Here is a 57,671-nt window from a genome sequence, read left to right on the forward strand (position 1 = left end):
TACACGTAATTCATCATACCACTACGGTGAGAAAGCAATAATTTTACAGTAATGCCCTCATAAGGAAAATTAGGATAGAACTTTTTTACGTTATCGTTTAACGAAAGTTTTCCAGCCTCTACTAATTGCATAATCGCTGTGCCGGTAAATGTTTTGGTAATGGAAGCCAATTCAAACTCTGAGTTGATCGTCAAACTATCTCTGTGGAGGTAATCGGCCCAACCGATCGCTTTTTCGTAAAGGATTTTCCCGTCTTTTGCCACCAGCATATTTCCGTTAAAACCATATTTTTTATGTAGATTATCTACAAAATCGGCAATCCATTTGTCGCCTTTTTGTGGGTTGTAAACCAATAAAAGGCTATCCGCTTTATCGTCATCTTTGGTGCGGATTTTTTTTTCAGCAGCCTTTTTCTCTTCAGATTTTTTGCTTGAACAAGCAGTTAATAAAGTTGCAGAGAGGGCTAATACTGAACATATATATCTAAAATTCATTTATAATAAGGGTAGTATATTTAAAACCCGAAAATTAAAGAATTTTAGACGGTTAAAACGAAAGAGTTTTACACATTTTCGCAATTTTGGCCGTACCAGCATTCAAATAAATGTCCTTTACTTCCATAAACAGGGTCGCTGTCTGGATTTTTCACTTTAGCAATGGTTTCATCTGCTTCAGGTCGCTCTTCAGCTTTCCCATATTTCATATCGTAATCTGAGCCATTTGGATATGCGCCTACGACAGTAAAGTCGTCGCTTGAGTTCAGTTTTTTATGTGCTACACCTGCAGGGATGATAATTACGTCACCTTTATCCAGTTCTATACAAACGCCATGCTCACCTCCAAACTGTACATCGGCCTTGCCACAGAATACGCCCATTACCTCATGTGTATTGCTATGGTAATGGTGATAATCAAAAATACCATCAACCCAAGAATTGGTATAACCATTCTGCGCGAAAACTTTTTTGATTACTTCTTCAGTATCATCAGGATGTAACCTGAACGTACCTTTGTAAATCATTAACGGTAGAGTAGGATTATTAGGGAAATTGCCGTTCTCCTCTATTTTATGTGCAACTAAGTAAGCTTCTTGTATCAGTTTTTCTTTGTCCATGATTTTGGGTGTTTAATAATTAACAAAGGAATTGGAAAAGGGTTTAGGTTTATCAGGTTTTTCTCCCGCAGATTTAAGAAGATAGGCGCAGAGCTGCTCTCTTTTTCCTAGACTGAATTTATTATTTTGATAATTACAGGAATTATAATATTTTTAGTTAATCATCCTCATTTAAGAATACCCATTAAATTTTTATACTATGGATGAGAATGATATCTCCTATCAAATAAGAAGTGCAATATTTACAGTTTACAATGCATTAGGCCCCGGTTTATTAGAATCTGTTTACGAAACGGTACTGACTTATGTTTTAACCAAAAATGGCTTAGATGTTAAGCAACAGGTAAAATTACCGGTTGTTTTTGAAGGTATAACCCTTGATGCCGGCTATAGGATAGATTTATTAATAAACGATCTGGTCATTATCGAAGTAAAATCAGTAGAAACACTTGCGCCAGTTCACCATAAGCAGGTACTTACTTATCTGAAACTTTCTGGCTTACGACTTGGATTGCTTGTTAATTTTAATTCATCAGATATATCTCAGTCGATATGGAGAAAAGTGAATGGTCTTTTTTGAATGTTTCCCGCAGATTTAAAAAGATCAGCGCAGATTTAAATGCTTTATCTGCGTGCTCTGCGGCATCTGCGGGAAACACTTTCTAGTATCAAAAATATATAAACTACTTCTGGCTTTCTGCCCAGGCATCCATCTTAGCTTCAAAAACAGATAAAGGAAACGACCCATCTTTTAAAACTGCAGTATGAAAAGCGGCCAGTTTAAACTTCGGACCTAATTCCTTCTCATATTTGCTTCTCAATTCCCTTATTTTCATTGCTCCGGTTTTGTAGCCTAAAGCTTGTGCAGGAATGCCCATATAACGTTCAATTTCTGCAGTGGCACCTTCAGTACTAATCGCTTCATTGTCTGTCATGTATTTTATAGCTTCTTCCCTGCTCATGTTTTTGGTGTGAATGGCTACATCAACAACTAAACGGATGGCCCGGTGCATTTCATCGCCCAGTGCACCCATGTGTTGGTATGGATCCTGATATAGGCCCAGTTCTTTCCCTAACGATTCGCAGTATAATGCCCAACCTTCTACATAAGCATTATGTCCACCAAAACGGCGGAAATTAGGAAGTGATTTATTTTCCTGCGTTAAAGAAATCTGGTAATGGTGGCCTGGAATTGCCTCATGAAGAAACAGCGATTCCATACCCGAAGTGGTGTTAAATTTTTTCGCATCTAAAATGGGTACATAAAAGATCCCTGGTCGTGATCCGTCTGCAGAACCTTGATTATATTCAGCACTGGCCGATGCAGCCCTGAAAGCTTCTGTTTGACGGATTTCGAAAGGTGTTTTAGGCTCTACCTCAAACATTTTTTTCAAGTTGGGTTTCATGCGCTGGTGGATATTTTCAAAAGCAGCTAGCACCTCTTGTGGTGTTTTATAAGGCATGAATTTTTTATCCGCTTTCATGTATTCGAAAAAAGCTTTTAAATCTCCCTTAAAGCCAACTAAATTTTTTATGCTATCCATTTGGCCTTTAATCCTGGCGACTTCTTTTAAGCCTGTTTGATAGATTTCTTCTGGTGTTTTGTTAGTAGTGGTTTGTTGTTTTACCAGATAAGTGTACCAGGCCAATCCGCCGGGCATAGCCGAATAGCCAGAGGTAGTTCGTGTTTTCGGCAGATATTCGTTCTTTAGATAGTCGGCCAATTTTTTATAGGTAGGGATAATTACATTGGTAATCGATGTGCGGTACGCTTCTGTCAACTTTTGTTTATCTGACGCAGAAAAACTTGCTGGTATTAATTTGATTGGTCCGTAAAATAAACTTTCTTCGGGTTTGGTTGCCACCATACTTTGCATTTGAGGAATCATTTTTATCACCAATGCTTTTGGCAATACAATTCCGGCGGCGGCCCCTTTTTTAAAATTGCCAATGGCGGTATCGGCCCACACTGAAAATGCATCAACCCGTTTTAACCAATCTTCGTAATTTTTTACAGTTTTAAAAGGTTGTGCCCCTGTGCCCGAACCCAATTGGCCGATGGTTAAGGGTAGCGCAAACATCTGGTTAAATGGGAGGTATTCAGAATGGTATTTTAATCCTTCCAGATTAATTTCCAGTTGATCTTTCAGGTAGTCATAAGATAATTTATCGTTTGCGTCAAGGCTTTCGCGGTCATATTTACCCAGACTATCCAGATAACGCTGATTGTAGCTTTTAAACTCTTTCAAATAAGCTTGCGATCCGTCATTTGCCAAAAGATCGTTATAACGTTCATCTCCGATGTAAGTAGAGCTTAAAGGATTTATTTTTAATCCGTCCTGATAATATTGTTCGCAAAGTGCCGCAAAGGTTTTGTTTTCTGCGCCATTATCAGAACTGTTTTTTTGCTTACAGGCAAGCATTGCAGTAATGCAGGCAGCAAAAAGAAATATCTTTTTCATTTATTTTGAGTTAAGGTTCTAATCAAAAATAGGAAATTAAGTCGCCAATTACTAAAAGCCTTAAACGCAAAAAAGCCATCCTAAAAGAATGGCTTTAAATTTTATGTTTGAGATCCTTCACTTCGACTTGCTCAGTGCAGGCTAGCTCAGGATGACAAATACATTAAGCTAATAATCTGATTGGCTCTTCTAATAGACCTTTTAAGGTTTGTAAGAATTGTGCTCCGGTTGCACCATCAACCACACGGTGATCGCAACCTAAAGTCAATTTCATTACATTACCAGGGACAACAGCGCCGTTTTTAACAACAGGGACTTGTTGTATAGCACCTACTGATAAAATTGCACCGTCAGGAGAATTGATAATTGAAGTAAACTCATCAATACCAAACATACCTAAGTTAGATACAGTGAAAGTAGAACCTTCCCAATCTGCAGGTTGTAATTTTTTAGCTTTTGCTTTACCACCAAAATCTTTTACTTCTGCAGAGATGTGTGATAAAGATTTGCCATCAGCGAAACGCACTACTGGTACCAATAAACCATCTTCAACAGCCATAGCTACACCAATGTTGGTATGTTCGTTAAATCTGATTTTATCGCCACCCCATGATGAGTTAACAGCCGGGTGCTTTTTCAATGCAACGGCAACCGCTTTAATTACGATATCGTTGAAAGAAACTTTAACAGGAGCAACTGCGTTGATTGCCGTACGTGCAGCCATTGCATTGTCCATATCGATACTTACTGTCAGGTAAAAATGTGGGGCAGTAAATAAACTTTCGGCTAAACGTTTTGCAATTACTTTACGCATTTGCGAAACAGGTTGCTCTGTGTACTTAACCTCACCAACAAATGTAGGGATAACTGGTGCAGCAGCTGTAGCTTTCTCAGCAGCCGGAGCTGATGCAGATTCAGTTTTAGCTGGAGCAGCTGATGGCTTGAAGTTTTCGATATCTTTTTTAATGATACGACCACCTTCTGCACTACCTGCAACCTGTGCTAAATCGATCCCTTTATCTTTAGCAATTTTTTTAGCTAAAGGAGATGCTTTAACGCGGCTATCTGAAGAACTTTCTGCAACAGGAGCAGATGAACTTGAATCAGCAGTTGCAGCTTGTTTTTCTTCCTTCGGTGCTTCGCTTTGGTCTTTCGCCTTTGGACTTTCAGCTCCTCCAGCTAAAATTCCGCTCACATCAGTTCCTTCAGGACCAACGATAGCGATAATTCCGTTTACTTTTGCCGCAGCTCCTTTTTCTACACCAATGTGTAATAAAGTTCCGGTTGCATAGCCCATTACCTCCATAGTAGCCTTATCGGTTTCTACATCAGCAAGAACATCATCATCCTTAACCTTATCGCCAACTTTTTTATGCCATTCGGCAATTACGCCTTCAGTCATGGTATCGCTCAATAAAGGCATGCGGATAACCGTAACACCTTTTGCTGCTAATTCTTCTTCACTTAAGCCACCACCCTGAGCAGGTGCCGACTCTTCTTTTTTATCTTCAGCTTTAGGAGCTTCATCTTTGCTCTCAGACTTCGGACTTGCCGACTCCTGACTTCCAGATTGTTCTGCTTCTAATGCAGCTTTATAATCTTCGCCTTCTTTACCAATAACGGCCATGATCGCATCAACAGGAACAGCTGTTCCTTCTTCTATACCTACGTATAAAAGGACACCGTCCCAATAAGATTCCATATCCATTGTTGCTTTGTCAGTTTCTACTTCTGCCAAAACATCGCCGCTTTTCACTTTATCGCCCACTTTTTTATGCCACTTCGCCAAAACCCCTTCGGTCATGGTGTCGCTCATTTTGGGCATTTTAATTACATCAGCCATTATATCTAATTAATTGAATCTTATTAATATTAGTCCATTACGTAAGGGTAGTCCTGTTGCATATATACATCTTTGTATAGTTCGGATGCATCAGGCCAAGGAGATTCTTCAGCAAATTTTACTGCCTGATCTACAATTCCTTTTACTTTAGCTTCTACCTCTTCAATCCAGGCTTGATCTGCATACTTCTCTTTAAGGATCGTTTCTCTCGCATGCTCAACCGGATCTTTTGCTTTGTAATCTTCTAATTCTTCTTTGGTACGGTATTTTGCCGGATCTGACATGGAGTGACCACGATAACGGTAAGTTCTCATTTCTAAGAAAGTAGGTCCTTCACCTTTACGCGCACGTTGAATTGCTTCGTCCATTGCATTGTGTACAGCAACCGGATCCATACCGTCAACTGGTGCACATGGCATATCGAAACCTAAACCTATTTTATAAATATCGGTCATGTTGGTAGTACGTTGTACTGAGGTACCCATTGCATAACCATTGTTTTCGCAAACAAAAATAACAGGCAATTTCCAAAGCATGGCCATGTTAAAAGTTTCGTTTAATGCACCCTGGCGCACAGCACCATCGCCCATATAACAAATGTTAACATTATCAGTTCCTTTGTATTTTTCTGCAAAAGCAACGCCAGCACCTAATGGAATCTGACCACCAACAATTGCATGACCACCGTAGAAGTTATGCTCTTTACTGAACATGTGCATTGAACCACCTTTACCTTTAGAGCAACCTGTAGCCTTACCGTACATTTCTGCCATAATACTATCAGCACTAACTCCTAAAGCTAAGGCATGGGCGTGATCACGGTAAGTGGTAATCATTGAATCGCCTTTTTGCATCGCAGATATTGCACCTGCAACTACAGCTTCTTGTCCAATGTATAAATGACAAAAGCCACGTATTTTTTGTTGTCCGTATAACTGGCCGGTTTTTTCTTCGAATTTGCGCATCAGCAACATCGACTCAAACCACTTTAACCAGGTATCTTTATTTATTTCTACTGCACTCATTTTAGGATATTTGTTTTTTGCGACAGCAAATCTAATTTTTTTATTGTAATTTTTGGCACTTTTAAGTGTAAAAACATCATAGTTATAGGGCTAAAATCAGAATTAACACTTGTTTTACAATTAAATACAAACCACAAACACTTCTGCTGATTTAATACTGATTTCATATAAGTAAATCAATGCCCTTTATCATAATAAGTATTCAATTTATTCTAAAATTTAATTCTGCATAAGCGCATATTTCCATAATTTAAAAATAAAGCGCGTTTAACCAAAATAGGAATATCCGAAAAGAAAAACATTTTAAAAAGATTGAATATTGAGCAGAAATTTTACTCAAAAGCAGTGAATAAAAAACAAAAATGTTAATAACTTTCACTTTTTATAACATTACATTTGGATAACATTTGTATAATCAATACTTTTGACAACCAACAATAAGCCCATGTGGTGTACGTTAATGTGTAAGTGAATACCCAAACATAACTGTATAACATGATTAAAAAAATTTTGTTTTCTACCCTAATCGCTATCTGCACGCTCTCCAACGCATTTGCGCAAACAAAAACAAAAGAATCTGGTAAAGAATTAAATGATCCCGATAACCTTGCATCACAATATTTTTCGCAGGTAATGGGTGTTGCGGTAGATGCGACCTCGAATTTAAAACTGTATAAGTTTATATACGAATGGATCGGAACTCCTTATAGTTATGGTGGAAACAGTAAAAGAGGCATTGATTGCTCGGCTTTTACTAAAGCAATTTACGACAAAGTTTTCAACACCACCATCAGAAGAAATTCGCGCGATATTTTCAGCATGGTAGATCCGTTATCAAAAGAAGATTTAAAAGAAGGCGATCTGGTTTTCTTTAAAATTAAAAGCAGAAGTATTTCACATGTTGGTATTTATCTGGGCGATAATAGGTTTGCACATGCATCAAGTTCTCGTGGTGTGGTCATCAGCAACCTTAATGAACCTTATTACAGCCGTTATTTTTACAAAGGTGGCCGCGTTTTAGAATCGTTTAAGAAAGAATTTACAGTAGAATAATTCAGTTAACAGTTGGCCATTTTCGGTTGACAGTAAAAAACATACACAATCCTCCTAAAGAAATTTTGGAGGATTTTTTTTATCCATCAAAAATCTAAAATGAAGTTTTTTAATACCTTGATATTAGCAGTTTTTACCATAATTATCTTAATCAGCTGCACTAGTAATAATGCACAGGTTAATACACCCATCGTAAAACAAGATACGGTCATCAGGAAAATAAAAGATACAATATCAATAACCGCTGTTGGTGATATTATGCTTGGCTCTGCATTTCCATCCAAAACCAATCTCCCGCCCGATGACGCAGTAAATAGTTTCCAGGCGGTTGATAGTTTATTAAGAGGCGATATTGTATTTGGAAACCTGGAAGGCTGTTTCCTTAATTCGGGCAATTCGAACAAATGTAATGGCATTAATCCGAACAACTGTTACGCTTTTAGAATGCCGGAGCGCTACGCCGGAATATACAAGGATGCAGGATTTAATGTTCTAAGCATCGCCAATAACCATGTTGGTGATTTTGACGCAAAGGGAAGGAAAAATACAGCAAGAATTTTAGATTCACTGAAGATCCATTATGCAGGACAGGTAAATAAACCTTTTGAAGTTTTTGAAAAAGATAGCGTAAAGTATGCGTTTTGTGCTTTTGCCCCGAATGAGAATACAGTATCGATTAATAAGATTGATAGTGCGAAAGCTTTAGTGGCCCGTTTAAAATTAATGGCTGATATTGTGATTGTTTCTTTTCACGGCGGCGGTGAGGGTGCAAGATTTGAACATGTTCCACGTAAGAACGAGATTTTTTATAAAGAAAACAGGGGCAATGTTTATGCCTTTGCACATGCGGTTATTGATGCTGGTGCCGACGTGGTGCTGGGGCATGGTCCGCATGTAAGCCGGGCAGTTGAAGTTTATAAAAATAAATTCATTGCCTACAGTTTGGGTAATTTTTGTACCTATGGAATGTTCAGCTTAAAGGGTAATAATGGTATTGCTCCCTTGCTTCAACTAAAAATAAATGCAAAGGGTGATTTTCTCTATGCTAATATTGTATCAATTAAACAGGATAAGATCAACCGTTTAACCCTGGATGATAACCATAGCGCCTTTAAACGCATTAAAGAGTTGACAGATATTGATTTCGTTGGTCACCAGTTGAAGTTCGCTGACAACAGAATCAGTTTAAAAGATTAATTTTCTACGACATCAATCTCAATTTATTTCAGAATATTTGCTTTATGAAAACGGGATTAATACTTCATTACATCATTGGCATTGCAGCTGCGCTTTTAGTTCTGGGCGCTGCTTACTATATTCAGCAAAACCCAAAGAACCTATTATCTGCCGGGATTATCATTTTAGCAGGCTGCCTGGTGGCTTTTAGCCAATACCAGATCATTAAACAGAAAAAGAAGCAATAATATAAGGCAACTATTCTCATGGTTAGAATGAAATTTAGTAATGACATTCTATCTTGAACCTACCATGGGCTTTGTGGGCGCAGTTTTCCTGCTATCCAAAAAAAATGGACGAAAGCTTAGTTTAGCTTTCGTCCTTTGTGTTTTTTACCAAGCCAATGCCTGATACAAAAAATATTAGTCCGATGATGCCATAAACCATCAATCCCCTTGTATTTTGATTGTGGTTTACAAAGCCATAGCCTGCGTATATTAAACCAATTATACCGAGTATGGTTAAAATGGTTCCAAAAGTGCGTTTTACATTCATGTGGTTATCTTTTAATATGATTAAGACAAAATATTACCGCTTTTGTTTTAAACCAAAAAAGAAGCCCATATTATAACTGAAATGGGCTTCTTTTATTAGATAGAATGATCGTTTACCACACTCCTAACCGATTTGTTGGAGTTATGTACATTTTCGCTGTTGCAGGAATGTCGAATGCTTTATAAAATGCTTCCATATTGTATACAGGTCCATTCACACGGAACATTTCTGGGCTATGCGGATCTGTTTTTAATCTTACACGCATACTTTCATCGCGGGTTTTGATTCTCCACACCTGGGCAAAGCTTAAGAAGAAACGTTGATCGGGTGTAAAACCATCAACCTTTTTATCGCCTTTTCCTTGTTCGGTTAATTTAAAGGCATCGTATGCAATGTTTAATCCACCAATATCGGCCAGGTTTTCACCCAAGGTTAAAGAACCATTTACATGCTGATTGTCCAACAGCGAGAAGTTATTATAAAATGTCTCTACTTTACCGGCTTTCGCTTTAAATTTATCAGCATCGGCTTTTGTCCACCATTCTTTTAAGTTGCCTACTGCATCATATTGGCGACCCTGATCGTCAAAGCCATGTGTCATTTCGTGACCAATTACCGCACCTATCGCACCATAGTTAATGGCATCATCTGCTGCAAAATCAAAGAACGGAAACTGTAAAATTCCGGCTGGGAAAACTATTTCGTTGAAAGACGGATTGTAATAAGCATTAACTGTCGGCGGAGTCATTCCCCACTCTGTTTTATCGACGTTTTTGCCCAATTTATCCATCATTTCTTTGTAGGCATGTTTATTAGCAGATTGAAGATTGGCGTAATAAGTATTTTTAGACACCTCTACATCATCATATTTTTTCCACTTATCAGGATAACCGATTTTTTTGATAAATGCATTCAGTTTTTCTAAAGCTTTCTTCTTGGTATCCGGTGTCATCCAATCTACCTTCTGGATTCTTTCTGCATATACTTTCTGCAAATTGTTTACGAGGGTTAACATGCGCTCTTTCGCTTCTGGTTTAAAATACTTTTCAGCATATAATTGACCTAAAAGTTCTCCCAAATGGTCATCAGTAGCATTTACGATAGATTTCCATCTTTCAGTTGGTGCCTGTTGACCATAAAGTGTTTTAGAGAAAAAGTCGAATTTGGCATCTCTGAATTTTTTGGTAAAAGCATTGGCAGATCTATTTAAAGCATCAAACTTTAATTTTTCTTTCCAGATTTCGATAGGCTGGCTTTTTACCAGGGCTGATAGGGTTTGATAGTATTTTAGCTGCCTAACAATAAGGGTATCTGTGTTTGCCCCTAGTTTGTTCAGAACAGATTTCCACTCAATATTTGGGGTCTGTTTTTGAAAATCAGCCACCGTCATCTTGTTATAATTCTTCTGTGGATCACGAAGTTGAACAGGTGTTGAATGGGACTGTGCAATTGCTGTTTCCAGTTTTAAAATATTGTCTGCATATTTCGCTGCGTTCGCAGAATCGCCTGCCAGACTAAAAATTTTTGAGATGTATTTGATATACTCCGATCTGATTTTTTTTGCCTTATCATCCTGTTCTAAATAGTAACTGCGGTCTGGCAGGGTAAGACCGGCCTGAGAAAATGATAAAGCATTTTTACTGCTTAATTTATCATCTGGTTCTACGCCAAAGCCCAATAAATCTCCTTCACCATTTTTATAACCTTCAGCAACAAAATTGATTAAATCCTTCTCGTTTTTAATCCCGTCTATTTTATTTAAGAGTGGTTTTATAGGTTCGATACCCAGTTTCTCAATGGTAAGGGTATCCATTCCACTGGTATAAAAATCGCCCACCTTCTGTTCGCTACTCCCTTTAGCCGCATTAGCTTTTGAGGCGTTTTCAAGAATGCTGTTCAGGTTTTTTAGGTTATCATTATATAAAGTATAAAAAGAACCCCAGCCTGTTTCGGTTTTAGGAATCTGGGTGTTTTTCATCCATTTTCCATTGGCATACAGGAAAAAGTTATCACCAGGTTTTACAGTGGTATCCATGCCGGCCTTATCGAAAAATTCAGTACGTGCATTTACGGTATCAGTTTCCTGATGGCTCTTATTCTGGCATGCCGCAAATAGCAAAATACTTGCTGCGGGAAGAAATAATTTAATTTTCATTATGCATAAGTTAGTTAGAAAGCTTAAAGCTACAAAATGCCTGATGTAGTTTGTATGAATTTTTATAACTTCATAAAAAAAATCTATTTATGCAATACACCATTTACATTATAGCTGTCGTAGGAATTATTATCTTACTCAGCTCGTTCGTTACTGTTAAACAGGGGACCATTGCGGTGGTAACGGTTTTCGGTAAGTACCGCCGTCAACTAAGGCCAGGTTTAAATTTTAAAATCCCGTTAATAGAGCAGATTTATTCTCGCATTTCCATTCAAAACCGCTCTGTAGAACTTTCGTTCCAGGCAGTAACACAAGATCAGGCCAATGTATATTTTAAGGCCATGCTTTTATATTCAGTTGTGAATCAGGATGAAGAAACGATCAAAAATGTGGCTTTTAAATTTGTAGATGCAACCAACTTAATGCAGGCATTAATAAGAACCATTGAAGGTTCGATCAGGGCTTATGTGGCTACGCAAAAGCAGGCAAATGTATTGGCGCAGCGTAATGAAATTGTACTTCACGTTAAGGAACAGATCGATCAGGTTTTAGACGGATGGGGTTACCATCTTCAGGATCTTCAATTGAATGATATTACCTTTGATGAAGAAATTATGCGTTCAATGAGTCGTGTAGTAGCTTCGAACAATTTGAAAGCAGCTGCTGAAAACGAAGGACAGGCATTATTAATTACCAAAACCAAAGGTGCTGAAGCGGACGGTAATGCGATCAAAATTGCTGCTACGGCAGAACGTGAGGCTGCACAACTTCGCGGACAAGGTATTGCTTTGTTTAGGGAAGAGGTTGCAAAAGGTATGACCAATGCTGCCCATGAAATGCAACAAGCTAACCTGGATACATCAGTAATTCTTTTCACCATGTGGACAGAAGCCATTAAACAATTTGCAGAATATGGCGAAGGTAATATCATTTTCTTAGATGGTAGTACCGAGGGAATGAATAAAACCATGAAAGAAATGATGGCCATGCAATTGAGTCAGAATCCTCCTAAGAAGAACTAGAAGTATTTTTCATGCAAAAAAGACTGTTGCTATCCGCAACAGTCTTTTTTTTGCGCTAAGTATTCGTTTTGGCTAAATGAAGAATTGATTAGCCTAAATTGTTTCTATAAAATTGATTGAATTTTGAGTGATAATTAAATGCGATTCATATCCTAATCGATGTGTAATTGTTGTACACTATTTAAAACTTAAAATCAATTAGTATGAAAGTTTTTGTAACAGGCGCCACCGGATTTGTCGGTTCTGCGGTAGTCAAAGAATTAATTAATGCAGGCCACGAGGTTTTGGGTTTGGCACGGAATGAAACGGCTGAAAAAGCACTTGTACTTGCCGGAGCCGAAGTGCATAAAGGCGATTTGGAAGACTTAGCGAGTCTGCAGGAGGGCGCCAGATTAGCTGATGGCATTATCCATACTGGCTTTATCCATGACTTTTCCCGATTTGCGGCGGTTTGCGAGATCGATAGAGTTGCAATAGAGACCATTGGAAACTCGATTGCAGGAACCGATAAACCTTTTATTGTAACATCCGGGACTCTTATCGTTAATCCGGGTATGTTGGCCACAGAAGATATGCTACCTAATTATAATGGTGCGAATCCCAGGCTTGCTTCGGAAAAGGCAGTCGACGCACTTGCTTCTCAAAATATTCGCGTATCGGTGGTTCGTTTATCGCCATCTGTACATGGGGAAGGTGATCATCATGGTTTTGTACCCATGATGATCGATATCGCCCGCAAAACAGGTTCATCAGGTTATATTGGTGGTGGAGAAAACCAATGGACAGGTGTCCATCGGCTGGATGCCGCGAAACTTTACAGGTTGGCTTTGGAACAAGCTACGCCAGGAGCACGTTTTCACGGGGTAGCTGAAGAATCAATAACCCTTAAAACAATAGCAGAGTCCATTGGCGAACAACTTGGTTTACCGGTCGTTTCTATATCTAAAAATGAAGCAGCCGCACACTTCGGCTGGTTTGAACATTTCGTAAGTATAGATGGACCGGCTTCCGGGCGTTTAACCAGGGAACGTTTAAATTGGGAGCCTGAATATGCCAGTTTGCTTCAAGATTTGGAGCACGGCATTTATTTTAAGTAAATTGTATCATGGAACCTTCAAACCGCTATCGTTTTAAAACAATATCAGAATATCATAAACTTGCAGGATTGCCGAAACCAGCTCACCCCTTAGTTAGTGTAGTTAATATGGAGGAGGTTAATATGCCAGTCAATGGCCGTTCAAAAACAATAATTTTTGATTTTTACTCCATTGCGCTCAAGCGTGTTCCTGATGCGAAAATTAAATATGGGCAACAAATGAGTGATTTTGATGATGGTGTGTTGTTCTTTATGGCTCCAGGACAGGTTTTTACCGTTGAGATTAATCAGGATAAAACCCACAGGCCAACTGGCTGGATGATACTTTTCCACTCCGACTTACTTTGGCAGACACATTTAGCTAAAACAATTAAGGATTATGACTTTTTTAGTTACGCGCTATTTGAGGCTTTACATGTTTCTGAAACTGAAGAAACAGTGCTTAATTCGATCGCCACATTGGTAAAAAATGAAACCAAGAGCAATATCGACCATTTTACTCAAAATGTAGTGATCGCGCAAATAGAATTACTGCTTAACTATGCACAACGTTTTTATGGACGGCAATTTATAACACGTAAAGCAATCAGTCATCAGCTCCTTGATCGATTAGAGTATATTGTTAAAGAATATTTCGAATACGATGATCTTGGCAACAGAGGTTTACCAACAGTAACTTACATCGCCGAGAGGCTTAACGTTTCGCCAGGATATCTATCCGGACTGTTGAAAACACTTATCGGACAAAACACTCAACAATATTTACATCAGAAACTGATTGATTTAGCAAAAGAAAAACTTTCTACAACAAATCTATCTGTTAGTGAAATCGCTTATGCCCTCGGCTTTGAACATTTACAATCCTTTACCAAGTTGTTCAAATCCAAAACAAAGCTTACGCCTTCAGCATTTAGACAATCGTTTAATTGAAAAAATAATTTTTAACAAAAAAGCGAGCTACCTCAATAAGATAGCTCGCTTTTGTTAGATTTCTTTTATTAAAGTTTAGGTGAAGCTACACCAAGATTCATCACATAGTTGCCAGATTGTTGCATAAAATCGCCCATTACTTTCAACGATTCATCTTCGATAAAATCAAAAGCATCTTGCTTGGTAATTTTATCTCCTTTTTTAATGGCTGGCAATCCTCTTAATGCTCTTAATTCATTCTGTCTGGCAAGTGTTTTAGCTTCTTGCGCATCGCGCTCAGCTTTAAGTTTTGCCTCGTTTAAAGTTATAGAAACCTCACTATCGCGTTTTCTAAGGTCTGCAATATCTTGTTTAAGGTATTTAAAATCCAATGAATTTGCGATGCGCTGCTCGCTGTTTTTAACCAATTGTGCTTTAACCGGAGTCAGGTTGGCAACTGCTTTAAAGTTGGAACTTGGAATAACGTCCCATGGTAAGGCAGATGATTCAGTATCTTCTCCAATTTTATCCATAGGATAAAGTGAAGGGAAAACAACATCAGGCGTTACCCCTTTATGTTGAGTACTGCTTCCTGCTACACGGTAAAATTTAGCCATGGTTAGATTAATCTGACCTAAGTTAATGTCAGCCGGGCTTGTTCCGCTTGGCGAGGTGCCAACGGTTTTATCTTTAGAAATTAATCCTGCTATCTTTTGCAACATGCTTGGGTTTACCAGTTTATTTAAATCGATGGAAGATTGAACGGTACCTTTACCATAAGTTTGGCTACCCATAATAATACCACGGCCATAATCCTGTATTGCACCGGCGAAAATTTCTGATGCAGATGCACTTAAGCGGTCTACAATTACACCAAAAGGACCGTCCCACGTTACACCGCTATTTTCGTCCTCGTCCACTTCAATTTTACCGCGTAAATCTTTCACCTGAACTACAGGGCCTCTATCGATAAATAAACCAGTTAATGAAATGGCTTCAACTAATGAGCCGCCACCGTTTCCACGTAAATCCATTACGATTGCATTTACCTTATCGTATGTTTTCAACGAGTCAATTAATTTTCTAACATCTCTGGTAGTGCTTTTGTAGTTTTTATCACCTGCATTTGCTGCTTTAAAATCAGCATAGAATGCTGGCAGGGTAATAATCCCGATTTTATAATCTTTACCATTGCTGTTGATGGTTTTAACTTTTTTCTTGGCAGATGTTTCTTCCAAAACAATTTTATCGCGAACCAATTCGATAATTACTGGTTTAGATGACATTTCTTTTCCAGCAGGGATAACTTTTAAACGCACCTTGGTTCCTTTCGGACCTTTAATTTTCGATACGGTATTATCCAGTCTCCAGCCTACCACATCAACAAATTCTCCATCACCCTGTGCTACAGCAATAATGCGATCGCCAGCACTCAGTTGTTTCCCTTTAAATGCAGGTCCGCCAGCAATAATTTCCGAGATTTTAACTACCTCGTTTTCTAGTTGTAAACGGGCGCCAATACCTTCGAAAGAACGAGACATATCTTCGTTAAATGCTGCTGCGTTGCTTGGGTTAAAATAATTGGTATGCGGATCAATCGATTCGGTAAAAGCATCCATCAAAATCTGGAAAACATCCTGATTATTGGTTTTTGAAGTTTGCGATTGTAGGTTTTTGTAACGTTTAGTTAATGTTTCTACATTCTTAGATTCAGCTGTTCCAGCTAAATTTAAGTTGATTAATTCGTATTTAACACGTTTTTTCCAGGTATCATTTAATGCTGTTGAAGAAGTTGCCCAGGGCTGCTTCTCTCTATCATATAGATAACTGTCGGTTTGATTAAAATCAAATTTTGTTTTAATCTGAGCCAGAGAATAAGTAAAATATTCATTTAATCTTTTGGCATAAACGTTATAAATGAAAAACGGGCCGCTCAGATCGCCATTTTTGAAATCATCGTCCAAAGTATACCTGTACTTTTCAAATTCCTTAATATCTGAAGCTAAAAAGTAATTTTTGCCCTGATCAAGCGATTTGATGTATTTATCTAAAATAATCGAAGATATAGAGTCGTTGATCTGAATTTTTTTATAATTGTAACTCTCAATCAAATTTACAACCTCTTTTATAACAAGTTGTTGCTGCTCATCAGGTTTCACATTGGTAACCCCCTCAACTATTGGCTGAGTTTTAGGTGCAGCATGACAAGCAAGTACTGCCGCAGTAAAAATTACAAAAAATATTCTCTTTAACATCTCTTTAAATGATTTAAAATCCATTTCCAATTCTATATAGCCAATATGATACCATTTTAGCAAAAAAACAAAAAAGAGACAGCATTATTACCGTCTCTTGTTAAAACTTTATCAAATCTAACTAAAAGCTTTTTATTTAACAATTTCTTACGTAGAACGTTGAGCGTTATTTTTTGTTTTAATGAAAAGGCTAAATTTGACCAATTACAGACCTTTGAGGGGCTATAATATACTTTAGATAGGAATGTGTAGCAGAATTAAAGCGCTTGCCTAACTTGGGTTTACTTTTTTACTGGTGGTTTTGCTCGCAATTGTTTCCCTGGCATCTTTAATCTGCGTTTTATACTGAGTGGTTTTGATGGAGTTGGCCAGCCATTCTGCTGATTTCAGATCTCTCAGGGCAAGTGTAAAATCTTTCTTTTTAATTTTAACCTGGGCAATGCCTAAAATAGATTCGATATAAGCATTGTTGCTTTTTAATTGTTTTGCCAGGATACCTTGCTGGGTGTAGAACCACATCGATTGGGTATACTTGGTGTTGGCCAGATAAACTTTTCCTAAGAGACTGTAGGTGTTCATTACTCCTGCTCTGTTTCCGGTTTTAGAATAATTTTTTAAGGCTACGTTTAAGAGAATCTGCTCTGCATCAGTAAAACGGCCAAGTTGATAATGCATACTGCTCATCTTGATAACCGCCTGTCCATACCTGTTGAAGTTTTTTACGGCATTGTATTCAAAAGCTGCTTTACCAAATAAGGTGAGCGCTTCGTTATAATCACCTTTTCGCTCCAAATCTTCTGCTTCCTCAAAAAAAGAATTCCCATCCTCCAGTTCAAATTTGGATACTGCTATATTTATCGCACTACCATTAGGTTCCTGGATCTCAGATTTATCTATATTTTGAGCTTGTAGTTGTAATGATGCAAAAAGGCCAATTAAAGCCAATACAATTTTGGTCATGCAACAAAAATAATACTTTAAATCTAATTTCAGCTAAATACCTGTAAATTAACATCAAAAGATGCCCAAACCATGTAAGGATGAGAGTCGCAATGGTATACTTCGCCTGCTGCAGAAATGCCTACAATGCCCGCAAAGCCATCAAAAGCTTTAAGTTCAGCAAAAGATTTATCGGAAGCTTCCTTTAAAGAAAAACCATCTGTAACGCGGGTTACAATTTTCGCGGCCAGGGCTCCGCTTACAATATCTTCGCCTACTCCCGTGCATGAAATTCCCGCATATTGATTGGCATAGTTGCCTGCCACGGTTGCAGAATCGCTCACCCGGCAAGGGATTTCGAATCCTTTTCCACCTGTAGAAGTTGCTGCTGCTAAATTTCCATCTGCATCAAGTGCTACACAGCCTACCGTTCCTTTATTATTCTTTTGATTTAATTTAGTTTCGTATTCTGATTGGCGCTGTGGAGTAATCGGATTGAAATATTCAAATCCGTTTGTTCTTGCAAATTGCCCGGCACCATCACCACTAAGCACCCGGTCATCATATATTAGTAGGTTCTGCGCAATCTGTACAGGATTTTTAACATCTTCAACATTAATTACCCCACTAAATTTTTCAGTTTTACCATCCATTAGCGCTGCGCTCAGTCTTACTTTTCCATCGCTTTGGATCTGTGAACCGATACCAGCATTAAAAAGCTCATTATCTTCTAACAGCGCAACGGTATAAACAACGGTTTCTAAAGCAGTATGCGTTTTCAGATATTCGTGTCCAAGCGTAACAATCGAAGTCAAAGCATCTTGTTTAGCCTTTTTCGTTTCCTGGTTGGTAGACGATTCGCTGAAGAATCCGCCATGTATAATTAATTTCATTTTTTGAGTATTGTAGTATTAAGTAGCAGGTATCAAGATTGGGTAAATCCTAGCTGAAAATCGCCCACTGTTAACTGCTACTGAATTAGGCTATCGGAATTAACTTTGGGTGGTGGATTACTAAGCTATGGTCTGTTAAGTCATAAACGTCGCCATCGCACATCACGTGTACCACCATGTTTTTAATGGAAACAGGTTGCCCCATTTCTACATCAGTTAAATTGGTATCGGCCATAGTGCGGCCATCTACCAAAATTACCATGCCAGAGCCAATGGCCTCCATTATATGGCCATCAGAGATAAAAAGGCCTGTGTCTTCACCAAGACCGATCCCTAAAATGCCAGGATTACTGGCCGCGGCATACAATAAGCGACCGATTCTTCCGCGCTGTACAAAATGTGTATCTACAATAACATCATCAATAAAGCCTAATCCACCTGTAATTTTAACTTCACCTTTAAGTAAAGCATCTTTACTGCTGCCCTGGTAAATCATATTTTTAGAACTTGCAGCGGCCCCGGCAGAAGTACCGGCAATAACAACAGGTTCATTTCTATATTTTTCTAACAGAATCTGATGTATTTTTGTTCCGCCAAAGATTGAAGAAAGACGGAGCTGATCTCCACCGGTAAAAATAATTACTTCTGCAGCTTTGATACGCTCACAATTTTCATCAGAATTGGCTTCTTCACGGTTGGAAATATTAAGAACACCAACATTATGCACATCTAATTGTGCATAAGCCTTAATATATTCTTCACCGACTTTTTCGGGCATTAATGATGCTGTAGTGATGATCTCGAAACGAGATTGCGTATCTCTTAATGATTCTGTAGTAATCCGTTTTAAAATTCCACGCTCAAAAAAATTCATATTTTCAGGCAGTCCGAATTGCGTTTCTGCGAAGCTACCTGTGTTTATTGCACCACCAATGATGATGAGTTTACCTTTCGGAACCATTTTTTGTGTATTATAATTGTATCAAAAAACCCAAATATATAGGCTTAAGATAAAAAACACGACTTTTTTTGTAAAGAATATTCAATTTATTAACAAAAGTTAAAATATTATAACTTAAAATTAACAGGATTGTACTTGAAAATAAAACAAATACACCTTAAAATTGATTTAGCTAAATGGAACGTCTATTTTCAAAATAAATGCATAATTTACAGTCATCAATTTCATTCTAAAAATTGAGGATAAAGAGCGATTCATAAATCCTTCTGCAACATAAAAAACGAACAAAACATTACATGAAGATATTAAATATACAAGTATTAAGAGGGCCAAATATATGGTCTATTAGCCGGAAGAAATTGATTCAGATGCGACTGGATTTAGAAGATTTAGAGCAGAAACCAACCAACGTAATAGAAGGATTTAGTGAAAGGATTGAGAAACTTTTGCCAAGCATGTTTACCCACCGTTGCTCGAAAGGTGTTGAAGGTGGTTTTTTTACAAGAGTGAAAGAAGGCACCTGGATGGGCCACGTGATTGAACACATTGCATTGGAAATTCAGACACTCGCCGGTATGGAAACTGGTTTTGGCAGAACGCGCATGACCAAAACCGAAGGCATTTATAATGTGGTTTTCAGTTATCTGGAGGAGAAAGTAGGTGTTTACTCGGCGGAAGCTGCGGTGAGAATTGCCGAAGCTTTGATCAATAATGAAGAGTACGATTTAGAACACGATATCCGCAGGATGAAGGAAATACGTGAACTGGAAGCCTTAGGGCCAAGTACAGGTTCTATTGTGGAAGAAGCGGTAAAAAGAAGCATCCCATGGATAAGATTGAACAAAAGTTCATTGGTACAATTGGGTTATGGCAAAAATCAGGTGCGTTTTAGGGCCACCATGACCGAAAAAACCAGTAGCATCGCTGTAGATCTTGCCAGTAACAAGGAAGAAACGAAACGTTTGCTTACCGAAGCTGCCATTCCGGTAGCCTCAGGGGTAACCATTTCAAATCCAGAAGATCTTGAAGCATCTGTTAAAAAGGTTGGATTTCCTTTAGTTTTTAAACCACTTGATGGCAACCACGGTAAAGGTGCAACCATTAATGTGAAAACAATGGAAGATGCTGTAGCGGCTTTTGAATATGCCAAAACGTATTCGAGAAGGGTGATTATAGAAAAATTCATTACCGGATTTGACTTCCGGGTTCTGGTAATCGACCATAAAGTGGTTGCCGCGGCACAACGTGATCCGGCTCATGTAAAAGGAAACGGTATCCATACCATCCAGGAATTAATTGATAAGGAGAATGAAGATCCACGTCGTGGTTATGGCCATGAGAATGTGTTAACAGAAATAGCTGTCGATCGTGATACCCTGGATTTATTAGCCAAAAAAGAATATACTTTAGAGACTATCCCGGAAAAAGGAGAGGTGGTTTATTTAAAATCGACCGCCAATTTAAGTACAGGAGGAACATCCATTGATGTAACAGACATTGTTCACCCACAGAATATTTTTATCTGTGAAAGGATTTCAAGGGTAATTGGATTGGACATCTGCGGTATCGATATCATGGCGCAGAACCTTACCCAACCCTTAACCGAAAATGGTGGCGTGGTGTTAGAAGTTAATGCTGCTCCTGGTTTTAGGATGCACCTGGCGCCGAGCGAAGGTTTGCCACGCAATGTTGCGGCACCAGTAATTGATATGTTATATCCACAGGGGAAATTATCACAGATCCCGATTATCGCCGTAACCGGAACCAACGGAAAAACGACCACTACCCGTTTAATTGCGCACATTATCCGCAGCAACGGTAAACGCGTAGGTTTTACCACCAGTGACGGTGTATATGTGCACAACACCATGCTGATGAAGGGTGATACTACAGGACCGGTAAGTGCAGAGTTTATTTTAAAAGACCCTACAGTAGAGTTTGCCGTATTGGAAACCGCACGTGGCGGAATTTTAAGAGCAGGATTGGGATTTAATGCCTGCGATATTGGCGTGGTTACCAATATCCAGGAAGATCATCTTGGCCTTTCTGATATCCACAATCTTGACGATTTAACCCGGGTTAAAGCGGTTGTAATTGGTGCAGTACGCCGCAAAGGTTGGGCTGTATTGAATGCTGATAATGGTTATTGCGTTCGCATTGCTAAAGATGCCCGTTGTAATGTTGCTTACTTTAGCATGGATGAAAACAATCCTGTAGTTAAAGAACATTGTAGAAAAGGCGGTATCGCTGCCATTTATGAAAACGGGTACATTACCATTAAAACCGGCGACTGGAAATTAAGGGTAGATAAAGCCACCCATATTCCTTTAACCTTTGGTGGTTCTGTAAACTTTATGATTCAGAATGTACTTGCAGCAACGCTAGCAACCTATTTGTGGGGCTACAAGCCTGAAGATATCCGTTTGTCATTAGAAACTTTTATTCCTTCAGCAGCACACACACCAGGCAGGATGAATATTTTCAGATTTAAAGATTTTAAAGTACTGGTTGATTTTGCGCATAATCCTGATGGATTTAATGGTGTAAAAGGTTTCTTGCAGGGTGTTGAGGCTACAGAACAAGTAGGTATTATTTCAGCAACCGGCGATAGAAGAGACGAGGATATTATCGAAACTGCCCGCATTTCTGCACAGATGTTTGATAAGATCTATGTTTGTCAGGAGAAATATCTCCGTGGCAGACAACAGCAGGAACTAGTCGATTTACTGATAAAAGGGATTAGAGAAGTTGATCCTAACAAAGAGATTATTGTAAACAATAAGAGTACGGAATGTTTACAAATCGCTATTGAAACCGCTAAAAAAGGTTCTTACCTCACTATTTTAAGTAACACTATTGATAATACGATTCAACGTGTTACTGAACATTTAGATCGCGAATTAGAATCGTAAGTAACTAATTTATTTTGCCATCGATGGTAATTTCGGGCGGAATGCAATGAAGTTTGAGAAATCCTTCTCAATACATCTCTCCATTACGCGTTGCTCCAGTCGGGATGACGAAGCAATTATAAAAAAAACCTCCTCCGAATTAATCATTCGAAGGAGGTTTTTCATTTTTATGTTTTAATTTATTTATGCCTGAGCATCACGTAATCTTTTGATTTCGTCGTGAGATGTTCTTAATGATGCTTTTTGATCAGAAATCAGTTCTCTGATATTTGAAGGGATATTTTCTTCTTCTAAGGCCATTTTATATGCATTTTGTGCAGCATCCTCTCCAAACTCACAATTGTTTAAAACAGTTTTGCGGTCGTGGCCGGTAAAAAGCGCTTTAACATCCATCCAGGCCCGGTAGATTTTACCCGAATTGGTTGTTCCTGTTTCAATATCTTCACCTAAAGCCGATACTTCTGTTGCCAATGCCATTTTATATTTTTGACTCTCGCCTATCATATTTAAAAATAAGGTTTTTAAATCGGCATCCTCATCTTTTAATTCCTGACGGGCTTTTTCGTAACCTTCAATACGATCGTTATTAATTTGAATCAAATCGTTTAATACCTCTGCTGTTTCTGTTGTCGTGTTCATGTTTTTTATTTTTATAGTTTCGATGTATAAAAGCAACATGATCAATTAAAAAAGGTTTGTCATTTTTTTTAATTGCCTACAACGGTGCGCTATATCAGCTGGTTTTGATGATGAATAGACTACCGATCATTATTTTTTGGAAAATATTGGGTTAGCTTTTCTTTTACAAAACGCCTGACCCGTGTTACCATATTGCCTTTTCGCTTAATCAAAAAGCTCTTGATCGCTTTGTATGCAATGGGGTCTTCGGCTATTACAGTAGGGAATTCTACAATTGGTTTGGGGTTGATAATTACGTTATAGATGTCGTTTATTCCAGAGTGTACACCCGTGCCATCATGGCCAATATTGTTAACGAGTGATTGTGATGGATTAAGTGTGATGCCTCCTTTTAAAAAAATTGAAGCGTACCATCTTATGGCCCAGCTATTGTTTTTACCTTTTTTAAATTCCTGCATCTGCTTCCAGAAATTCATTTTATTGTCGATTGAAAATGCAGTCCTTTTCTTTTTATCAAACTGTTTGATAAGAATGTTAATATCTGGTTCAAAATTTTTCCATGCTCTTCCCCATGTTGCCCAACCCCAACTTGTGGCTGCCCTGTAGAAAAAAGATGGTGAAAGGTTATCTGATTTTAAAGGATACATATAGGCTCCGATGTGCATTACCTTTTCCTCTTCGCGGTAATGGTTCAAAGCGTTGTTGAAATAGGATAAGGTATGTGGAGAGGTAATAAGGTCATCTTCAAACACAATTACCTGATCATATTCTGCTATTAATTGAGTTACTCCTGCAATTACCGCATTGGCTAAGCCTGCATTAACCTTACTTTCGATTACTTTAACCGACTTAAAACCATCTGCTTTTTTGATGATTTTTCTTACGGCAGTAACTTTTTCTCTATCCAGATCGGTTTTGGCACCATCAGAAAAAATATACAAATGGCTTTGTGCTGCCAACTCATTTTGTTGCAGAAATTGTAACGTACGCTCGGTATGCTGCGGACGATTGTATACGAAAAGTGCTATTGGGGCAAGGCTTTGCATTTTTGTTTTTTATCAATTAAGCTTATCAATAAGCGGGCTAGGCATTTTTTACCATATAAGAAATTAAGTTTCATATAAGCTATGACAAAAGTATATCAATAAATTGATTCATACATTTCGTTTACATAAGTTTTTTGTCCTTCTGAAAAGATATGCAAACAATTAAAATTTATCATTAGTCCTAGAGGCAATTTTAGTAGTTTAATATAAGTTAACAGTTGTGCTACATGGATTGGGGCAACGTTTTCAACAGCTTTAAATTCAACGACTAGGGAGTCTTCAATTAATAAATCACACCTTAGTTCTGAATCAATTATTAACCCTTTATAATCTATTGGGATGGTTAACTCAGATTTGAAATTAATATTTCTGATTTCCAGCTCGTGAATCATGCATTTATGATAAGTGCATTCTAAAAGCCCTGGGCCTAATGTTCTGTGGACCTCAATGGCTGCTCCGTTTACCTTGTAAACTAAGTCCTTTAAGTAATTTCTAGTTAATAACATCCTTTATTTTTTATTAAATAATTAACTGGGGATGTATTTTTAACAGAATTTAATTTCTATTGCAATATATTAAATTAATTTTGGCAGTAGGAGCAATTAGACTTATATTTTCTTCTATTCCTTATATGGTTAAATGGCCATGATAAAATTCCAATTATTAAGATAACAGTATATCCAGTTACGTTTTTCACCATATGAGAAGTTTAAGACCCATATAAGTTTGGATATATCTTGCCCTCTGTATTCACATTTAATCACTAAAATATCTGCAGGTTATGATCTGATTTTTTGGTTAACACAGTATAGGCATTGGCAAACTGCTCTTGCTTTTTCTTCCCAAACAAATTACCCAAGGTTTTTTTTACCCGGTATTCCAGTTCTATTTTTAAGTTTTTAGCAAATGTTTTTGGCGCTTTCCTATTGACAAACTCATTAAACTTTACCGTTTCCGGCGCAGTCATCGATACTTTATCTTCTAAAATTTCTAAACCCTCACTCTGCAATAAAAACCTTAAAGAAGTTGGCGTATACATATTAATGTGTCCATAATCTAAAAAATGTTTCATTCTTTCGTCTACACCAAAGCGATAATCTTTAGGTACCTCTACTACAATATATTTTGCAACTCTTTTCAATTCACGGATCAAGATCCGCTCATGTTCTACATGTTCTAAAACGTGAGCAAGAATAATCAGATCAAAAGTATCATCTTCATAAGGGATTTTATATCCATCGAAAGTTTGTGCTTCTTTTAAACTGGCGAGGTTACGATCCATTATAATATCTACACCACTTTGTGCAATTTCTAAAGCATAAAGTTCTGGCGCGAAATGCCATTCATTTAAAAAATGTAAAATACTGCCATCTCCGGCACCAACCTCAAGTACTTTTTTAGGCTTTAACCCTTTGCACACATCAACAATGTTCTTGGCTTTATATTTTGCACCGAGCATTCTCCAGGCTACATCGCTATTGGTGTAAAAATTATCGTAGGCCGTTTTTACTTCTTCGCTTAACATGATCCTGACTAATTAAATGCCTAAACAATTATCCTGCCTATAAAACACCGAGGTTGCTTTTTCGTAAAAGAGTCCGGGAGAAATTCCACTGAAGCTGATTTCTTTAAACCCCTGGGCTTTTAAAAGAACACGTGCGGGCTGATACACTTCACGTTCGCTATCATCCAAAACCAATACACCATTTGCTGATAAAGCATCAACGCTGTATTTACAACAGTTTACGCGGTCCCGTCCGTCAACAATAATAATATCAAATTTTTTATCGAGCAAAGTTGCTTTTTTAGCATATTCTCCATCTTTTTCCAATTGGCAGAAAATCATTTCAGCATTGCCTGGACTGGTATTTTTTACTTTATCAAACCAGCCTTTATCATGCTCAACAGAAGTTACCGAGCCAGCTCTTTCTGCATAAAAAATAGTAGAACTGCCAGAGCCATATTCGAAAATGTGCTGTGTTTTGTTTATTCGCTCCTTAATAAAATCGATAAAGGAATAGGTTACCCAAGGTAAAGCCTTGCCTTGCCCGTCTATGGCCTGTTTTTTATCAAAGGCCGTAAACCAGCCAATGCTGTTTAGGTAGCCCTTATGTCCGTATGATAATAATGCCTTAAGCCTGCTAGGCTTTGCAATTAGTGTGCTTAATGCTTTAAGAGTACTCAACGTTTAAATATTTTTTGAAATGCGGTGACCAAAAATAATGATTTTAACATCATTATACCTTGTTGACGAAGTTTAGGAATAAATAGTATAAAAAAGGCTGAAATAAAGTATGCGACAACTGTTGCTATTGCAGTACCCATCATGCCCATTCTTGGGATAAGGATAATGTTTAAAATGATATTTACAACCGCCCCTATCCCTGTTCTGATAAAAGTTAAGCGACCAAAATTTTCAGCAATTAAGTACTGACCACTTGCTACGCCAAGAAATATGAATGCGGAACCCCAAACATGGACAGATAAAACAGGAGCAGCATCTGCATATTCTGGTTTAAAATAGCTGTAAATAAATGGAGATGCAAAAGTTATAAAAATTGCGAAACTTAAACTTAACCATACCATTAAATCGTATAAATTCTGAAGCCTTTTTTGATACCGCTCCTGATCGTCTCTTCTTGCATTTAAAATTGCAGGGAAGAGTGACGAAACAATTGCAACAGGAACAAAATTTAATGCTTCACTAAAGTTAACTACAGTTGCATAAGCACCTGCTTCGGCTGTTCCTCTTTCTCCTAAAATTTGTTTAAGCATAATTTGATCAATTTTCATGTAAATTGAAACCATTATGCCTGAGATGATTAAAGGCCAAGAAAGTGCACAAAGTTTTTTCGCTAATGTTTTTTCAAATTTCCAGCTAAAAATACTTCTGCTTTTACGGCTGTAAGTAATAATGTAACCTATTGAAAGTAAGATAGTATCAAAAAGAAATGCAAAAAAGAAATAGCTTATCGGCGAACGTGTATAAATCAGGATAATTTTTATGGCAGCTGAAATCAAATTTCCAATAATCTGAACCTGCATAATATATTTCGATTTTACTTCTGATTGGAAATAAGAATCGATAACAGTAAAAGATTGAAAAACGCCTATAAATGAGAGCAGAAGGATGAAGTGGTATTGAATATCCTGTAGTGGATAGATAAGCCATGCCAATGAAATTAAAGGAATGCATAAGAAACCTGCAAAAGTTTTAAGCCCAAACGCAGTACCTAAAATTTGATCTCTCTTTTGTGGAAACTGATGAAGTTCTTTAACAATAAATTGATCTAAACCAAGCCCCGCCAACGCTGCGAATAAAAACACGTAAGCTATTGATGTAGTAAGAATACCATTACCATAAGCAAGCAAGTAGTTTGCAACTGCAATGTTGGTTAACATTTTAATTCCTAAACTGCCAACTTTACCTATTAGAAGCATACCAGTATTTTTAAAATACTTTTTTAATGCTTCTTCGTCAAAACCTTTTATGGCGGGTAATTTCATTACCGCAAAGATGTAAAAAAATGTGCGTTAAGTGTGGTACCCTAAATTCAAATATTTTTATTGGCTATGTTGCGGTTAGCCTTCACTTTTTGTTTCCACCACTTTTGTCTCGGTAGTTTTCGCATCAGGCGTTGGAATTGGTGCTGGGTTTGCAACCTGGGCAGGTTTACTGTTTAAAGGTGCGCCAACGGCAAGATCGCATCTGTGATTGGGTTGGCCGTGAGGTGGGTTTAAACCTTTTCCTACTTTCACACCCGATACCTGCGTAACGGCGGGTTGGGTAGTGGTAACCACTTGCGTTGGCTTACTATCTAAAGGCGCGCCAACAGCGATATCACATCTATGACCAGGCTCGCCATGCTTAGGGTTTAGCTTTTTACCTGAAGTATTTACAGCAGCAATCGCAGAGGCCGCTGCTGGCTTTGGATTTGTGTTTCGTTGAGGCTGCACGCTTGCCGTAGGGTTTAACGGAGCACCAACGGCCAGTGTACAGGTATGTCCGGCTTCGCCATGCGGCGGATTAAAAATCAGGTTACTTTTAGTCTGCTGTGCTACGGGCTGCGCAACATTGCTTTTTTGCAATCCCTGGAGCCCGGTAGGTGTTGGAATAACAGCCTGAGCGCTTTCTTTCTTTTCGCTGCTATTACAAGCACAAAGTATAACAAGCATTGAGAGATAAAAAATATATTTCATGAGCACATATTTTAGGATTAACCAAATATGGCGAAATTAATTTACGCCTTAAAGCTCATTTCTATTCTCTCTAACTGTTTTAGGTGGTGCTTTAAATGTATTTCTATAAACCTAAGCCATTGTTTAGCATTTAAATAGCCTAACCTGGGGTGTTTTGTTTTGCTATTGGCTTTTGCATCTGCAAGTAACGGATAGTTATCGTCCAAAGCTTTTTCAAATTCTAAAATAAAATCAAGGGCCTCTGTTTTACTGATCTTTTTTACACGCTCTGCCAGCCGTTTCGGCACCTTATACTTTTTAGCAGGAGGTAACGCGCCCAGTAATAAAATCAGCTTTACCATAAAATGAGTCGGCTTGTCTTCGCCTTTGCCATTTGCAGCGTGTGCAAAGGCTATTATTGAAAGTAGGCTCGAATCAAAAATATGTGAATATACCTCGCTATAAGTCCAGCCAGAAATTGGAGGGGTTGTTTGGAAAATACCTTCAGGGTAACGCAATAATTTGGATTTGTAGGCATCGACCACCTGATGTATCGATGCCTTCACTTTTGCAGCCGTCATTTAATAAAGATAGGCTGAATTAAGGTTTCTCCAAATATTTTAAAAATTCATCTTTATAGTAAGGGAATTCAAATGTCTCAGCAATTGTAAAATAATTTTGTGGATCTACAACGGTTTGATAAAGGTTTTTAGCAATTTTCAAACGTTCTTGATCAAATGTGAATGTTTTAAGAATAAGTTTGCTCTGACTGCTGGAAAAGGAAGCATTTTTACTTACTGCATTGATTAATCTTACTCTTTCGTTATCAAAATCGCATTTTTTATAACTGGTATAAAATTCCTGAAAAGCCTCTGGCGATAATAAACGGTAATTCGGATCTGGCTGCGACAGCACTGGCGGAACAATACCTGTATTATAATCTCCGGTATATCCATCAAAATCGTCTAGGGCGTATTGTCTGTTCTGAAAGATATTCAGCTGTTTCAGCGTGATTAATTCCTTGCCTTCCAAGCTTAAAACAAGCCTTTGTTCCGGAATCACCTTTACCCGTTGTTTTAAGATTTCCGTATTGCCCTGAATAATAGATAGTACTGGTGTAGAATTGTAGACATCGTAAAAGCGAAATCTACCAGTGGCTGACGAAACAAGTTCTTCGTCTAAATACACGTTGTATTTACCAGGATTAAGGATTTCTAAGAAAACTTCGGCAGATCTGCGGTTGTTTTGAGCGAAACTTAGGGTAGCAAATAACATTGCCAGTCCTAAAAAGATGGTTTTTTTCATTTTAATTAAGGTTTCATTTGTGTGTGTTTTGAATTAATGCCAAACAAATGCCAAAACCAAACAAAAAAGGAGTAGGATTAAAAAAGTTTTAATAATTCTTCTAAATGAAAGATTTCCTGTTTTACATCTTCAGGTTTTTCTTTTTTCAAAGGATTAAAAAAGATGGCCTCCATACCAAAACCTAAAGCACCATAAATATCGGCTTCTAAACTGTCGCCAACCATAATGCTTTCTGTCTTTAAAGCCTTTGCTTTATCCAATGCATATTCAAAAATGACAGGATTTGGTTTATTTACCCCCACATCTTCCGAAATAATTACATTTTCGAAATATGGATTAAGATTCGAAAGATTCATTTTGGTTAAGGTTGTTTCCTTAAACCCATTAGAAATAATATGCAGAGTATACTTTTGTTGAAGATAGCCCAAAACGTTTTCTGCTCCTTCGAACAAATTTGTTTTAGTTGGTGAAATATTTACATAGTCGTCTTCAAATTGATGAGGAACAACATCAGGATGAATTCCCAATTGAATAAACGTTTTGCTAAAGCGCTCCGATCTTAAAAAATCTTTTGTGATTTTGCCCAAGTGGTAATCGGCCCACAATTGATGGTTATTTTCGGTGTAAGTGGAGATAAAATCGGCGCAGGATTTAAGGCCGAGTTCATCCAGTTTATAAGTATGATAAAGCTCGTTTAATGTTTCTTCGGCATTGCGGTCAAAATCCCAGATGGTATGGTCAAGGTCGAAGAATATATGTTTTTTCATTTGTGACGTTTTCACAAAGGTAGCTTAATGATCTTTGATTTATAGGTAATCAGAAAGGTTTCAGTTTAAGCGTTTCTATTAATACTGCCCTTTAATCATTAAGATATAATAAATTGACAGTCTGGCTAGTTTGGACTTTAAACAAATAATGCCTGAAAACCTCAGGCATTATATTTATTTTTTCTTTACATCCGGAAGACCGAATTTCTCAAGTATTTCTGTTGCTTTATCTGCTTTCTTGACAAAATACAGATCATTTTCATAACCTTTAACATGCTTACTGATTACAGCATTACCATGATCAGTATGTTGGTTACCTTTTTTAACTGTAGTAGGCATATAATCTCTCCTCTCTATATATTGTTATCAAATATAACTGATTATTTCTTCTTTATCAAGAAAGCCCTATACTCCTCTGCAACGGTAAGTTCTACCCACCCTGCCTTATTAAGTCCATAGATATCAAATTCTGTGCTAATTATTGGTAACATCTGTATTATTTTCCTTTGATATAGTTTAGTTCTGATTGGAGTACTTCCATGTGCAAAAATAAATTGATTAGGATAATGTTCCGTAAAATCATAAACAGTATTGGCGACGGTAGAAAGAACTTTCTTCATATCTCCATTATTACTATTTACAGTATCGCTAATATTACCATCCGCAGTAAGATCACCAAAACCAAGGTTATATACTGTACCAATGCTAGGCACAGTTAATTTTGAATATTGAACAATTTTTTCGATAGAACCATTTATTCCTTCACTAGTGAATTGATAGGTTAAAAAGTTGTCTTTAGCAAAATACTCATAATTGATCCAAAAACATAATGTCATTCAGTCTTCTTCAAACATAGTAAATTTAATTTAAACACTGTTATTCAGTTGGTTAAATCATGACGGCGCTTTAATCTATTTATTTACGAATCTTCTGTAAATAATCTCCCACCTTTGCGTTAATCTCCTCGATAAGCTCCTCATCCATGTACTGATAATCATCCGGAATATCGAGCGTAATAATTTCCTTTTCGTACATTTCTTCAGCAAAACGTTCGAAAATCCTCTGTTTATGTTTTTTCTCCATCACAAAGATGAGATCTGCCCAGATAATCAGTTTTGCACTGATTTTAATTCTTGCCGATGGCTCAGTGCCGGCTGAGCGTACCTGGTGTTCGGGATGGTTCTTATAAATGGTTTCGGCAGTAGCACTACGCCATTTATTTCTACTGCAAACAAAGAGGATATTCATTTTATATTGAGCGTTACAAGACTCGGAACCAAAGACTTCAGACTAATAACTAACCTAAATCTTCTCTCCATAAGCTAAATCCCCGGCATCGCCAAGACCCGGTACGATGTAAGATTTACTGGTCATTTCCTCATCTATTGCCCCAAGCCAAAGTTTTGCTTTAGGCAGGTTGGCACGTACGTGGGCAACACCTTCTGCACTCGCTATTGCAGCAACGATATGAAGCTCGGCAATTTTGTAGCGGTTAATCAGCTCTTTACAGCACATCACCATGCTTTGTCCGGTGGCCAGCATTGGATCGGCCATAATTAAAACTTTTCCTTCTAAATCCGGAGTAGAAATGTAATCCATTTGAATTACAAAATCGCCGCCCTTATCTACTTTGCGATAAGCAGAAATAAAGCAGCATTCGGCTTTGTCGAAGATGTTGAGCAGGCCCTGTTGAAGTGGTAACCCCGCCCGGAGTATGGTAGCTAAAACAGGCTGTTGGCTTAAAACTTCACAAGATGACACACCTAAAGGCGTTACGATTTCCTGGTGAGTGTATGTCAATGATCTGCTGATCTCGTAAGCAAAGAACTCACCAAGTCTTTCGAGGTTTTTGCGGAAACGCATTGAGTCTTTCTGGATATGCTCGTCCCGAAGTTCGGCAATAAAAGTATTGGCGATAGATTTTGTCTTGCTTACATCAAAAATCATCATCTGGTTTCTTGAAAAATTAGGGGTTTGCGACAATTATGGGATTAATAATTAAAATTAGCAATTCTGAGCCAGATAATGTTAAACTAAAATCAATTCCCTGCATAATTAAGCATTTCTCTAAAAGTATTTTTAACTTCTTGTATTTAGGATGATCTGATAAACTTTTCAAGCTCCAGCTGCTATAAAAGTTGCCGTTTACCATTTTTACTGCATCTATACATTGATGTATTTTTTCTGTTGCTGCTTCATGGCTTAAAAATTGAAAGATATGATCGGTTAAGCAATAGGAATGAACTACCAGGGGTGTTACTTTCTCGAGCTGGAGATCATACCAGTTAAACGGAGTGCACGTTCCCGCCCTAAATCCTGGTGCATTGCCATAACCCATAGAATAATCGGAAGTAATGCCCGAATTAAGAACATTTAAATAACAGATCGGGAATTTTAATGCTTCTAACTGTTGGCTGGTTGAGGTAGTGAGGTTTGGCTGGGTTTTTTTGAGCTTAACCAAACCTTCTTTAATTTCAGTCATCTTTTGAGTGTTGCTGGCGCAGGGCCTTAACAATCCAACTGATTGATTATTCAAGATTTTAGCAATGTTGTCTATTCTGATGTAATCCATCGGAACCTCAGGGAAATCGACAAAATAAAGTGGATTGCTTTTTTTAGAAACAAAGATTTGCTTTACCTGCTCAAGCACTTGTTCATTATTAATCCCAACTCCTGTTAACCTGTCAAATTCCGAACCCAGGTAATTATTCTCTTTTTTAAATACAGCGCTGAAAATAAATTTGGTTCTGTTTAAGAAACCATCAGGCAAATGCGGTAACATACTAAAATGGATGGTAGTCCGGTGCTGAAATTTCTTTTCCTGAAACTTAAAAGTTGGATGCTTTTTCCTGATGATACTTTTAATGATTAATGCCCACTCATCAATAATCGGCTTATCCAGACCCCTCCATTTATGCTGATAACTTTTTGAGGGCTTAAACTCTTCTATCGTATTTCGCTGATGAAGGTATTCTTCATACCTGCTGATTACAAAAAAGGACGCAGCAAAAACATCGAATGGTAAGGCAGATTGCTCTACCGGAAAAGGAGCCTGGTATTCTCCAAATGAAACGGTCTTCAGTTTAATTTCTTCTAATTTATTAGAGAAAAGCAAAGGTGTACTTTTAAAGAAAAGTTCTTCGCCTAAGGGTTCATCGCCATAACTGATTTTAATGTGTTCGCTTTGCAGAAAATATGTGCTATTGCTCGTAAATTCTAATTCTGCTTTAAGGATCTCTTTAAAAATGAAATTGAAGATATATTTAATCCGAGGCGTTAATATGTTGGAGAAGATGATTAGATGCATAACTTATTTTTAACAACGCTGTATTTAAAAAAAGATTACAAGAAATATTTCTCAGCCTATATTAACCTAACTAATATTGACCATTAAAATTAACGGTAATTTAACTCTGAATCATTATCTAATACAAAAATTACAATTAAAAGTTTGCCGTGAATTTCTTTTCGGGGTAAAGGATTTTGGTGCTTTTACGATTGCTACCTTTCACCACGTGTACGATACTCATCTGATCATCGAACATATCGTATAAAATGCTATCGTTAACCTCAACAGATTTTATAGCTGCAACTTTTTCAACTTCCAGGTAAATATTAGTGGCCTCATGGTCGATCTCAAATCCGATGTAGTTCATGGCAACAGCTTTGCCGTTGGCTTTTAGCTGTAAATGAGAAAGCAGGTATTTTTTGACCAATTCGTCCATTGTACCTTTCATATTCGGATTGCTCAGATCGGTTTTCTGTTTGTATAATTTGGCTAAAATTGCCTCGAAATCGTCTGAAAAGATTTTACAGCTTATTTCTAAAGTTTTATCCTTTGCATTAAAGTTTACTTCAGTTGTGCTTACATGCAACGGGTGTTTTATACCAGCTTTAACAGAAAAAAAGGCACAACACAAAAACAGCAGGGTATATTTTAATTTACGCATAATTTTTTTCTTAAGAGAAAACAAAGTTAGGATTTAAAGCTAAAACCAAATAATTGGCATAAATAACACAAAAACAGTAACAAATTTAAGATTTATGCTTTTGTTTTAAGGATATTTGGGCTTTTTGCAATTAAAAACATAATTTTAAGCTTTATAAACTATTTTAAATCCAATAGTTAGCTTATTATTTCATGCCGTTGCAAGATTTTATCTTTTATTTTAAATTGGGTTGGGAGCATATTATCAGTGCCGACGCTTTAGATCACCAGCTGTTTGTTTTAGCCCTGGTGGCTATTTACAGTTATGTCAATTTAAAGCAGGTACTTGTATTGGTTACGGCCTTTACCATAGGTCACTCATTTACCTTACTTTTAAGCGTATTGGATATCATTAGGTTTGATAGTAAGTGGGTAGAGTTTTTGATTCCCTGTACCATTGTCATTACGGCTATCAGCAATTTGTTCAGAAAGAATTTCTCCTTAAAATCCATTAAGATCAATTACTTTTTGGCATTGGGTTTTGGATTGATCCATGGCATGGGTTTCGCTAATTCCATCAGGATCATGTTGGCAAAAGACCAGAATATTGGCTGGGGATTATTCGGCTTTAATGTAGGGCTTGAGGCAGGACAGATTTTTATGGTGATTATCATTCTTTTAATTACTTTTTTAATTTTCAATTACACCCGCATAAAACGTATGAGTTGGGTTTTATTTATATCAGCAGCCGTATTCAGCCTGGCTTTAAAGATGGCTTTAGAACGAATTCCTTTTTAATAAACATATAATGAATAAACTATTTACTTTAACCGGCTTGCTATTTCTTTCTGGAAGTTTAGCTATGGCTCAAAATATTCAGAATAACCCTGGGAGCAACCACGGGAATAAGTTTGAGCAATTGGGCACTATTTTGCCAACACCAAATGAACAGCGCACAGCCAGTGGCGCACCGGGCGTTAAATACTGGCAGCAACGTGCCGATTATAACATTAAATGTGAGCTGGATGAAAAAAACCTGTTGCTTACGGGATCTGAAACCGTAACTTATACCAACAACTCTCCTGATCCTCTAACTTATATCTGGTTGCAACTTGATGAAAACGAGCATAGCACCGATAAGAACGCAAACTATCAGGATGCTACCAAAACGCCTCTTATGGGCACAACCAAAAGTTTGGACCAGTTAAGTGCAACTGCTAACAATGGCGATGGGATTAACATTACCAAATTAACGGATGCAACAGGTAAAAACCTAAAATATACGGTTAATAAAACCATGATGAGGATTGATTTGCCAGTAGCTTTAAGAACCGGACAGAAATTGATTTTCAATATCGACTGGAACTATAAAATTACCGACAGAATGAGTGTTGGTGGCCGCGGTGGTTACGAGTTTTTCCCGGCTGATGGCAATTACCTGTTTACCATGACACAATGGTACCCACGTTTGTGTGTGTACAGCGATTTTCAAGGCTGGCAGAACCACCAGTTTACAGGAAGAGGCGAGTTTGCTTTAACTTTTGGCGATTTTAAAGTACAGATGACTGTTCCTGCTGACCACCTTGTTGGCTCAACTGGCGAATGTATCAACTATAGCGCTGTTTTAAACCCTATGCAGTTAAGCAGGTACAATGCTGCAAAAACGGCGGCTGCACCTGTAGAGATTCAAACTTTGGCTGAAGCTAAAATAGCGGAAACCAAAAAATCAACCACTAAAAAAACCTGGGTTTTCAATGCCAGTAATGTTCGCGATTTTGCATGGACTTCTTCCCGTAAGTTTATCTGGGATGCCATGCCACAAAAAATCCAGGCCAACAACAATACCGTAATGTGTATGAGTTTTTATGGAAAAGAAGCTTACAACCTGTACAGTAAATTTTCTACACGTGCAGTAGCACACACTATTAAAACCTATTCAGATTTTACCATTCCTTATCCTTACCCGGTTGCGCAAAGTATCGAAGCAGCCAATGGAATGGAATATCCGATGATTTGTTTTAACTATGGCCGTACGGATGCAGACGGAACTTATAGCGAAAGCACCAAAAACGGAATGCTTGGTGTAATTATCCATGAGGTTGGGCACAACTTTTTCCCGATGATTGTAAATAGCGACGAACGTCAATGGACCTGGATGGATGAAGGTTTGAACTCGTTTGTTGAATATTTAACCGAAGAGCTTTGGGATAACAAATTCCCAAGTAAAAAAGGGCCTGCCTACACCATTGTTGATTATATGAAACTGCCTAAAGATGAGTTGGAACCCATTATGACCAACTCAGAAAACATTGCACGTTTTGGCCCAAATGCTTATTCAAAACCGGCTACAGGCCTGAATATACTTCGCGAAACCATTATGGGCAGAGAACTATTCGATTACGCATTTAAAGAATATGCAAAAAGATGGGCTTTTAAACATCCACAACCGGCAGATCTTTTCCGTACCATGGAAGATGCCAGTGGTGAAGATTTAGATTGGTTTTGGCGAGGTTGGTTTTATGGAACAGATCCATGTGATATCTCATTGGATAGCGTAAAATTTGCTAAAGCCGATTTCCCTAAAGAAGTTCCTGCTACCAGATCGAGGATGGTGAAAATTGATAAACCTGCGGTGAATGCTTTTGAAGATATTTCAAAAATCAGAAACCGCGAGGATAAAAAAATCAACTTCTATGTTGATAAGAATACTGCAGCACAGGATTTTTATTATAAATACGATAGAGGATTGGTAAAAATTGACACTACTGTAGCTACAAAAATGGATATGACACCACCTTTAGAAGTTGTTGCAGAATCCGATCAAAGTAAATACGCCAACCAGTTTTTATATGAATTAAGCTTTAGTAACAAAGGTGGTTTAGTAATGCCTGTTATTGTGGAGTTTACCTATAAAGATGGCACCAAAGAGATCGACCGTATCCCGGCACAGATCTGGAGACATAATGAACTGAAAACTTCGAAATTCTACGTAAAAAACAAAGAAGTTGCTTCAATTTTAGTCGACCCATTACGTGAAACTGCTGATATTGATACCTCAAACAATAGTTGGGGCGGTAAAGCAAAAGAAAGCAAATTCAAAGTTTACAAAATGAAAGCCGGCGGTGCTGTAAGAGGCCAGTCGGTTGGTAAAAATCCAATGCAGGTCGCTGCAGGGAAATAATGATTTCTCTCCATTCCGCTGCGCTTCAGTCGAGATGACGACACTTATAAAAATCCCCGTTGAATTTTCTTCAACGGGGATTTTTTATTGTATTTGAGGTAAAACATTCACTAAGAAATTTTTTAGATTGATTACTGTTATATCATTTGATGCCGGGTAAGTTTCGCTTTTTGGCGTAATGATATATTTATACTTCGGTTCCAGATCCTTTATGCAACTTACAAACCCTTTTGATACTGTTGGAGCATTCGACAGTTTAATTTCAATACATGCTATTGGTGTAATGCCTTGAACGAGGATTAAATCACATTCTGCTCCGGTTTGTGTCCTGTAAAAAAAAAGGTCAGTCTGCTTTGCTTTCATCTGATAAATCTGCTCAATTACATAGCCCTCCCAGGATGCGCCTATAGCTGGGTGACCAAAAAGATCATTATAACCTGGAATATTTAATAAACGATGAAGAATCCCTGTATCCCTTATATATGTCTTAGGCGACTTAATCAAGCGCTTTTTCGCATTAACAAACCACGGCTGCAAACGTCTGATCAAAAATCCTCCCTCTAAAAAATCTAAATACTTATTAACAGTAGGTGCGCTTACGCCTAACGATCTAGCGAAAGACTCTCCATTAAATAAATTTCCATTCAAATGAGCAAGCATACTCCAAAAGTTTCTTAGCAAAGTTGGCGCCAGGTCCACGTTAAACATCTTAGCCAAGTCTCTTTCTACATAACTTACAATAAAATCATCAATCCATTCTTTACTTAACAGATCGGTTTCTGCCAATATAGATTCTGGAAACCCACCACGAAACCAGTGTTGCTCAAAGTTTAATTCTTCCGGCAGTTCAGTTAATCCTATAGGACATAATTCATTGTAAGAAATTCTTCCAGCTAATGTTTCAGAAACCCCCTTAACCAATTCAGGAGAAGCAGATCCAAGCAATATAAATCTTCCAGGAGTTCTTTTTGCATCAATTAAAGGGCGTAATAAAGAAAATAATTCCGGCAATAATTGAACCTCATCAATAATTACGGTATAATCTTGCAAGCTTTCTAAAAAAGTATAAGCATCCTGTAGCTTAGCCACATCCCGGGGATTTTCCATGTCAAGGTAGATGTAATCGCTGCTTAAACTTTTTGCTAAAGTAGTTTTTCCAACCTGCCGTGGCCCGAGGATTGCGATTGCGGGAGACTTTTTAAGCTTATTCTTTAACTGTGCTGCAAGATTTCTGATAATTAGCATAAACAAATATACGTAAAAACCTAGTAAATCAAAAGTTAAACTTTCGATTTACTAGGTTGATATCCATTTAAACGTTTTAAACGCAATATTTAATTTTTCTCATATATTATTTATATAATCTTAAAATTTTTATTAACCGGTCAATCTCCAACTTTCCTGACTTTCGCCTGTTTTACTGTTTAGTCCCTAAATCGTATATTTGATTTACTCATGAAATTTAAAATCACCTCAGAATATCAACCTACCGGAGATCAGCCTAGTGCCATTAAACAGCTGGTGGATGGTGTAAATGCTAACGAACATTATCAAACCTTATTGGGCGTAACTGGATCTGGAAAAACGTTTACCGTGGCCAATGTAATTGAGCAGACCCAAAAGCCTACCTTGATTTTAAGTCACAATAAAACTTTGGCAGCACAGCTTTACGGAGAGTTCAAAAATTTCTTTCCCGAAAACTCGGTAAATTACTTTGTTTCTTATTACGATTATTATCAGCCAGAAGCCTTTATCGCCTCAAGCAATACTTATATCGAAAAGGATTTAAGTATTAACGAGGAGATTGAAAAACTGCGTTTACGTACCACGTCATCACTAATGAGCGGTAGGCGCGACATTATCGTGGTATCATCCATCTCATGCATTTATGGTATGGGTAATCCGGAAGATTTTTCCCGGATGGTTTTTCGCTTTGGTGTAGGGCTTCGGATTTCGAGAAATGCATTTTTGCATAGTTTGGTGGAGATTTTATACTCGCGTACCACAACCGAATTTAAAAGGGGGACTTTTAGGGTAAAGGGCGATACCGTAGACATTTATCCTGCCTATCTGGATCATGCCTACCGCATTTCTTTTTTCGGCGATGATATTGAAGAACTTTCGGCAATTGACCCTGTTTCGGGCAAAACCCTCGAAAAACTGGAAGATATGGCTATTTATCCTGCCAACCTTTTCGTTACGCCAAAAGATAGGTTCAATTCATCTATTTGGGGTATACAGGAAGAACTGGAAATCCGTAAAAACCAATTGATTGCCGATAGACACTTATTGGAAGCCAAAAGACTGGAAGAACGGACCAATTTCGATATTGAAATGATGAAAGAACTAGGCTATTGTTCAGGGATTGAAAACTATTCGCGTTTCTTTGATGGAAGGCAGCCCGGTATGCGTCCTTTCTGCCTGCTGGATTACTTCCCTGAAGATTATTTAATGGTCATTGACGAAAGCCACGTTACCGTTCCGCAGATCAGGGCGATGTACGGTGGCGATAGATCGAGGAAATTATCTTTAGTTGAATATGGGTTTCGTTTACCGGCTGCATTGGATAACCGCCCTTTAAATTTTAACGAATTCGAAGCCCTTGCACCACAAACCATTTATGTGAGTGCAACACCTGCAGAATATGAATTGGAAAAATCAGAAGGAGTGGTGGTAGAGCAGGTAATCAGGCCAACCGGCTTATTGGATCCTGTTATAGAGATCAGACCTGCCATTAACCAGGTTGATGATCTTTTGGATGAAATAGACATTACTATAAAAGATGGCGGACGTATTTTGGTGACTACCCTAACCAAACGCATGGCTGAAGAATTGACAAAATATCTTGATCGCTTAAACATTAAAACCAGGTACATCCACTCCGAAATTAAAACTTTAGAGCGGGTAGAAATTCTACGCGGCTTACGTTTAGGCGAATTTGACGTTTTAGTAGGTATTAACCTGCTACGTGAAGGTTTGGACTTACCGGAGGTTACCCTGGTTGCTATTTTAGATGCGGATAAAGAAGGTTTCTTACGGTCTGAAAAATCGCTGATTCAAACCATTGGCCGTGCCGCCCGTAATGATAAAGGACGTGTAATTATGTATGCTGATGGCATTACAGATAGTATGGAAAAAACCATCTCTGAAACGAACAGACGTAGAGATATACAGATTGCATACAACCTTGAACATGGCATTACACCAAAAACAGTCGGAAAATCAAGAGAAGCAATTTTAGAGCAAACATCGGTACTCGATTTCTCTCAAAAGGCAAGTGATAATAAAGCCAGGGCTTATGTAGAAAATGCAGAAATCAGTATTGCAGCAGATCCGATTGTGCAGTATATGGGTAAGGCCGAACTGCAAAGAGCAATTGATACTACCCGTAAGGATATGCAGAAAGCAGCAAAAGATATGGACTTTTTGCAAGCTGCAAAGTTGCGCGACGAAATGTTCGCGCTGGAGAAAATGTTTAACGAAAAGTTCGGCAAGTAACAATTTGGGTTTAAAAATTGGTTTTTAGATCATTTAAATTGCCGGGTAAGAAACCGGGAATAGATTTTAATAAATTGCCTTAACATTCAAAATAATTATAGATTTTTGATGTTTTCATCATCAAACAATACAGCACAATGGACGGTCAAAACAGAAAGGACATTTATCCGGGATTAGAAGTCGGGATTATATTGAAGAAAGATCAGCGGTCTGGAAACATCACTTATGGTGTAGTGAAAGATTTGCTTACTTCATCGGCATTTCATTCCAGAGGGATAAAAGTGAGGCTTGAAGATGGGCAGGTTGGCCGCGTAGCGGAAATTATTGAAGATTAATCGCGATATTAAAACCTTTATGGCCTGATTTGCGTATTATATTTGTAATCGGATTGCAATTAAAGGCTAAAAAAGTAACAAAATAAATGTTACGACGTCTATATTTGTAACAACAGTAATTTAAAGAATGGCATTAGTAAAATTCATTTTCATCACAATATTGGTACTTTGGCTGATCAGAATGTTGATTAAGTTAATTCTGCCAATGCTGTTTAATAACCTGGCTAGCAAAATGCAGAGTCAGGCAACAGGGCAACAGCAACAACAAAGACGGTCAAAACCTGAAGGTTCTATTTCAATAGATTATATGCCTCCAAAGCCCGATCAGAGTAAAACAGATAAACTCGGCGACTTCGTAGACTACGAAGAAGTGAAATGAAACTAAACCCTGAACTTGTTTCAGGGTTTTTTGTTTAAATTCAATATGTAATTTCAGCCTGAAATTTGATCATCTTATTTCTTTTCTCGATGAGTTTCAACATATAATTTTTAAGAAATATTTTTTCTGCTAACCAGCCTAATAGGCCAAAGGGTGCCTGAAACTCAAAAACATCAGTCATTTCTGTCTGAGCATCTATTATTGTAAACTGATGCTGGTGGTGGAGTTTTTTAAAAGGTCCCTTAATCATCTCGTCAATGAAAAACGTTGGATATTCCAACTTACTAATCTTATTGGTCATTTCAAATGAAATGCCAAAGTGCCTGGCGCTCCAGGTAACTGATTCATCCAGGTCAATCAGACCACTATTTTTTCCGGCTATTGCTTTTTCTTCAGAAGATTTCATCGACTGTAAATGAAGATCAATACTTCTGGATAAATCAAAACAGTGCCCGATCGGTGCATTTATCGATGTTCTTAAGATAATTGTGGGCATATACGTCCGTTTTGTTACAATTACCTTATTGTTTTCCGCTCAGGGCTGCCATTGCCTCATCAATCTTTCCGTATTTAAAATCAAATCCACTATGTAGCAGCACTGCTGGTTTAACCCATCTGCTTTTTAAAATCAGTTCCGTTTCCGTTCCAATAATTTTTGCACCAATAGCCAATAACCAGGCTGGAGCAGGCAAGCCGAAAGTGCGGCCAAAGGCCTTTCTGATGCTGCGCATAAAAACATGGTTTTTAATCACTTCTGGTGCAGTGCAGTTTACAATTCCTTCAATTTCAGGGTGATCAAGGAGCCATCCTATACTACCTGCAGCGTCCTCTTCATGGATCCAGCTCATGTACTGTTCGCCATCACCTTGTTTACCACCCATGCCCAATTTCACCAGGTTAAGTAAGCGTGGAAACGCCCCGTCTTTCAGACCTAAAACAATGCCCATTCTTAGGGCTATTTTTCGAGTATCGGGCGTGTCTGTTTCGAAAAAGCTATTTTCCCAGGCTTTGCAAACCTCAATAGAGAAACCTTCACCGATTTCGCCTGTAAACTCATCTTGTGGATGGTCTTCGGCATGGCGGTAAATGGTTGCAGAAGTAATATTGATCCAAAGTTTTGGCGGATTTTCCATTTCTCCGATCGCTCTGCCCAGTAAACGGGTGGGAATCAATCTTGAATCAAAAATTTCTTTTTTGTTTTTTTCAGTATACCTGCAGTTTACATTTTTGCCGCAAAGGTTAACCAGGAGGTCAGCCCCTTGTAAGCTGTACGCCCACTCACCCATGTTTTTGCCATCCCATACCAACGTTTTAATATTGTTCGTTTTAGCTTGTGCTTTTCTGGCCAGAATGATCACTTCATCAGCCTTGCTGCTAAAATATTTCGCTAATACACTGCCTAAATAACCATTTCCGCCGGCCAGTACAATTTTTCTGTGTTTCATGATTTGATTATAAAATTAAGATTAAACCCAAAACAATTAAGCGGTAAAGTGCCCAGGTAATGCTCATCAACCAACCTAGCTTTAATAATTTACTTCTACGAATATGTTCTAAAAACATCAATCCCGCAACCATTAAAAAGTATAACAGAAAAAATAAGGGCAGAAAGCTGATGTATTTTGCCAGAATTATAATGGGCAAGAGTAAAAGTGAACCTGCGAAAGAAATGGTCATCATATTCCCTAAGTAATCCCAAAGCTTTTCTTTTCTATAAAAGCTAATGATTGCACCCTGGAAAAATAGCTGGCCACCACAGATTAAGTATTCGCGGTATTTACTGCCGAGGGGCACAAAACCGGTAAGCAGATGCGCATAATCTGTTAATATATAAGCAGTAATAAGCCAGGTTAAAAGCAGAAAGATGATACGGTAATAGAGTTTAAAAGTTGGCTGTAAGCTATTTCCTTTTACTGCAACTGGTATAATTACTTTACGGTTGTAAGAAATAAATGCATAAAATTTACGCATCAGATAAACAAATGGACTAAACAAAAATAAAGGCTTAAAAAAGGGCATAGCGTATGCAATAATTTTGAATAAACTCTGGATGCCGTAAGTAACTTCGCCAGTTTCTGTATTAACCAGTGCAATTTCATTGGCAGCCCTTTGCCGGTCTACCAGTGGGCAAATATTTTGGGGCATTTCCTGGTAAGCTTCACGACCATCCTGAGCCAGCATACCTGTTTTTACAAAGGCCTTAGTATAGGCATAACACATCGGGCATTCATTGTCAAATAAAATTACGTGGTTTTTAAGCGTTTTCATTTTTATTTAAATTTTAATACTTTCAGTAAAATATGAAAGTTTTGATTAAAAAATAAAGCCGAACAATAGGTAAGGCTTTTTTAAGGTCTAGGGCTTAAGGTGTAAGGCTTAGGGTAAATCTATCTCGATACTTGCTACTTCTCTCTTACCATCACCTTCCCGCTACGTTGTAAGATTGCTTCGTGCCTCGCAATGACGGACTTTTCTATCTGTCTTGATACTTGCTACTTCTATCTTGCTACTCTTGTCTCCCCTCTCAAAATCTACTTAAACACCTTCAACACCGAACCCCAGAACCAGCTTTCTTCTGCTTTAAGCATCGTTTCTAAAGTTTTATCTACGTTTCCGGCCAGTTTGTTAATGTCTTTTACCGATTTTTTGAAGGTAATAAACTCCGGGTCTTTCTCATCGCCATTAACCGTAGAGAGTTCGTTCAAAATTTTTAAAACAGGCTCCAGTTCTCTTTTCTTGCGCTCTTTAGCCACCTGCCTGGCAATATTCCAAACATCCTTATCCGCAAAAAAGTATTCTTTCCGCTCACCGGCCTTATGTTGCTTTTCAATCAGTCCCCAACCAATCAGGTCGCGGAGGGTCATGTTCGCATTGCCCCTCGAAATACTGAGTTGCTCCATAATTTCTTCGGTGGTTAACGCTTCGGGCGAAATTAATAACAGCGCATGTACCTGGGCCATGGTGCGGTTAATTCCCCATTCTGAGCCTAATTTGCCCCAAGCTTCTATAAATTTTAATTTTGCTGCTGCTAATTCCATGTACAAATATAAAGTTATTTTTAAACTTTCAAAAATTATTGAAAGTTTATTTGTTTGGAGAATATTTGCTATCGCGTTGAATCTCATCCAGCACCATCTGCCAGTTAGCCTCATTGTTATTTACTTTTTTTAACAGATCAGCCTGTGCCCTATCGAAATAGACAGATAGTTTTAATACGGGTAAAGCCAAATCTGGTTTAAACATTGTCCCTGGAGCAAATCCAGGCTCATTGTTCCTGGCCCGGTCGCGGTCGAATTTAACGGTTGTATTTACGTATTCTTCGTGTTGTTTTTCGCCATTGATGTACGGGATCAGCCATTCTACAGATTTTTTGACCGAAGATCCTTTAGGTGACTCATAAGTATAAAAATTAGCCCCATTTGCCCTATCAATTATAATGGCCAGTTTTAACATAGGTTCCAGGTCGTAAATGTGGTAATGCATGGCATCACGCTCTTTAAAATCCAAACTTGTTCCGTCGGGATATAAATTGATATTGATGTGGCTTTTTAAATTGTCGATAGCCCACCTGATCAAATCCTGATTGTTTAAAGTATAGCCGATTTCGCCTACTTCTTTTAGGCGGTGCGCATTCCAGTTGTTAATGGCAGTGGCCCTGCCCGCTTTCATCCGTTTGCTGTTAATTTCTGCCCAAGCCGTTTCAGTAAGCCATTGTTCAATCTGTTTTTTATCAGCTATAGGGATATCTTTTTTAATCAGGTCGTAAGCTTCAATGGCTTTATCCAGATTGGTATCGTCAATAGGATCGCCATTTGGTTTATTAATTTTGGCCCATGCGCCAAGAAATTCTACACATTTGTTTAAATATTTTTGATCATCGGTAATCCGGTATTGTAAGGCCAATGCAAATATTTTGTTCATGTCTGCCAGGGCTAACCTGGTTTTTTCTTTTTTTGGATTTCCCTTTAATAATCCTTCAGTCCGGATGGTATCAATTGGGTTTGGTTGTGCCGTTAAATAATTTAATGCCGATTTTTCAAAGCCCAGGTATAGTTTTTGGGTTTCCTTTTCGTTTTTGATCTGCGTTTTTAGCTTTTTGATTTCATCATTATTTAAACTGACCAGCTGCGAAAATGAAGAAAAAGATAATAAAGCAAGAGCAGCTGTAACAACAAACTTTCTCATAATAAATAGGTTGAATTTTTATTCTTTATCACAAATCTAATTTTTTATTCAGCATGCATTTAATTTATTGCTTTTTTATACCGCCCAATTTTTTATTTTTGACATTCGTTTAAACTTAAACAAACCTTAATGAATAACTGGTTTAATAAAAATGGCATTCACTTAGCCATTATTGCATTTTTTGTAGTCATCACTTTTGCCTACTTCAGTCCTGTTTTGCAGGGTAAAGCACCACAACAGGGCGATGTCTTGCAGGCGAAGGCCATGCAAAAAGAAATTATGGATATTAAGGCGAAAGATGGTAAAGGCCCACTTTGGACCAATCAGATGTTCGGTGGTATGCCAGCTTATCAAATTTGGGTACAGTATCCTCTTAACATTACAACGTACGGTATCGATGTAATTAAAGGTATTTTTCCTGATCCTGTTGGAACAGTTTTGTTATACCTTTTAGGCGCGTACTTACTATTTTGTGTATTAAAAATAAACCCTTGGCTTGCTGCTGCGGGGGCAATCGCTTTTGCATTTACATCCTATAATTTTATCATTATTGCAGCTGGGCATAGCAATAAGGCATTAGCCATTGGCTTTTTTGCGCCTATTTTAGCCGCCATTATTCTCACATTAAGAGGCCGGTATTTGGTTGGTGGGAGTTTGCTGGCGCTTTTTATGGCTTTAGAGATCCGCTCTAACCACATCCAAATGACCTATTATTTATTTATAGCGTTGTTTATTCTAGGCTGTATAGAACTTTATCACGCCTTTAAAGCAAAACAGCTTCCCGCATTTGGTAAATCTGTCGCTTATATTGTTGCAGGTGTTTTTCTATCGGTTCTGGTAAATGCAGGTACCCTGTGGACAACCTATGAGTATGGCAAAGAAACCATTCGTGGAAAATCTAACTTAACTACCGATAAAGCCGAACCCGCAAATGGTTTGGATAAAGCATATGCTTATCAGTGGAGCCAGGGTATCGGAGAGAGTTTCTCGTTCCTGATCCCAAATATTTATGGCGGTGCAAGCAGTGTTGATGAAATAATCAAACCTGAAAGCAATACCTATAAAGCAGTAGAGAAAAATCTTCAGGGTGTAGATCCGCGTCAGGCCATTGGTTATGTTGCACAGAATTTGGGCACTAACCAGTATTGGGGTAATAAACCAGGTACATCTGGTCCATATTATTTCGGAGCCATCATTTGTTTATTGTTTGTTTTCGGCTTGTTTATTGTAAAACACCGTTGGAAATGGTGGATCTTGGGAACCAGTATTTTGTTATTGTTCTTATCATTCGGACAAAACCTACCATTTATATCTGATATCTTTTTTGATTACCTACCAGGTTACAACAAATTCAGGGCAGTTGAATCTATTTTAGCTGTTGTTGGCTTCTTGGTTCCTTTATTGGCAATCTTGGCCATTAAAGAAGCACAGGATGGTAAATATGATCAAAAATATTTGGTACAGCGTTTAACATGGTCTGCAGGGATAACCGGCGGTTTCGCATTGATTATTGCTGTGATCCCTACAGCGTTCTTCAGCTTTACGCAGGCCAACCAACCACAGGTTTTAGACGCTTTAACACAAACCTTACAAAATAACCGCGCTGCGGCGATGGAAATTTTAAATGGCATTGTTGCTGACCGTGTAGCTTTGGCCCGTGCCGATGCTTTACGTTCGTTATTGTTTATTGCGTTAGGTTTTGGTATTACCTGGGCTTTTATCACCAAGAAGATGAACATGCAATTGGCTTTTGGTTTGTTGGCTTTGTTTGTCCTGATCGATTTATGGCAGGTTGACCGTCGTTATTTGAACAACCAAAATTTTGTAAGCAAATCTGATTTAGATAACCACTACCAGCCAAGGGATGTAGATAATTTTATCTCAGCCGATAAAGATCCAAACTTCAGGGTTTTCGATCTATCGTTGGGTGATCCGTTTAAAAGTGCAGAAACGTCTTACTTCCATAAAACCGTTGGTGGTTTCCACTCCGCAAGGTTAAAACGTTTTCAGGAGTTGGTTGATAACCAATTAACAAAAAGCATTAACCAGGACGTTCTGGATATGTTAAATACCAAGTACATTATTACACAGGATCCTCAGAACGGATCGTATAAAATGCAGCGCAATGCAACGGCTGCGGGTAATGCATGGTTTGTACAAAGTGTTCAGTTTGCTAAAAACGCTGACGAAGAAATGAAGGCGATTAGCAGTTTTGATGCGAAGAAGGAAGCTATTGTTGATGAAAGCTTCAAGAATTCAATTGACACCAAACGCTTAGGAACCGGCCAGGAAGGTTTTATTAAATTAACGAACTACAACCCTGATCATTTAACTTACGAATATTCAACCGCTAAAGACGTGATAGCAGTGTTTTCTGAGATCTATTATGATAAAGGCTGGAAAATGTATATCGACGGAGTTGAGAAGCCATACTTCAGGGCCGATTATGTTTTACGGGCAGCGCAGTTAGAGGCAGGTAACCATAAACTTGAGTTTATTTTCCATCCAACATCGTATTATACCGGAGAGAAAATCTCTTTGGCTGGATCGATCTTGTTATTGGCCGGATTGGGCTTTGGATTTTATTCAGAAGAAAAGAAGAAAAAGAAAGCGGTTAAAGCTTAAACTTCTTTAAATAGATTTACGCCCCGTAGGATTCAATCTTACGGGGTTTTTTGTTACCAGAATTTTTTGCAGCGGTTTCTTGCCACGGAAACACAGAAGCACGGAATATCTCCCTCGGTTTGTCATCCTGAGGGGTAATTTATTGTATAAAAATCAATATAATTGACAGAGGGTTTTAGTGCTATGTTCCGGCGAGGGATTGTCATCCGATAGCTATCGGATGCGAGAAGGCTTTTTCAGCCGACAGCCTGCCCCGATTTTCGGGGAAGAAATCTTACAACTATCGCGAGTAGCGAGCGCTTTAAGGCTGCTTCGTGCCTTATGATGACGATCTTTCTATTGGGGCTGTCAATGGTAGCGTAGTCGAAGTGCTTTATTAATGCGTTGTAAATAGGTCTTCGACAACCCGCTCTGTCCGTAGAGTTAAGCATAGCGTCTCTAATGGATACAAAGAATAAAATTGAGTTTATAAACTCAATTAAAACGAGTCACAGACTCTTTTCTATTATTAATCCGTAGCGCCCTTCGGAACGCTACGGACAGACACGAACAAATTGCATTTCTGCTGTCCGTGCCAAAAATTACGAAGCTCTTTTTTGCCCGCTTCACCATAATTTTTTATATTAGATTAATCAAAAGCGATGATAACCCAAATCAATCCGTCTGATTAAAGATCCCCCCCCCAAAAATATTCCGAGTCCACCTTTACGCCACATTTACCCCACGTTTATGCCACCTTTCGGCCAGGCTTGCTTAACACCTGCTTGCACACTACTTAACCCTTGCTTTGGTTGAGTGATGCCCCTGCTGGAGATCAGGTAGATCAAACATTTGACTCGCTTTAGATCGGCAGGCTAACAATAGCTAAATAAAAGGTAAAGGGAAAGTTATCTTAAGGTATTGTTGGTGTATCACTGTGTCGGAGCAGCCTGGTTAAAGAAACAATAAACGGCTGTTCGGAGTTTTTTTATACTGTTGCTAATAAGTGTACCATTAATATTCCTTCATTGCTGGCTTACATGTGCTGCTGGCGTGGGAATACATATTCAATGAATTTCAGGTATTAAATAAAACGACCTTTTTTTGGAATCTGTCAATGGTAGCGTAGTCGAAGGATCCTTTGGCAAGGAAAACTGTTGGATAATTCAGAATCTACCTCAACATTGACGACGGTGGATAATGACCAATGACTAATGCACTCTTGAACCAAACAACCCCTTCGGATGTCATTTTAACATACTTTATCAAATTGAATAATAATTTAACAATGTCGTAACATTTGTTTGATATACAGCGTCTTATCTTTGTAATGAAAAATCAGGTGATATGTTAGAGTCATTCTTTGCCGTATGTTTATTAATTGTTGTACTTTATTTCTTTAGCCCTTTTGAGGTAAAACTCGATGAGGAAGAAGAGTGGTAACACAACTAATTTATCTCTAAACTGCTTTAACCGGGCGGTAACATTACCCTTCCCCCTAAAATTTCCCTTTTATGGATAAAAGAAATATCGATGTAGTCGTAATCTCCGATGTACATTTAGGTACTTATGGCTGTCATGCAAAAGAACTTTTAAAGTATCTGAAAAGCATTAAACCCAAAACATTGATCCTAAACGGCGATATCATCGATATCTGGCAGTTTAGTAAAAGTTACTGGCCCGAATCGCACATGAAAGTAATCCGTAAACTGATGAAATTCGTTTCAGAGGGTGTTCAGGTGCATTACCTGACCGGCAACCATGATGAGATGCTCCGCAAATTCGACGGCATGGAGATGGGTACTTTTCACCTTCAAAATAAGCTGATTTTAGAGCTCGATGGTAAAAAAGCATGGTTTTTCCATGGTGATGTTTTTGATGTAACCATGCAGCATTCTAAATGGCTGGCTAAATTGGGAGCGGTTGGTTACGATACGCTGATCCTTATTAATAGTTTCGTAAACTGGGTACTTACCGCATTTAGAAGGGAGAAGATGAGCTTTTCGAAAAAAATCAAAGCTAAGTTTAAAGATGCCGTTAAGTTTATTAATAGTTTTGAACAAACTGCAGCAGAACTGGCCATCGAAAAAGGTTATCAGTACGTCGTTTGTGGTCACATTCATCAGGCCGAGCAACGCGAAATTGCCACTGAAGATGGAAAAGTAACTTACCTGAACAGTGGCGATTGGGTGGAAAGTTTAACGGCTTTAGAATATCAGGATAAAAACTGGACCGTATTTAAGTATGAGCATCAACATTTTACAAAAGATCAATTGGATGAGGGAATTCTTTCTGATGCTGAAGATTTAAAAAGTAAACTCGACATAAATATTCTTTTACAGAATATAAAATATGAAATTGCCCAATAATTTTAGATATTCGGGCACAAATGAAGATACTTTACGCAATACAGGGAACAGGTAACGGTCATATCAGCAGAGCCAGGGAAATTATTCCTTTGCTTCAAAAATATGGCGAATTGGATATTTTAGTGAGTGGTACCCAGGCCGATGTGAAACTCAGTCAGCCCGTAAAATACCAATTACATGGTTTCAGTTTTATCTTTGGAAAAAAAGGTGGTGTAGACCATTTTAAAACCTGGATGAGTATGAATCTTTTCCGTTTCAGGAAAGATATGAAGCAGCTGCCACTCAAAGATTACAATCTAATCGTTAATGATTTTGAGCCGGTGAGTGCCTGGGCCTGTAAGTTGCAAGGAATTGAATGTGTTTCATTGAGCCATCAGGCAGCATTTAAATCTAAAAAAGTACCGCGTCCAAGAACTTTGGATTGGGGTAAGCTTATTTTGAGCCGCTATGCACCTACTAAATACCACATTGGTTTTCATTTCGATCGCTATGATAGTTTTATTCATACTCCGGTAATCAGGGCAGAGATTCGAAATCTGAAAAGTGAAAATTTAGGGCATTATACCGTTTATCTTCCTGCCATTGACGACAAACGTCTGGTAAAGCTTTTTACACAACTGCCTGAAGTTACCTGGCAGGTTTTCTCTAAACACAGCAAAGTTGCCTACCAGGAAGGGAATGTTTTTGTAGAACCTGTTAATAACGAAAAATTTAATAAAAGTTTGGCCACCTGCGAAGGGCTATTTACTGGCGGAGGCTTTGAAGGCCCGGCAGAAGCACTTTATTTGAAGAAAAAATTATTGGTAGCTCCTATGCGTTTCCAGTTTGAGCAGCAATGCAATGCTTATGCTTTAAAACAGTTTGGTTTGCCTGTAATTTGGGGCAGTACCACAAACTGGTTGCCTATTATCAAAAATTGGGTTGAAAATCCTCAACAGCATGAGTTTAATTTTCCGGATGAAACCGCGCAGATTATTGATGATATGGTGAAGAAATATGCCAGGGTTTAGTCCTGAGTCTTAAGTAGGTAGTCCAGAGTTGACTTTCTCGTTTATCATCCTGAGCGTAGTCGAAGCATCTCCAATGATGAATTAATTTACTTGATTGTTTGGAAACGAATGCCGGTAGCTTTTGGCTTGTACAGCCCCGTTATTCGCTGTAGCCCGATGCTAATTTAGTACCGATTCATCGGTAAAAGATCGGGCTGCCGCTACTCCCGGGTTTATTTAACGCAAAGCAGCGCTTTTGGGAAAGGTTAGCTATACATCGCCTATTAGTACATTCCCCAGTTATCTATTCGCTTTGGTCTTAGGTTTATTCTAATCTGTGGCAGAATCCTGTGTAATCTAAACCTGACAGGAGCGGGCACCGAGCGCAGTGAGGTAAAGCGAATGGCAGGGCTACCGGAACCGAAACGAACAGGAACCTGCTTTTCAAAAAAAATAACAGATTCGCTCCTCACGATATACTTTGTCACTTGCCACATGGTCTTCGACTCCACTCAGACTGACAACTCTATAATTATTTGACTATAAATTCTCCCTTTAGTTCTTTCCGCTTTAAGCTTTGGTCTTTTAGCTTTAAGCTTTAGCCTTTCCGCTCTTCATCTTTCTTCCTTACTCTTAAATTATTTTCTTTACTTTGCCTACTCTTTAAAAAGGCATGATTAATCAGTTTAGAAAGCTAAATCCAATTAACCTCGTATTCTTGCTGGCATATACGTTCTTTCTGCGTATTGCCATTTTTCAGGAAACGCACGATAAGCTGAACTTTGATTTTTTGGAACCTTTTGCCCGATTGCTGATCAATGTAGATTTAGATAATGCCTTTACTCCCTATACCAATATTTTTATTGCGGCACTTTTGGTTTATGTGCAGGCATTAATTTTCAACCGGATTGTAAATAACCATAATTTATTGGCCAAACCCAGTTTCCTGCCAGGACTGATGTTTATCACAGGAACAAGCTTGTTTATGCCTTTTATGATCCTTAGTCCGGCATTGTTATGCAACTTCCTGTTGATCTGGATTATAGATAAGTTTTTAAAACTGGGTAAGAGTGCGAATTCCATTACCACGGTTTTTGATATCGGGATGATTATAGGGGTTGGAACATTGATCTACTTTCCGTTTATGGCCATGTTGCTGATGATCTTTTTAGCGTTGTTGCTTTTCAGGTCATTTAATTGGCGCGAATGGGTAGCGGGCTTAATTGGTTTTATCACCGTATTCTTTTTTTTGGCTGTATTTTATTACTGGAAAGATAATTTAAGCTCGTTTTATCAGATCTGGAAACCATTGGGTAATAAGTTTCCATCGGTATTTAAAATTAACTATAACGATTATTTGGTACTCATCCCGGTTACGGTAATTATTATATTGGCATCACTACAACTGCGTGAAAATTTCTTCAGGAGTTTTATTAGCACAAGAAAAAGTTTTCAGCTGTTATTTTTCATGTTTATTGTTTCTGCAGCGAGTTTTTACCTGAAACCTGATTTCAGGACCTGGCATTTTTTGCTTTGTGTACCACCAGGATCGGTACTGTTGGCGTACTATTTTAGCAATGCCAAAAAACGTTGGTTTTACGAAACATTGTTCGTTTTATTTGTGCTTTCAATACAGTATTTTCTGTTTGTTTAACCTTTTTTAACAAATAACTAGAACGAAACTTAACAAAGATTAATAGCTTTGTGGATGATTTTAGAATTAAAGCTTTTTAGTTTTAATCAAGATGGATAAAAAATGGGGTCATTTGAATTTCTGGAGAAAATATTATTTGCAGTGGGAGATTGTAAATGCGTAGGCTAAGCATTGATATTGGAAATTCTGCCGTTAAGGTTGGTGTTTTTGCAAATAAAGAAATTGTTCACCATCAGCGTTTCAATAAAATTGGGATACTTGATCTGGCTCAATTGATTGAGAAATTTTCACCGGCGAAGTCTATCATCAGTAGTGTTAACCAGGAAATTGGGCCATTAGAAGTTTTTTTAAAAAAACACACCAGCTATATCCGTTTTTCAACCATGTTGACAAATGGAGTGCATAACAGATATAAAACGCCGGCTACTTTAGGCCTGGATAGGTGGGCTGCAATTTTAGGCGCAAATGGTTTGCATCCAACAAATGCGAGTTTGGTGGTTGATGCAGGGACCTGTATTACTTACGATGTTTTAACCGGCTCGAAGGAATATTTTGGTGGAAGCATAAGTCCGGGTATTAACATGCGGTTTAAGGCAGTACACGAATTTACCGGCCGTTTGCCTTTGGTGGAGTGGGATGCAAATGAAGATATTGTGGAAGGTATTGATACACAATCGGCAATCAAGAACGGCGTTTTACAGGGAATAATAAACGAAATTGAAGGCTTTATCGCCCTAAATAATAAAAAAGAAAGTGCTCTGAAGGTAATTATAACAGGGGGAGATGCTAATTTTTTGTATAAACAATTACAAAACAGCATCTTTGCGCCTCAAATTATAAAAGATCCTTACTTAGTATTAAAAGGATTAAATGAAGCTATTGCAGATTAAAATGTACAAAAGAATAAATTATATTGCAGCCATACTCGTTCTAGTTTGTGGTTTAAGTGCTCAGGCACAGGTTACCACTTCATCACCATATTCAAGATATGGGCTTGGAAATATAAAAGGATCTTTATTGCCCCAGTTTAGGGCAATGGGCGGAATTTCTACCGCTGTAAGCAAAGTTACCGGTTTCAATAATATCAATATGCAGAATCCGGCATCTTATGCTGGTATTTCGTTAACCACGATTGATATTGGTATGAGTGCAAGTGTAACCAACTTAACACGCAATAACTTAAGCGAATCAAGTTTCAATTCTACTTTTAGTCACCTGGCATTTGCAGCCCCGGTTACCAGAAGATCGGCATTGAGTTTTGGTATTTTACCATATTCAGATCTGGGTTATAATTACAGGAACACCGTGAAAGTTGATACCACAACCCTGAATCAACTTTATGAAGGAGAAGGTGGTTTATCAAAAGCTTATTTGGGCTATGGTTACCGTTTTGGCGACCATTTAAGGATTGGTGGTAACCTGGAATATATTTTCGGAAATCTTCAAACCAGCCGTGCTACTGAATTTAATAGCGCAAGTTCTTATAATGCAAAACTTCAGACCAAAAATAGTGTTGCGGGATTAAGCTACTCTTACGGTATTCAGTACGATTTTACATTGGGTAAGAAAACGATTGTTACCTTAGGTTACTCTGGAAGCACTTCAGGAAAAATAAATTCAACATTAACTTCCTATGCTACGCTATATACAAGAGATCAGGATGGGAATGAAAGTACTGCAGCAGATACATTAAATACAGTAAATAACGGTAAATCTAATCTTACTTTACCCTTAACGCACAATTTTGGGATCGCTATCCAGCAGAATGACAAGTGGTTAATTGGTGCCGATTTTAGGATGGGCAAATGGTCTGCAACAAGTATCAACAATGTTAACCAGGGTTTACAGGATAGCTGGGGTGCTTCGTTGGGAGGTCAATGGACACCAGATGCATTTTCTTACAACAGTTACCTGAAACGTATAGATTACCGCATTGGCGTTAATTATGATAAAACTTATATTAAGATCGGTAATCAGGATATCAAACAAATGGGGGCATCATTAGGTTTTGGTTTCCCGTTACCTACTGCTAATGGTGGTACTGCATTTTATAAAATTAATTTTACAACAGAACTCGGACAACGAGGAACAATAAACAATAACCTGGTTAAGGAACAATATATTAATTTCCATTTAGGTTTTACTTTGAATGATACCTGGTTCCGTAAGTACCGTGTTGATTAATGAAACTGAAAGCATTTTTATATGGTCTGTTTCTGGTGTTGCCTTTTTTTCTGGCTTCCTGTGGCGATGATGATCTAAAAAAAGCAAACTCAGTTTCGATAAATAAGACCATCCTATCTCGCGACCGCACTATAGGTGTGGATATTATCTACAGCGATTCTGCGAGGATCAAAGCTAAAGGTGTGGCCCCGATACTGGATAAGGTTACGCCCGCTAATGGGAGTGCCTATCAGGAGATGATTAAAGGGGTAAACATTGATTTCTATAATCCTAACGGAACCATTGATGGAAATCTGGTATGCGATTATGCCATCAGAAAAGATAATGAGCTCAAAACCGAATTCAGGAAGAACGTGGTGGTGAAAAGCAGTAAAGGTGATACCTTCTCCTCTCAGGAACTAATCTGGGATGAATCGAAGAAAATTTTCTATTCCAATCAGCGGGTGTATGTTAAGGGAGTAGACGGAAGCGTAGGAGAAGGGATAAATTTCAAGGCACCACAGGATTTTAGTACCTACGAAATGGATAGCGGAAACGGTGAATTGAATATGAAAGAAGGCGTAGCGCTTTAACTGATGTAAAATGGAAGATGTAAAATGGATCAGGTATTAAGAATCCTATTGAAATCTCTCAGCTTTGAAGTCAATTTTAACGGTAAATCTTTCATCTTCCATTTGCCATTTTACCTCTTCCATCCCCTTAATAATTAAGCGCTTGATAAATAAAATTTTGTGTTTTCTTTTTTAAGGCAAATTTGTATCTTGCGCCCTCTTAAAAAAGAACTAAATAAATTTATAATTACAATATGGGATTAATGACATTTTTGCGCAACCGTGCAGGCTATATTCTGGTCTTTGCAATCGGTTTTGCAATTGTTGCGTTTTTAGTAGGTGATGCAATTAACGTGGGTAAACCTTTTTGGTCGGCAAATCAAAAAGTTGTAGGGTCTATAGATGGTAACGACATCAATATCGATGAGTTCGGACCAAAGGTTGATCAGGGTGTAAACCAGATGAAACAACAATATGGTGGAAGTGCTAATGCACAAATGACCGCTATGGCTGTTGATCAGGCATGGAATGCAGAGCTGGCAAAAGTTTTGTTAACTAAAGAATATGATCGTTTAGGTTTAACGGTATCAGAAGATGAGTTGTTGGATTTATTACAAGGTCAGAATCCCAGCCCGTTGATTAAACAGTATTTTTCTAATCCTCAAACCGGGCAGTTAGACCGTGCAACCCTGATGAATTTTTTGAAATCGAAAGAACCTCAGGCTTTGCAACAATCTACCATGTTACAGGAGGAGATTAAAAACCAGGCGTTACAAACCAAATATTCTAATTTAATCCGTAACTCGGTTTATGTAACTTCATTAGAAGCTACAGATGAGTATAATAACCGTAACAAACTGGCTAACTTTAAATATGTAAGCTTAGATTATGCTTCAATTCCTGATAAGTCAGTTAAATTAACTGATGCTGATTATTCAGAATATTATGATCAGAACAAAGCGCGTTTCAATAATCCGCAGGAAACACGTGCTTTTGAGTATGTTACGTTCAGCATCAGCCCAAATAAAGCAGATTCATTGGCTATCAAAGCTCAGGTAGATAAAATTGCCGCTGATTTCCAGGTAGCTAAAAACGATTCACTTTTCGCCGCAATTAATTCAGACGTTAAAGTTCCATTCACTTATATCACAAAAGGTAAATTAGATCCGGCTGTTGATTCGGCAGTATTCGCTTTGCCTGCAGGCAGTTTTTATGGTCCGAAATTAAGCGGTAACTCGTACAAAATTGTGAAAGTGGTTGCTACCCGTATCTCTCCTGATTCGGTAAAAGCAAGCCACATTTTAATCGATCCGGCTAAAGTTGGTGGAGAAGATAAAGCGATCAAACTTGCTGACTCCTTAAAAGGATTAATTTTAAAGGGTGGTAATTTTGCTGAACTGGCTAAAAACTACAGTATAGATCCTTCTAAAGATAAAGGTGGTGAGTTGGGTACTTTTGCACGTGGCGTAATGGTTCCTGAATTTGAAAATGCTGCTTTTGATGGTAAA

General features: G+C 38.0%; 54 protein-coding genes (2 of these 54 only partly in view). 21 read left to right on the forward strand and 33 right to left on the reverse strand.

Going from position 1 to position 57,671, the window contains the following annotated elements; translation table 11 throughout:
• Positions 1-494: the start of a serine hydrolase domain-containing protein gene (locus BCL90_RS19015; RefSeq protein ID WP_121285857.1), read on the reverse strand. 739 nt of this gene lie to the left of the window's left edge; 494 of the gene's 1,233 nt are visible here — the first part of the coding sequence; it begins with the start codon at positions 492-494; its stop codon lies off the left edge, out of view.
• 68 nt (positions 495-562) lie between these two features.
• A complete protein-coding gene (locus tag BCL90_RS19020) occupies positions 563-1,114 on the reverse strand; it encodes a cupin domain-containing protein (protein ID WP_121285860.1) in 552 nt (183 codons plus the stop codon).
• Between the two features lie 199 nt (positions 1,115-1,313).
• Between BCL90_RS19020 and BCL90_RS19025 the strand changes: the two genes are divergently transcribed.
• Positions 1,314-1,694: a GxxExxY protein gene (locus BCL90_RS19025; protein WP_121285862.1), complete on the forward strand. Its 381-nt coding sequence runs from the start codon at positions 1,314-1,316 to the stop codon at positions 1,692-1,694.
• A 103-nt stretch (positions 1,695-1,797) separates the two neighbouring features.
• Here the strand turns inward: BCL90_RS19025 and BCL90_RS19030 are convergent, their stop codons facing one another.
• The 3 genes from BCL90_RS19030 to pdhA form a co-directional block, all read right to left on the reverse strand.
• Complete coding sequence (locus tag BCL90_RS19030; protein WP_121285865.1) at positions 1,798-3,576, reverse strand: DUF885 domain-containing protein; 1,779 nt, start codon at positions 3,574-3,576, stop codon at positions 1,798-1,800.
• A gap of 163 nt (positions 3,577-3,739) precedes the next feature.
• Positions 3,740-5,419 (reverse strand): pyruvate dehydrogenase complex dihydrolipoamide acetyltransferase, encoded by a 1,680-nt coding sequence (locus BCL90_RS19035; RefSeq protein ID WP_121285868.1) that lies wholly within the window; start codon positions 5,417-5,419, stop codon positions 3,740-3,742.
• A 29-nt stretch (positions 5,420-5,448) separates the two neighbouring features.
• Positions 5,449-6,444 carry a pyruvate dehydrogenase (acetyl-transferring) E1 component subunit alpha gene (gene pdhA / locus BCL90_RS19040; RefSeq protein WP_121285870.1) on the reverse strand — a complete coding sequence of 332 codons (996 nt, stop codon included), beginning with the start codon at positions 6,442-6,444 and terminating at the stop codon, positions 5,449-5,451.
• A gap of 495 nt (positions 6,445-6,939) precedes the next feature.
• Here pdhA and BCL90_RS19045 point away from each other — a divergent pair, with 495 nt between their 5' ends.
• The 3 genes from BCL90_RS19045 (at position 6,940) to BCL90_RS19055 (ending at position 8,921) form a co-directional block, all read left to right on the forward strand.
• Positions 6,940-7,497 (forward strand): C40 family peptidase, encoded by a 558-nt coding sequence (locus BCL90_RS19045; RefSeq protein ID WP_121285873.1) that lies wholly within the window; start codon positions 6,940-6,942, stop codon positions 7,495-7,497.
• A gap of 99 nt (positions 7,498-7,596) precedes the next feature.
• Entirely contained in the window at positions 7,597-8,694 is a 1,098-nt protein-coding gene (locus tag BCL90_RS19050) for a CapA family protein (RefSeq protein WP_121285876.1), read from the forward strand.
• Positions 8,695-8,738: 44 nt separating this feature from the next.
• The gene (locus tag BCL90_RS19055; protein WP_121285879.1) at positions 8,739-8,921 is read left to right on the forward strand and encodes a hypothetical protein; all 183 of its coding nucleotides are present in this window, start codon (positions 8,739-8,741) and stop codon (positions 8,919-8,921) included.
• A gap of 121 nt (positions 8,922-9,042) precedes the next feature.
• On the opposite strand, the gene BCL90_RS19060 is transcribed toward BCL90_RS19055, so the two are convergent.
• Entirely contained in the window at positions 9,043-9,228 is a 186-nt protein-coding gene (locus tag BCL90_RS19060; protein WP_113950816.1) for a hypothetical protein, read from the reverse strand.
• A 112-nt stretch (positions 9,229-9,340) separates the two neighbouring features.
• Positions 9,341-11,383: a M13 family metallopeptidase gene (locus tag BCL90_RS19065; protein ID WP_121285882.1), complete on the reverse strand. Its 2,043-nt coding sequence runs from the start codon at positions 11,381-11,383 to the stop codon at positions 9,341-9,343.
• Positions 11,384-11,472: 89 nt separating this feature from the next.
• Here BCL90_RS19065 and BCL90_RS19070 point away from each other — a divergent pair, with 89 nt between their 5' ends.
• From BCL90_RS19070 to BCL90_RS19080, 3 genes are all read left to right on the forward strand, one after another.
• A complete protein-coding gene (locus BCL90_RS19070; RefSeq protein ID WP_121285885.1) occupies positions 11,473-12,405 on the forward strand; it encodes an SPFH domain-containing protein in 933 nt (310 codons plus the stop codon).
• A 203-nt stretch (positions 12,406-12,608) separates the two neighbouring features.
• Entirely contained in the window at positions 12,609-13,502 is an 894-nt protein-coding gene (locus BCL90_RS19075; RefSeq protein WP_121285888.1) for an SDR family oxidoreductase, read from the forward strand.
• Positions 13,503-13,510: 8 nt separating this feature from the next.
• Positions 13,511-14,431 (forward strand): helix-turn-helix domain-containing protein, encoded by a 921-nt coding sequence (locus BCL90_RS19080; RefSeq protein ID WP_121285889.1) that lies wholly within the window; start codon positions 13,511-13,513, stop codon positions 14,429-14,431.
• A 68-nt stretch (positions 14,432-14,499) separates the two neighbouring features.
• On the opposite strand, the gene BCL90_RS19085 is transcribed toward BCL90_RS19080, so the two are convergent.
• The 4 genes from BCL90_RS19085 to BCL90_RS19100 all read right to left on the reverse strand — a co-directional run bounded on the left by BCL90_RS19085 (position 14,500) and on the right by BCL90_RS19100 (position 19,458).
• Complete coding sequence (locus BCL90_RS19085) at positions 14,500-16,665, reverse strand: carboxy terminal-processing peptidase (protein ID WP_244094973.1); 2,166 nt, start codon at positions 16,663-16,665, stop codon at positions 14,500-14,502.
• A gap of 270 nt (positions 16,666-16,935) precedes the next feature.
• Complete coding sequence (locus tag BCL90_RS19090) at positions 16,936-17,625, reverse strand: hypothetical protein (RefSeq protein ID WP_121285892.1); 690 nt, start codon at positions 17,623-17,625, stop codon at positions 16,936-16,938.
• Positions 17,626-17,654: 29 nt separating this feature from the next.
• Positions 17,655-18,497, reverse strand: coding sequence for an isoaspartyl peptidase/L-asparaginase (locus BCL90_RS19095; RefSeq protein WP_121285895.1), 843 nt, complete (start codon positions 18,495-18,497; stop codon positions 17,655-17,657).
• An 85-nt stretch (positions 18,498-18,582) separates the two neighbouring features.
• On the reverse strand, positions 18,583-19,458 hold the full coding sequence (locus BCL90_RS19100; protein ID WP_121285898.1) for a cyanophycinase: 876 nt from the start codon (positions 19,456-19,458) through the stop codon (positions 18,583-18,585).
• A 296-nt stretch (positions 19,459-19,754) separates the two neighbouring features.
• On the opposite strand from BCL90_RS19100, the gene cphA reads away from it, so the two are divergent.
• On the forward strand, positions 19,755-22,370 hold the full coding sequence (gene cphA / locus BCL90_RS19105; protein WP_121285901.1) for a cyanophycin synthetase: 2,616 nt from the start codon (positions 19,755-19,757) through the stop codon (positions 22,368-22,370).
• A 183-nt stretch (positions 22,371-22,553) separates the two neighbouring features.
• Here cphA and BCL90_RS19110 read toward each other — a convergent pair whose 3' ends face one another.
• The 16 genes from BCL90_RS19110 to BCL90_RS19180 all read right to left on the reverse strand — a co-directional run bounded on the left by BCL90_RS19110 (position 22,554) and on the right by BCL90_RS19180 (position 34,256).
• On the reverse strand, positions 22,554-23,009 hold the full coding sequence (locus BCL90_RS19110) for a PA2169 family four-helix-bundle protein (protein WP_121286238.1): 456 nt from the start codon (positions 23,007-23,009) through the stop codon (positions 22,554-22,556).
• A 119-nt stretch (positions 23,010-23,128) separates the two neighbouring features.
• Positions 23,129-24,055, reverse strand: a complete 927-nt coding sequence (locus BCL90_RS19115) for a glycosyltransferase (protein WP_121285904.1) — start codon at positions 24,053-24,055, stop codon at positions 23,129-23,131.
• 95 nt (positions 24,056-24,150) lie between these two features.
• A complete protein-coding gene (locus tag BCL90_RS19120; protein ID WP_121285907.1) occupies positions 24,151-24,561 on the reverse strand; it encodes a GxxExxY protein in 411 nt (136 codons plus the stop codon).
• A 257-nt stretch (positions 24,562-24,818) separates the two neighbouring features.
• The gene (locus BCL90_RS19125) at positions 24,819-25,580 is read right to left on the reverse strand and encodes a class I SAM-dependent methyltransferase (RefSeq protein WP_121285909.1); all 762 of its coding nucleotides are present in this window, start codon (positions 25,578-25,580) and stop codon (positions 24,819-24,821) included.
• 12 nt (positions 25,581-25,592) lie between these two features.
• Entirely contained in the window at positions 25,593-26,240 is a 648-nt protein-coding gene (locus tag BCL90_RS19130; protein ID WP_121285912.1) for a class I SAM-dependent methyltransferase, read from the reverse strand.
• Positions 26,237-27,562 (reverse strand): flippase, encoded by a 1,326-nt coding sequence (locus BCL90_RS19135; RefSeq protein ID WP_121285915.1) that lies wholly within the window; start codon positions 27,560-27,562, stop codon positions 26,237-26,239. Before BCL90_RS19135 ends, BCL90_RS19130 begins: the two co-directional genes overlap by 4 nt.
• 75 nt (positions 27,563-27,637) lie before the next feature.
• Positions 27,638-28,255 carry a hypothetical protein gene (locus BCL90_RS19140; protein ID WP_134380351.1) on the reverse strand — a complete coding sequence of 206 codons (618 nt, stop codon included), beginning with the start codon at positions 28,253-28,255 and terminating at the stop codon, positions 27,638-27,640.
• A 41-nt stretch (positions 28,256-28,296) separates the two neighbouring features.
• Positions 28,297-28,815: a DinB family protein gene (locus BCL90_RS19145; RefSeq protein WP_121285921.1), complete on the reverse strand. Its 519-nt coding sequence runs from the start codon at positions 28,813-28,815 to the stop codon at positions 28,297-28,299.
• A gap of 19 nt (positions 28,816-28,834) precedes the next feature.
• Positions 28,835-29,539, reverse strand: a complete 705-nt coding sequence (locus BCL90_RS19150; RefSeq protein ID WP_121285924.1) for a DUF4476 domain-containing protein — start codon at positions 29,537-29,539, stop codon at positions 28,835-28,837.
• 77 nt (positions 29,540-29,616) lie between these two features.
• Positions 29,617-30,306 (reverse strand): YjjG family noncanonical pyrimidine nucleotidase, encoded by a 690-nt coding sequence (locus tag BCL90_RS19155; RefSeq protein WP_121285927.1) that lies wholly within the window; start codon positions 30,304-30,306, stop codon positions 29,617-29,619.
• Positions 30,307-30,480: 174 nt separating this feature from the next.
• Positions 30,481-30,645 carry a hypothetical protein gene (locus BCL90_RS25775; RefSeq protein ID WP_166792082.1) on the reverse strand — a complete coding sequence of 55 codons (165 nt, stop codon included), beginning with the start codon at positions 30,643-30,645 and terminating at the stop codon, positions 30,481-30,483.
• 41 nt (positions 30,646-30,686) lie between these two features.
• Positions 30,687-31,142: a DUF6934 family protein gene (locus tag BCL90_RS19160; protein WP_121285930.1), complete on the reverse strand. Its 456-nt coding sequence runs from the start codon at positions 31,140-31,142 to the stop codon at positions 30,687-30,689.
• A gap of 79 nt (positions 31,143-31,221) precedes the next feature.
• Entirely contained in the window at positions 31,222-31,554 is a 333-nt protein-coding gene (locus tag BCL90_RS19165) for a low molecular weight protein tyrosine phosphatase family protein (RefSeq protein WP_121285933.1), read from the reverse strand.
• Positions 31,555-31,608: 54 nt separating this feature from the next.
• Complete coding sequence (gene upp, locus BCL90_RS19170; RefSeq protein WP_121286241.1) at positions 31,609-32,253, reverse strand: uracil phosphoribosyltransferase; 645 nt, start codon at positions 32,251-32,253, stop codon at positions 31,609-31,611.
• Between the two features lie 19 nt (positions 32,254-32,272).
• Positions 32,273-33,613, reverse strand: coding sequence for a DUF7033 domain-containing protein (locus BCL90_RS19175; RefSeq protein WP_121285936.1), 1,341 nt, complete (start codon positions 33,611-33,613; stop codon positions 32,273-32,275).
• A gap of 136 nt (positions 33,614-33,749) precedes the next feature.
• Positions 33,750-34,256: a DUF6702 family protein gene (locus tag BCL90_RS19180; RefSeq protein WP_121285939.1), complete on the reverse strand. Its 507-nt coding sequence runs from the start codon at positions 34,254-34,256 to the stop codon at positions 33,750-33,752.
• A 191-nt stretch (positions 34,257-34,447) separates the two neighbouring features.
• Between BCL90_RS19180 and BCL90_RS19185 the strand changes: the two genes are divergently transcribed.
• Positions 34,448-35,032, forward strand: coding sequence for a HupE/UreJ family protein (locus tag BCL90_RS19185; RefSeq protein WP_208529767.1), 585 nt, complete (start codon positions 34,448-34,450; stop codon positions 35,030-35,032).
• A 10-nt stretch (positions 35,033-35,042) separates the two neighbouring features.
• Positions 35,043-37,415, forward strand: coding sequence for a M1 family metallopeptidase (locus BCL90_RS19190; protein WP_121285942.1), 2,373 nt, complete (start codon positions 35,043-35,045; stop codon positions 37,413-37,415).
• A gap of 84 nt (positions 37,416-37,499) precedes the next feature.
• Here BCL90_RS19190 and BCL90_RS19195 read toward each other — a convergent pair whose 3' ends face one another.
• Complete coding sequence (locus tag BCL90_RS19195; protein ID WP_121285945.1) at positions 37,500-38,660, reverse strand: ATP-binding protein; 1,161 nt, start codon at positions 38,658-38,660, stop codon at positions 37,500-37,502.
• 210 nt (positions 38,661-38,870) lie between these two features.
• Between BCL90_RS19195 and uvrB the strand changes: the two genes are divergently transcribed.
• The 3 genes from uvrB (at position 38,871) to BCL90_RS19210 (ending at position 41,627) form a co-directional block, all read left to right on the forward strand.
• Positions 38,871-40,913, forward strand: a complete 2,043-nt coding sequence (uvrB, locus tag BCL90_RS19200; protein WP_121285948.1) for an excinuclease ABC subunit UvrB — start codon at positions 38,871-38,873, stop codon at positions 40,911-40,913.
• Positions 40,914-41,050: 137 nt separating this feature from the next.
• Positions 41,051-41,248: a YwbE family protein gene (locus tag BCL90_RS19205; protein ID WP_086548157.1), complete on the forward strand. Its 198-nt coding sequence runs from the start codon at positions 41,051-41,053 to the stop codon at positions 41,246-41,248.
• A 127-nt stretch (positions 41,249-41,375) separates the two neighbouring features.
• Positions 41,376-41,627, forward strand: coding sequence for a DUF4834 family protein (locus BCL90_RS19210; protein ID WP_121285951.1), 252 nt, complete (start codon positions 41,376-41,378; stop codon positions 41,625-41,627).
• A gap of 40 nt (positions 41,628-41,667) precedes the next feature.
• On the opposite strand, the gene BCL90_RS19215 is transcribed toward BCL90_RS19210, so the two are convergent.
• The 5 genes from BCL90_RS19215 to BCL90_RS19235 all read right to left on the reverse strand — a co-directional run bounded on the left by BCL90_RS19215 (position 41,668) and on the right by BCL90_RS19235 (position 45,812).
• Positions 41,668-42,123: an SRPBCC family protein gene (locus tag BCL90_RS19215; protein WP_121285954.1), complete on the reverse strand. Its 456-nt coding sequence runs from the start codon at positions 42,121-42,123 to the stop codon at positions 41,668-41,670.
• Positions 42,124-42,148: 25 nt separating this feature from the next.
• Complete coding sequence (locus BCL90_RS19220; protein ID WP_121285957.1) at positions 42,149-43,072, reverse strand: TIGR01777 family oxidoreductase; 924 nt, start codon at positions 43,070-43,072, stop codon at positions 42,149-42,151.
• Positions 43,073-43,079: 7 nt separating this feature from the next.
• Positions 43,080-43,895: a DUF393 domain-containing protein gene (locus tag BCL90_RS19225; RefSeq protein WP_121285960.1), complete on the reverse strand. Its 816-nt coding sequence runs from the start codon at positions 43,893-43,895 to the stop codon at positions 43,080-43,082.
• Positions 43,896-44,158: 263 nt separating this feature from the next.
• Positions 44,159-44,665: a GbsR/MarR family transcriptional regulator gene (locus BCL90_RS19230; RefSeq protein WP_121285963.1), complete on the reverse strand. Its 507-nt coding sequence runs from the start codon at positions 44,663-44,665 to the stop codon at positions 44,159-44,161.
• A 46-nt stretch (positions 44,666-44,711) separates the two neighbouring features.
• Complete coding sequence (locus BCL90_RS19235; RefSeq protein ID WP_121285966.1) at positions 44,712-45,812, reverse strand: alginate lyase family protein; 1,101 nt, start codon at positions 45,810-45,812, stop codon at positions 44,712-44,714.
• A 129-nt stretch (positions 45,813-45,941) separates the two neighbouring features.
• Here BCL90_RS19235 and BCL90_RS19240 point away from each other — a divergent pair, with 129 nt between their 5' ends.
• From BCL90_RS19240 to BCL90_RS19275, 8 genes are all read left to right on the forward strand, one after another.
• On the forward strand, positions 45,942-48,437 hold the full coding sequence (locus BCL90_RS19240) for a YfhO family protein (protein ID WP_121285969.1): 2,496 nt from the start codon (positions 45,942-45,944) through the stop codon (positions 48,435-48,437).
• A gap of 1,493 nt (positions 48,438-49,930) precedes the next feature.
• Positions 49,931-50,785 carry a UDP-2,3-diacylglucosamine diphosphatase gene (locus BCL90_RS19245; RefSeq protein ID WP_121285972.1) on the forward strand — a complete coding sequence of 285 codons (855 nt, stop codon included), beginning with the start codon at positions 49,931-49,933 and terminating at the stop codon, positions 50,783-50,785.
• Positions 50,786-50,805: 20 nt separating this feature from the next.
• Positions 50,806-51,795: a glycosyltransferase family protein gene (locus tag BCL90_RS19250; protein ID WP_121285975.1), complete on the forward strand. Its 990-nt coding sequence runs from the start codon at positions 50,806-50,808 to the stop codon at positions 51,793-51,795.
• Positions 51,796-52,447: 652 nt separating this feature from the next.
• Complete coding sequence (locus tag BCL90_RS19255; protein ID WP_121285978.1) at positions 52,448-53,428, forward strand: DUF6427 family protein; 981 nt, start codon at positions 52,448-52,450, stop codon at positions 53,426-53,428.
• A gap of 155 nt (positions 53,429-53,583) precedes the next feature.
• Positions 53,584-54,318 carry a type III pantothenate kinase gene (locus tag BCL90_RS19260; RefSeq protein WP_121285981.1) on the forward strand — a complete coding sequence of 245 codons (735 nt, stop codon included), beginning with the start codon at positions 53,584-53,586 and terminating at the stop codon, positions 54,316-54,318.
• A gap of 1 nt (position 54,319) precedes the next feature.
• Positions 54,320-55,612, forward strand: coding sequence for an OmpP1/FadL family transporter (locus BCL90_RS19265; RefSeq protein ID WP_244094972.1), 1,293 nt, complete (start codon positions 54,320-54,322; stop codon positions 55,610-55,612).
• Entirely contained in the window at positions 55,612-56,184 is a 573-nt protein-coding gene (locus BCL90_RS19270; RefSeq protein WP_121285987.1) for a hypothetical protein, read from the forward strand. The genes BCL90_RS19265 and BCL90_RS19270 overlap by 1 nt, the downstream gene beginning before the upstream one ends.
• A 233-nt stretch (positions 56,185-56,417) precedes the next feature.
• Positions 56,418-57,671 carry the 5' portion of a peptidylprolyl isomerase gene (locus BCL90_RS19275; RefSeq protein ID WP_121285990.1) on the forward strand. 831 nt of this gene lie beyond the right edge of the window, so the window shows 1,254 of its 2,085 coding nt (coding positions 1-1,254); its start codon is at positions 56,418-56,420; its stop codon lies beyond the right edge, outside the window.

The organism is Pedobacter alluvionis, from assembly GCF_003664035.1.
GTDB lineage: Bacteria > Bacteroidota > Bacteroidia > Sphingobacteriales > Sphingobacteriaceae > Pedobacter > Pedobacter alluvionis.

Excerpts from the sequence above, each read along its gene's own strand:
- BCL90_RS19020 (WP_121285860.1), bottom strand. The coding sequence starts at position 1,114 with ATGGACAAAGAAAAACTGATACAAGAAGCTTACTTAGTTGCACATAAA.
- BCL90_RS19025 (WP_121285862.1), top strand. The coding sequence starts at position 1,314 with ATGGATGAGAATGATATCTCCTATCAAATAAGAAGTGCAATATTTACA.
- BCL90_RS19030 (WP_121285865.1), bottom strand. The coding sequence starts at position 3,576 with ATGAAAAAGATATTTCTTTTTGCTGCCTGCATTACTGCAATGCTTGCC.
- BCL90_RS19035 (WP_121285868.1), bottom strand. The coding sequence starts at position 5,419 with ATGGCTGATGTAATTAAAATGCCCAAAATGAGCGACACCATGACCGAA.
- pdhA (WP_121285870.1), bottom strand. The coding sequence starts at position 6,444 with ATGAGTGCAGTAGAAATAAATAAAGATACCTGGTTAAAGTGGTTTGAG.
- BCL90_RS19045 (WP_121285873.1), top strand. The coding sequence starts at position 6,940 with ATGATTAAAAAAATTTTGTTTTCTACCCTAATCGCTATCTGCACGCTC.
- BCL90_RS19050 (WP_121285876.1), top strand. The coding sequence starts at position 7,597 with ATGAAGTTTTTTAATACCTTGATATTAGCAGTTTTTACCATAATTATC.
- BCL90_RS19055 (WP_121285879.1), top strand. The coding sequence starts at position 8,739 with ATGAAAACGGGATTAATACTTCATTACATCATTGGCATTGCAGCTGCG.
- BCL90_RS19060 (WP_113950816.1), bottom strand. The coding sequence starts at position 9,228 with ATGAATGTAAAACGCACTTTTGGAACCATTTTAACCATACTCGGTATA.
- BCL90_RS19065 (WP_121285882.1), bottom strand. The coding sequence starts at position 11,383 with ATGAAAATTAAATTATTTCTTCCCGCAGCAAGTATTTTGCTATTTGCG.
- BCL90_RS19070 (WP_121285885.1), top strand. The coding sequence starts at position 11,473 with ATGCAATACACCATTTACATTATAGCTGTCGTAGGAATTATTATCTTA.
- BCL90_RS19075 (WP_121285888.1), top strand. The coding sequence starts at position 12,609 with ATGAAAGTTTTTGTAACAGGCGCCACCGGATTTGTCGGTTCTGCGGTA.
- BCL90_RS19080 (WP_121285889.1), top strand. The coding sequence starts at position 13,511 with ATGGAACCTTCAAACCGCTATCGTTTTAAAACAATATCAGAATATCAT.
- BCL90_RS19085 (WP_244094973.1), bottom strand. The coding sequence starts at position 16,665 with ATGTTAAAGAGAATATTTTTTGTAATTTTTACTGCGGCAGTACTTGCT.
- BCL90_RS19090 (WP_121285892.1), bottom strand. The coding sequence starts at position 17,625 with ATGACCAAAATTGTATTGGCTTTAATTGGCCTTTTTGCATCATTACAA.
- BCL90_RS19095 (WP_121285895.1), bottom strand. The coding sequence starts at position 18,497 with ATGAAATTAATTATACATGGCGGATTCTTCAGCGAATCGTCTACCAAC.
- BCL90_RS19100 (WP_121285898.1), bottom strand. The coding sequence starts at position 19,458 with ATGGTTCCGAAAGGTAAACTCATCATCATTGGTGGTGCAATAAACACA.
- cphA (WP_121285901.1), top strand. The coding sequence starts at position 19,755 with ATGAAGATATTAAATATACAAGTATTAAGAGGGCCAAATATATGGTCT.
- BCL90_RS19110 (WP_121286238.1), bottom strand. The coding sequence starts at position 23,009 with ATGAACACGACAACAGAAACAGCAGAGGTATTAAACGATTTGATTCAA.
- BCL90_RS19115 (WP_121285904.1), bottom strand. The coding sequence starts at position 24,055 with ATGCAAAGCCTTGCCCCAATAGCACTTTTCGTATACAATCGTCCGCAG.
- BCL90_RS19120 (WP_121285907.1), bottom strand. The coding sequence starts at position 24,561 with ATGTTATTAACTAGAAATTACTTAAAGGACTTAGTTTACAAGGTAAAC.
- BCL90_RS19125 (WP_121285909.1), bottom strand. The coding sequence starts at position 25,580 with ATGTTAAGCGAAGAAGTAAAAACGGCCTACGATAATTTTTACACCAAT.
- BCL90_RS19135 (WP_121285915.1), bottom strand. The coding sequence starts at position 27,562 with ATGAAATTACCCGCCATAAAAGGTTTTGACGAAGAAGCATTAAAAAAG.
- BCL90_RS19140 (WP_134380351.1), bottom strand. The coding sequence starts at position 28,255 with ATGAAATATATTTTTTATCTCTCAATGCTTGTTATACTTTGTGCTTGT.
- BCL90_RS19145 (WP_121285921.1), bottom strand. The coding sequence starts at position 28,815 with ATGACGGCTGCAAAAGTGAAGGCATCGATACATCAGGTGGTCGATGCC.
- BCL90_RS19150 (WP_121285924.1), bottom strand. The coding sequence starts at position 29,539 with ATGAAAAAAACCATCTTTTTAGGACTGGCAATGTTATTTGCTACCCTA.
- BCL90_RS19155 (WP_121285927.1), bottom strand. The coding sequence starts at position 30,306 with ATGAAAAAACATATATTCTTCGACCTTGACCATACCATCTGGGATTTT.
- BCL90_RS25775 (WP_166792082.1), bottom strand. The coding sequence starts at position 30,645 with ATGCCTACTACAGTTAAAAAAGGTAACCAACATACTGATCATGGTAAT.
- BCL90_RS19160 (WP_121285930.1), bottom strand. The coding sequence starts at position 31,142 with ATGACATTATGTTTTTGGATCAATTATGAGTATTTTGCTAAAGACAAC.
- BCL90_RS19165 (WP_121285933.1), bottom strand. The coding sequence starts at position 31,554 with ATGAATATCCTCTTTGTTTGCAGTAGAAATAAATGGCGTAGTGCTACT.
- upp (WP_121286241.1), bottom strand. The coding sequence starts at position 32,253 with ATGATTTTTGATGTAAGCAAGACAAAATCTATCGCCAATACTTTTATT.
- BCL90_RS19175 (WP_121285936.1), bottom strand. The coding sequence starts at position 33,613 with ATGCATCTAATCATCTTCTCCAACATATTAACGCCTCGGATTAAATAT.
- BCL90_RS19180 (WP_121285939.1), bottom strand. The coding sequence starts at position 34,256 with ATGCGTAAATTAAAATATACCCTGCTGTTTTTGTGTTGTGCCTTTTTT.
- BCL90_RS19185 (WP_208529767.1), top strand. The coding sequence starts at position 34,448 with ATGCCGTTGCAAGATTTTATCTTTTATTTTAAATTGGGTTGGGAGCAT.
- BCL90_RS19190 (WP_121285942.1), top strand. The coding sequence starts at position 35,043 with ATGAATAAACTATTTACTTTAACCGGCTTGCTATTTCTTTCTGGAAGT.
- BCL90_RS19195 (WP_121285945.1), bottom strand. The coding sequence starts at position 38,660 with ATGCTAATTATCAGAAATCTTGCAGCACAGTTAAAGAATAAGCTTAAA.
- uvrB (WP_121285948.1), top strand. The coding sequence starts at position 38,871 with ATGAAATTTAAAATCACCTCAGAATATCAACCTACCGGAGATCAGCCT.
- BCL90_RS19205 (WP_086548157.1), top strand. The coding sequence starts at position 41,051 with ATGGACGGTCAAAACAGAAAGGACATTTATCCGGGATTAGAAGTCGGG.
- BCL90_RS19210 (WP_121285951.1), top strand. The coding sequence starts at position 41,376 with ATGGCATTAGTAAAATTCATTTTCATCACAATATTGGTACTTTGGCTG.
- BCL90_RS19215 (WP_121285954.1), bottom strand. The coding sequence starts at position 42,123 with ATGCCCACAATTATCTTAAGAACATCGATAAATGCACCGATCGGGCAC.
- BCL90_RS19220 (WP_121285957.1), bottom strand. The coding sequence starts at position 43,072 with ATGAAACACAGAAAAATTGTACTGGCCGGCGGAAATGGTTATTTAGGC.
- BCL90_RS19225 (WP_121285960.1), bottom strand. The coding sequence starts at position 43,895 with ATGAAAACGCTTAAAAACCACGTAATTTTATTTGACAATGAATGCCCG.
- BCL90_RS19230 (WP_121285963.1), bottom strand. The coding sequence starts at position 44,665 with ATGGAATTAGCAGCAGCAAAATTAAAATTTATAGAAGCTTGGGGCAAA.
- BCL90_RS19235 (WP_121285966.1), bottom strand. The coding sequence starts at position 45,812 with ATGAGAAAGTTTGTTGTTACAGCTGCTCTTGCTTTATTATCTTTTTCT.
- BCL90_RS19240 (WP_121285969.1), top strand. The coding sequence starts at position 45,942 with ATGAATAACTGGTTTAATAAAAATGGCATTCACTTAGCCATTATTGCA.
- BCL90_RS19245 (WP_121285972.1), top strand. The coding sequence starts at position 49,931 with ATGGATAAAAGAAATATCGATGTAGTCGTAATCTCCGATGTACATTTA.
- BCL90_RS19250 (WP_121285975.1), top strand. The coding sequence starts at position 50,806 with ATGAAGATACTTTACGCAATACAGGGAACAGGTAACGGTCATATCAGC.
- BCL90_RS19255 (WP_121285978.1), top strand. The coding sequence starts at position 52,448 with ATGATTAATCAGTTTAGAAAGCTAAATCCAATTAACCTCGTATTCTTG.
- BCL90_RS19260 (WP_121285981.1), top strand. The coding sequence starts at position 53,584 with ATGCGTAGGCTAAGCATTGATATTGGAAATTCTGCCGTTAAGGTTGGT.
- BCL90_RS19265 (WP_244094972.1), top strand. The coding sequence starts at position 54,320 with ATGTACAAAAGAATAAATTATATTGCAGCCATACTCGTTCTAGTTTGT.
- BCL90_RS19270 (WP_121285987.1), top strand. The coding sequence starts at position 55,612 with ATGAAACTGAAAGCATTTTTATATGGTCTGTTTCTGGTGTTGCCTTTT.